Source organism: Anaeromyxobacter terrae, assembly GCF_022690685.1.
GTDB classification, from domain to species: domain Bacteria; phylum Myxococcota; class Myxococcia; order Myxococcales; family Anaeromyxobacteraceae; genus Anaeromyxobacter; species Anaeromyxobacter terrae.
Genome location: NZ_JALCYY010000043.1, coordinates 1 through 46,693 on the forward strand (window position 1 = coordinate 1; position 46,693 = coordinate 46,693).

Consider the following 46,693-nt stretch of genomic DNA (forward strand, 5'->3'; position numbering starts at 1 on the left):
CCTCGACCTCGACCTCGACCTCGACCTCGACCTCGACCTCGACCTCGACCTCGACCTCGACCTCGACCTCGACCTCGACCTCGACCTCGACCTCGACCTCGACCTCGACCTCGACCTCGACCTCGACCTCGACGCCGCGAGCCGTTCATTCGTCGAGCCCGCTCGCCCTGATCCTGTGTCGAAGGGCGAGCGGTCCATCGAGCCCGGAGCCGATCCCCCAAAGACAACGGCCGCCCGCGCCGGAGCGCGAGCGGCCGCCTGGCCTACCGATTCCTGTGCGTCGCTAGCCGATCGGCGCGCAGACGCAGTTCATGCCGGTCGTCGGGTCGCAGCGCTGCGTCTTGTTCGCGCTGTTCACGCAGACGCCATTGCAGCAGCCCGCGGTCGGAGTACACGCCGCGTCGAGCGGCGCGCACACCGAGGGGTTCACGCACGAGCAGCTCGTGCCGTCCACGCACGCCTGCGACGGGTTCGAGGTGACGCGGCACGAAGCGCCCGTCTCGCAGCAGAGCGGGTTCTGCGTCGTGCACGCCGTCCCCGTCGCCTGGCAGGCGAGCTCCTCGCAGACGCTCGACGTCGCGTTGCAGGTCAGGCCCGTGCAGCACGCCAGGGTCGGCGAGCACGGCTGCATGACGCCCCCGCACGACGGAGCGGGCGGGGCGCACAGGCCTGCGGTGCAGACCTCGTTCGGCGCGTTGCAGCAGTCCCCGTCGGCGTTGCACGACTGACCCGAGCCCGAGCACGTCGGCTCGCTGTAGGGCACCTTGCACGTGCCGCTCGTCTGGCCGGAGGGGACGTCGCAGGCGAGCCCGCTGCAGCAGTCCGCGTCGACCGTGCAGGACGTATCGACCGGGCGGCAGATGCTGCACGTGCCCTGATCGCAGGTGGCCCCGGAGCAGCACTGGCCGGTGCTCGTGCACCCGCCGCCGGTCGTCACGCACTGGCCGCCGTTGCCCGTGGAGTCCGTGCAGACGTTGCCGATCTCCGCGATGAACTGGCAGGTGGTTCCCTCGCAGCAGCTCGTGTCACCCGTGCCGGTGCACGCGGTCCCGCGCGGCTTGCACGAGGTGGCCGGCTCCGCGCAGCGCAGCACGCCCTGGGCGTCCGGCGTGCACGGGGCGCCGCCGCAGCACTGGTCGCGGAACTGGCAGACGGCGCCGGGGTCGATGCAGCAGAGCGGGTTCGACCCGTCGTAGCCATCCGGGCAGTTCGTCCCGGTGCCACCGCCCGGCGGAGAGCCGAAGCAGCGCGGGATCGCGTTCATGTCGAGCTTGCAGACGATCTTGCCGCTGCCGGTGAAGTCGCCCGGGACGCAGCAGTTCTGCGAGGCGTTGTCACCGAAGGCGCCGCAGATGTTGCCCGGCGGATTGCAGCTCGTGCCGTTCGTGCACGTGCGGTCGTTCTTCGAACTCGTGTCGAACTCGGGCGCGGCGGGGTTCTTGCCGGTGCCGCCCGGCCCGGTCCCCAGCCCGTCGCAATAGACGCCGTAGGGGCTCGTGACGGTCCCGGGTGCGGTCGGATCGGACCCGCCGCAGCACGAGCCCGTCGAGTCGCAGAAGTCACCCGTCATGCGGCAGCCGCCGGCGGGCTGGCACACCGTCGTGCCGCTCCCGAGGTCGACGCAGCGTCGCGTGCAGCAGTTCGTGGGGCCGTCACACGGGACGCCGTCCTGGGTGCAGCCGCCCGCCGGCGGGACGCACCGCCCCGCAGCGCCGCCCGAGGCGCTGCACATGCCCGAGCAGCAGTCGTCGCCGCGCGTGCAGATGTCGCCCGGAGCGTGGCAGGTGTACGCCGGGATGCACGTGCCGCCCTGGCAGTTGCGCGAGCAGCAGTCGAGGCTGCTCGTGCACGCCTCGGCCAGCGTGCGGCACGTGTAGCTCGTGCCGCCCGACCCGAGGGCGGTGCACGTCCCGTCGGTGCCCAGCGTCTTGGAGCAGCACTGCGAGGCGCTCGCGGCGGGGGATCCCGCCTGCACGCACGTCGTGCCGTCGCAGGTGCCGCCCACGCACTTCAGGGAGCAGCACTCGCCGTCGGCCGCGCAGGCCGCGTCGGGCGCCTTGCAGAACTTGGAGGAGGTGCACTGGCCCGAGGCGCACACGCCGGAGCAGCAGGCCGTGTCATCGGCGCAGGTCTCGCCGCCCTGGTGACAGGCGGCGACAGGAGGCTGGGCACATTTACCGTTCGTGCAGGTTCCGGAGCAGCACTCGGTCGCGCTCGCGCACGCCGCCGCCAGCGGGATGCACTCGGTCGAAGATTCGACGCACAGGCCGGACGCGCAGTGGTTCGAGCAACAATCTCCGGCGCCCGTGCACGTCTCTCCGAGCGGGTTGCACTGGGCGAGCGGGCCGCAGACACCGCCCGGACACGCGCCCGAGCAGCAGTCGCTCGGCGTTGCGCACGTGTTGCCGTCCGGCGCGCACGAGTCCGGCACGCAGACGCCGGCGCCGCCGCACGTCGAGCCGGAGCAGCAGTCGGATGGAGCCGTGCAGGCGGCGTCGAGTCCCTTGCACGAGGTACCGCCGCCGCTGCTGCCCGAGCTGCAGGCGAGCATGATTGAAGTGAGGGCAGCGACGAGCAGCCCGAGCCGAGCGTGTCCGCTTCGCATGAAAGCCTCCTGGACGACCAGGCGAGCAACCTGACACAGCTCGGCGGAGATTTCCATTTGGTAACAGGTACTTCCGTGTGCGGACGGGTGGGCAATGGGTCCCCAGGGTGCCATCTCGGCGGGGGGGTGGGTTTCTTGACCCCCTGCGCGCCGGGCTGCTACTGATGGACCGATTTCCGGACGGTGGAGCATTCCACCTCCGCGCGAAGGTGGGGGAGCATGGCTATCCGGGCGATCGCGGTCGAGGACGACGAGGCGGTCTCGAGGCTCATCGCGCAGGTCCTCACATCGCACGGCTTCGAGGTCTGCGGCACCGCGGCGACCGGAGAGGACGGGGTGGCGCTCGCCAGGCGGGAGAAGCCCGACGTGGCGCTCGTCGACCTGGGCCTCCCCAAGATGAGCGGCGAGGACGTGATCGCGACGATTCGCCACGAGCTCCCCAAGACCGCCTGCATCGCGCTCACGGCCGTCGACATCCCCGCTCGCGTGCTCAACGCGATGCGCGCGGGCGCGGCGGGCTACATCCTGAAGCCCTTCCACGCCGCCGAGCTCGCGCGCGCGGTCGAGGACGTGCTGACCGGCGACGCCGCGCCGATCAGCCCGCGCGCCGCGAAGGTGCTGCTCTCGGAGCTGCGCGGCGATCCGCCGGACCAGAAGGCGAAGGACGGCCCGGCGCTCTCGAAGCGGGAGCTCGAGGTCCTCCAGCTCCTCGTGCACGGCCACACCTACGCCGACGTGGCGCAGGCGCTGGGGATCGCCGAGGGCACGGTCCAGACCTACGTGAAGCGGATCTACGAGAAGATGGACGTTTCCACGAAGGCCGAGGCGGCCCTCCTCGCCGTCGCACGCGGCCTCGTGAAGCCCTGATCACGGGCTCCCGCCCGGAGGATCGACCCGCGCGCCGCGATGAAGAAGGCTCGCGCGGGGGTTAAGTACGACGTCTCCTTCGGGCGAGAAGGGGCGGCGAACGGTGCGCGGCGTGGCCCGGCGCGCCTTGACTTCGCCTGATCGACCCCTATAATGAGGCCCTTTTTTGGTCTCAGGAAGCATTGTAAATGCGCGTCAACATTGACGAAATCAAGGAGGCCGGACTCCGGCGGAGCTGGGACGTGACCCGCGAGCAGGTCGACGAGATGGTGGCGGGAGAACGCGCGGGATATCGCGCGCGTGGCCCTGCGCACGTGGAGGCGAAGCTCGACAAGATCGAGCGGCGCGTCCGCATCGACGGGCACGCGAAGGCCGAGCTCTCGGCGGCGTGCGGCCGCTGCCTCGGCCCCATCTCCATCGACGTCCCGGTCGACTTCGAGGTCACGCTCGTCCCGTCGAACGAGTACGGCGACGAGGCGCGCGACGCGAAGGACTCGAACACCGGCCCGACCGCCGGGAGCTTCGCGCTGGACCAGGCGGAGGAGGACACGTACTCGGGCAAGGTCATCGAGCTCGACCCGATCCTCCGCGAGCAGCTCCTCCTCGCGCTGCCGGGCTATCCGGTGTGCGGCGAGGGCTGCAAGGGACTCTGCCCCGTGTGCGGGGCCAATCTGAACGATCGCGAGTGCGGCTGCGATCGCCACGTTCCGGATCCGCGCTGGGCGGGTCTCAAGAACGTGAAGCTTTAAGCGGTCGCACGAGAAGCCAAAGGAGCACGCCGTGGGTGTCCCGAAGAAGCGTACGAGCAGCATGCGGCGCGACCGTCGTCGCGCGGCCAACTTCAAGATCCAGGTCGCGAACGTCACGAAGTGCCCGAAGTGCAAGGAGCCCGTGCTCTCGCACCGCGCCTGCCCGGCCTGCGGGACGTACAAGGGCGAGCAGATCACCGAGGCGACGTAAGCCCCGATGGTCGAGAAGATCGCGCCCGTCGCCGTGGATGCGATGGGGGGCGACCACGCCCCGGGCGCGATCGTACAAGGTGCCATTAACGCAGCGCGTAAGGGGCTGGCCGTCATCCTGGTCGGCCCCGAGGCGCGCGTGCGTGAGGAGCTCGCTCGCCACCGCGCTGGGCAGGCGCTGCCGATCGAGGTGCACCACGCAGGCGAGGTGGTCGAGATGCACGACCACCCCGGCCAGGCGATGCGCCGCAAGCGCGACAACTCCATCCGCGTCTGCTTCGAGCTCGTGAAGGCGGGCAAGGCGAGCGCGATGGTGTCGGCGGGTAACTCCGGCGCGGTGATGGCGGGCGCGATCCTCGTGCTCGGCCGGCCGGAAGGCGTGGAGCGGCCGGCGATCATCTCGGTCCTGCCCGCGCTGAAGGGCGCCTCGATCCTGCTCGACATGGGCGCGGTGGTGGACTGCAAGCCCATCCACCTCGTGCAGTTCGCGCTCATGGGCGAGGTCTACGCGCGGCGCGTGGTCGGCGTGGCCCGCCCGAAGGTCGCCGTCCTCGCGAACGGCGAGGAGGACTCGAAGGGCACCGACCTCACCCGCGCCGCCGCGGCGGCGCTCCGGCACGCGCCCATCCAGTTCGTCGGCTACTGCGAGGGGCGCGACCTCCTCACCGGCGAGGTGGACGTCATCGTCACCGACGGCTTCACCGGCAACGTCGCGCTGAAGACCATGGAGGGCACCGCCAAGGTCGTCGGCGAGTACCTGAAGCGCGCGCTCCGCTCGACGGCGGTATCGACCCTCGGCGGCCTCCTCTCGAAGACCGCGCTCGACGGGATGAAGAAGCGCCTCGACTGGCGCGAGGTGGGGGGCGCGCCGCTCGTGGGCGTGAACGGCGTCGGCTTCATCTCCCACGGCCGCTCCGACGCCCTGGCCATCGAGAACGCCATCCGCCGCGCCCGCGACGCGGCCCGCACCCACTTCACCGACGAGATCGCCCGCGCGGTCGCGCCCGCGGAGGCGCTCCTCGAAGGGGCCGCCGCGCGCGTCGAGAAGGCGTCCACCCCTCCGCGCCGCGCCTCGTCGCACGACGCCTGATCCGAAAGGTAGAGATGCGCTCGTACATCGCCGGCACCGGCTCCTACACGCCCGATAAGGTCCTCACGAACCGGGACCTCGAGAAGATGGTCCAGACGAGCGACGACTGGATCGTCGAGCGGACCGGCATCCGGGAGCGGCACATCGCGGCGCCCGAGGAGGCGACGAGCGACCTCGCGGTGAAGGCGGCGATCCGCGCGCTCGAGGCCGCCGCGCTCGATCCCAAGGACGTCGAGGCGATCATCCTCGGCACGGTGACGCCCGACTACCCGTTCCCGTCCACGGCGGCGGTGCTCCAGGGGCGGCTCGGCAACAAGAAGGCGTTCGCGTTCGACCTGTCCGCCGCCTGCGCGGGCTCGCTCTACGCGCTCTCGGTCGCCGACCGGTTCGTCGCGAGCGGCGCCGTGAAGAACGCGCTCGTCGTCGGCGCCGACACGCTCACGCGCATCACCGACTGGACGGACCGCAACACCTGCATCCTCTTCGGCGACGGCGCGGGCGCCATGGTGCTGAAGCCGAGCGACGATCCGAAGCGCGGCATCCTCACGACCCGCCTCCACACCGACGGCTCGCTCGTGCCGATCCTGCTCCAGCCGGGCGGCGGGTCGCGCGACCCCATCTCGGAGAAGGTCCTCCGCGAGAAGTCGCACTTCGTGAAGATGAACGGCCGCGAGGTGTTCAAGATCGCGGTGCGCGCGCTCGAGGACAGCTGCCGCGAGGTGCTCGCCGCCGAGCAGCTCACCACCGACGACGTGACCTACGTCATCGCGCACCAGGCCAACAAGCGGATCCTGGACGCGACCCTCTCGCGGCTCGAGATCCCCGCCTCGAAGTGCTGGATGAACCTCGAGAAGTACGGCAACACCTCGGCGGCCAGCGTCCCCATGACGTTCGACGAGGCGAACCGCGCCGGCTGGTTCAAGACCGGCGACGTGATCCTGATGATGGCGATCGGCGGCGGCATGGCGTGGGGCGCCAGCGTCGTCCGGTGGTAGGCGAGGAGACCGCACGAAGATGGGCAAGCTCGCGTTCGTCTTTCCCGGCCAGGGGTCGCAGGCCGTGGGCATGGGGAAGGATCTCCACGACCGGTTCCCGGAGGCGCGCGCCGTGTTCGAGGCGGTCGACGCCGCGCTCGGCGAGCGGCTCTCCGCGCTCTGCTTCGAGGGACCGGAGGATCGGCTCCGCCTCACCGCCAACACCCAGCCCTCGATCCTGACCGTCTCGGCGGCGGCGGCGGCGGTGCTCGCGGCGCGGGGGATCGCGCCCGACCTCGTGGCGGGGCACTCGCTCGGCGAGTACTCCGCGCTCGTGGCGGCGGGCGCGTGCGGCGCCGCCGAGGCCGCGACGGCGGTCCGCGCGCGCGGCACGTTCATGCAGGAGGCGGTGCCGGCGGGGCAGGGCGCGATGAGCGCGGTCCTCGGCCTCGACCCGGCGAAGGTGCGGGAGATCTGCGCCGCGGTGGCCGCCGAGACGGGCGAGGTCGTCTCGCCCGCGAACTACAACGAGCCCGCCCAGACCGTCATCGCCGGCGCCGCGGGCGCGGTGGAGAAGGCCGGCGTGCGCCTCAAGGAGGCGGGGGCGAAGCGCGTGCTGCCGCTCCCCGTGTCCGCCCCCTTCCACTCCGCGCTCATGGCGCCCGTGAAGGCGCGGCTCGAGCCGGTGCTGCGGGCGATCCCCTGGGCGGCGCCGCGCTGCCCGGTGGTGACGAACGTCGAGGCGAAGCCGAACGCGGAGGCGGCGCGCGTCGTGCCGCTGCTCGTCGAGCAGGTGACCGCGCCGGTGCGCTGGATCGAGTGCGTCGAGGAGCTGGCGCGGCAGGGCGTCACCCGCATCGTCGAGGTCGGCCCGGGGAAGGTCCTCTCCGGCCTGGCGAAGCGCATCGACAAGTCCCTCGAGGTGTGGAACGTCGAGGACGGCGCGTCGCTCGAGAAGACGCTCGCCGCGCTGCAGGCGTGAGAGGAGAGGGGATGTTCGACTTCACCGGGAAGACCGCGCTCGTCACGGGCGCCTCGCGCGGCATCGGCCGCGCCATCGCCGTCGCGCTCGCGAAGGGCGGCGCGAGCGTGGCGCTCAACTACGCCGGCAACGAGGCCGCCGCGGCCGAGGCGCTCGAGCTCGTCCAGCGGGCGGGCGCGCCGAGGGCGAAGCTCTACCGGTTCGACGTCGCCGATCCCGCCGCGTGCAACCAGGCGGTCGAGGACGTGGTCGCGGACCTCGGCGGGCTGCACGTGCTCGTGAACAACGCGGGCATCGCGGTGGACCAGCTCGTCATGCGCGTCAAGGACGAGGACTGGAACCGGCAGCTCCAGGTGAACCTCACCGGCGCGTTCAACCTCACCCGCGCCGTCACGCGGCCGATGATGAAGGCGCGCGGCGGGGCGATCGTCAACCTCACCTCGGTGGTCGGCGAGATGGGCAACGCCGGCCAGGCCGCCTACGCGGCGACGAAGGCCGGGCTCATCGGGCTCACGAAGTCCGTCGCGCGCGAGCTCGCCTCGCGCAACGTCCGCGTGAACGCGGTGGCGCCGGGCTACATCGAGACGGACATGACCGCGGCGCTGCCGGAGGCCGCGAAGACGAAGTTGCAGGAGCTCATCCCGCTCGCGCGGCTCGGGACCGCGGAGGACGTCGCGAACGCGGTCGCCTTCCTCGCGAGCGATCTGGCGTCGTACGTGACCGGTGAGGTCCTGCGGGTCAACGGCGGCATGTACATGTAGCCTCGCCACGAGGGCGCGGCTCTTCAACGGCATCACAACCAGGAGGACGGAACATGACCACGGCGAACGTCGAGCAGAAGGTGAAGAACATCATCGCGGACCAGCTGGGCGTCGGCGAGGACGAGATCAAGATCACCTCGAGCTTCATCGAGGACCTCGGCGCCGACTCGCTCGACATCGTCGAGCTCGTCATGGCGATGGAGGAGGAGTTCGAGGTCGAGATCCCGGACGAGGAGGCGGAGAACATCAAGACCGTCCAGGACGCGGTGAACTACATCACGACGCACAAGAAGTAGAGGCAGGCCGGGGACCCCGGGCCTCCGCGCCCGGGGCGCAGCTCAAGTTTCTCTATCGAGGTGAACAGCATGACCAGGCGCCGTGTCGTCGTCACCGGGCTCGGTCTCGTCTCCCCCGTCGGCATCGGGGTTGACGAGTCGTGGGCCGCGCTCGTCGCGGGGAAGAGCGGCATCGGACCGATCACCCTGTTCGACGCGTCCACCTTCCCCACCCGCATCGCGGGCGAGGTGAAGGGCTTCGATCCGACGAAGTTCATGGATCGCAAGGAGGCGCGGCGCAACGACCGCTTCATCCAGTTCGCGCTCGCCGCGGCCGACATGGCGATGAAGGACGCCGGCCTCGACATGGCGAAGGAGGACCCCGAGCGGTTCGGCGCCATCGTCGGCGCCGGCATCGGCGGCCTCGGCACCATCGAGGAGGAGCACAAGATCTTCCTCGAGAAGGGCGTCCGGAAGATCGGGCCCTTCTTCATCCCGAGCCTCATCATCAACCTCGCGCCCGGGCAGATCAGCCTGAAGTACGGGATGAAGGGTCCGAACTTCTCGCCCGTGTCCGCCTGCGCGACCGGCAACCACTCGATCGGCGACGCGACGCTCTACATCGAGCGCGGCCTCGCCGACGTGATGATCACCGGCGGCTGCGAGGCGACCATCACCCCGCTCGGCATCGGCGGGTTCTGCGCGGCCCGCGCGCTGTCCGAGCGCAACGACGCCCCGGAGAAGGCGAGCCGGCCCTTCGACAAGGACCGCGACGGCTTCGTCGCCGGCGAGGGCTCGGGCCTCCTCATCCTGGAGGAGTACGAGCACGCCCGGCGCCGCGGCGCGCGGATCTACGCCGAGGTGGTGGGCTACGGCGCGAGCGCCGACGCGAACCACATCACCTCGCCCGCCCCCGAGGGCGAGGGCGGCCAGCGCGCGATGCGCATGGCGCTCGGCGACGCCGGGATCTCCCCCGACCAGGTGGGCTACGTGAACACGCACGGCACCTCGACGCCGCAGGGCGACGTCGCGGAGTGCCAGGCGATCTCGAAGGTGTTCGGCGAGCACGCGAAGAAGGGCCTCATGGTGTCGTCGACGAAGTCGATGACGGGGCACCTGCTCGGCGCGGCCGGCGGGCTCGAGGCCGTGGTGTCCGTGCTCGCGATCGCGCGGGGCGTCCTGCCGCCGACGATCAACGTCGAGCAGCAGGATCCGCAGTGCGCGCTCGACGTCATCCCGAACCACGCGCGCGAGGCCCGGATCGACTACGCGATGTCGAACTCCTTCGGGTTCGGCGGCACCAACGCGGTGCTGCTCTTCAAGCGCGTGTAGTGATCGAACGGGGGGACTGGCGTCCCTCTCCGTCGCTCCGCGACGGGGCCCCTCCCTGCGGATTGCCGTCGGGCGAGCGAGCGCCCGGCGGCAGCCCCGCCCCGACGAGAGGGGGCGACGGCGGGCGGTCGGTCGTGGAAGAATGCCGCCCCTTCCGGAGGACTCCATGGCGGAACGTGTGATCGCGGGTTCGGACCACGCAGGGCTTTCGCTCCGCGCCGAGGCCGTGAAGGTGGCCCGCGAGGCGGGGTACGAGGTCGAGGACCTCGGCCCGTTCTCCGGCGAAAGCGTCGACTACCCGGACTACGCGCGGCGGGTCGCCGAGGCGGTGTCGTCGGGCGGCGCGCGGCTCGGGATCCTCGTGTGCGGCACCGGCATCGGGATGTCGATCGCGGCGAACAAGGTCAAGGGGGCGCGCGCGGCGCACTGCGCCTCGGAGTACGAGGCGCGCATGGCGCGGCTCCACAACGACGCGAACGTCCTCTGCGTCGGGGAGCGGGTCGTCGGCCTCGGGCTCGGCGCCGCGATCGTGAAGGCTTTCCTCGAGACGCGCTTCGAGGGCGGCCGCCACGAGCGGCGCGTCCAGAAGCTGAAGGACATGGAAAAGTAGGCAGCGGGGCGGTATGTACGCCGCTCGCCCGAGGAGATCTTTCAGATGATGCCGACGAAGCCCCTGGCCGAGGCCGATCCGCAGATCGCGCAGCTCATCCGCGAAGAGACCCGCCGCCAGGCGGAGGGGCTCGAGCTCATCGCGAGCGAGAACTTCGTCTCGCCCGCGGTGATGGAGGCGATGGGGTCGACCCTCACGAACAAGTACGCCGAGGGGTACCCCGGCAAGCGCTACTACGGCGGCTGCGAGGTCGTCGACAAGGTCGAGCAGCTCGCCATCGACCGCGCGAAGCAGCTCTTCGGCGCCGATCACGCGAACGTCCAGCCGCACTCGGGCTCGCAGGCCAACATGGCGGCGTACTTCGCGCTCGCCGTGCCCGGGGACACCGTCCTCGCGATGAGCCTCAACTTCGGCGGGCACCTCACCCACGGCTCGCCGGTGAACTTCTCCGGCAAGCTCTTCAAGATCGTCCCCTACGGCCTCAGGCAGGGGGACGAGACGATCGACATGGACGAGGTCGCGCGCCTCGCCCGCGAGCACCGGCCCAAGGTCCTCATGGTCGGCGCGAGCGCCTACCCGCGCACGCTCCACTTCGACCGGTTCGCCGAGATCGCCCGCGAGGTCGGCGCGGCGATGGTGGTGGACATGGCCCACATCGCGGGGCTCGTCGCGGCGGGGCTCCACCCGAGCCCGGTCCCGCACGCCGAGATCGTCACCTCCACGACGCACAAGACGCTGCGCGGCCCGCGCGGCGGGCTCATCCTGACCCGCGAGGCGCACGCGAAGACCCTCAACTCGCAGATCTTCCCGGGCATCCAGGGCGGGCCGCTCGAGCACGTCATCGCCGCGAAGGCGGTCGCGTTCCACGAGGCGCTGCAGCCGAGCTTCAAGGAGTACCAGCGGCGCATCCTCGACAACGCGCAGGCGCTCGCGGAGGGGCTCAAGAAGGCGGGCCTGCGGCTCGTCTCCGGCGGCACCGACAACCACCTCATGCTCGTCGACCTCCGCCCGAAGAAGCTCACCGGCAAGATCGGCGAGGAGGCGCTCGGCAAGGCCGGGATCACCGTGAACAAGAACATGATCCCGTGGGATCCCGAGAAGCCGATGACGACCTCGGGCATCCGCGTCGGCACCCCCGCGCTCACGACCCGCGGGATGGGCCCGGGCGAGATGACGACCGTGGCCGCGCTCATCGGCCGCGTGCTCGACGCGCCCGCCGACGAGAAGGTGCTCGCCGCGGTGCGCGGCGACGTGCGCGCGCTCTGCGCGCAGTTCCCGATGTACCAGGACCGTTCGTAGGGTTCCCCGCGCGGGCGGCCGGTCGCGGCGAGCCGCGCGGTGCCCGCGGAGACGCCGATGCGCTGCCCATGGTGCGGACACCTCGAGGATCGGGTCGTCGACTCGCGCGAGGCGCAGGAGGGGCAGGCGACCCGGCGCCGGCGGGAATGCCTGGGGTGCGCCCGGCGGTTCACGACCTACGAGCGGATCGAGGAGATCCTGCCGCACGTCGTGAAGAAGGACGGCCGGCGCGAGCCCTTCGACCGCAAGAAGATCGTCGAGGGCGTCTCGCGGGCGTGCCAGAAGCGCCCGGTCTCCGCGGAGCAGATCGAGGCGCTCGTCGCGGGCGTCGAGCGCCAGGTCCAGGAGCTCGGCGAGCGCGAGATCCGCACCGTCGCGATCGGCGAGGCGGTGATGCAGCGCCTGCGGAAGCTCGACGAGGTGGCTTACGTCCGGTTCGCGTCGGTGTACCGCGCGTTCCGCGACGTCGGGGAGTTCATGACGGAGCTCGAGGGGCTCGCCCGCAGGGAGCCGGGCTCCAAGCCGGGAGGAGAGGGGACGCGATGAGCCGGGTCGCCGCCGGCGGCCGCCGGACGCCGGCGCGCCGCGCCCCCCGCCCCGCCGCGCGCGCCGCCCGCTTCGATCGCGAGGAGGCCGAGCGCTTCATGGGCGTCGCGCTGCGCGAGGCGGAGAAGGGGCTCGGTCGAACGAGCCCGAACCCGGCCGTCGGCGCCGTGCTCGTGAAGAACGGCCGGGTCGTCGCCCGCGGCCATCACTCCCGGGCGGGCGGTCCGCACGCCGAGGTGGTCGTGCTCCGCGCCGCCGGCGCGCGCGCGCGCGGCGCCGACCTCTACACGACCCTCGAGCCGTGCGACCACTTCGGCCGTACGCCGCCCTGCTCGGTCGCGGTGATCGAGGCGGGCGTCCGCCGCGTCGTCGTCGGCTCGGCGGACCCCAACCCCCTCGTGAACGGGAAGGGGATCGCGCGCCTCCGGGCGGCCGGCGTCGAGGTCGTGGACGGCGTGCTCCGGGACGCCTGCGACGAGCTCAACGCGCACTGGTTCACCTACATCACCGAGCGGCGCCCGCACGTGACGCTCAAGGCGGCGGTCACGCTCGACGGCAAGATCGCGACGCGGACGGGCGACGCGCGCTGGGTGACGGGCGAGGCTGCGCGGCACTGGGTGCACCGGCTGCGCGACCGGGTCGACGCGGTGCTGGTGGGGAGCGGGACCGCCCGCGCGGACGACCCCCGCCTCACGACGCGCCTCGCGGGCGGGCGCGGCCGCGATCCGCTCCGCGTGGTGCTCGACACCGATCTCTCCCTCCCCAGGGACCTGAACCTCTTCCGGCAGCGCTCCGCTGCAAAGACCCTCGTCGCGCACGCGTCGTCGCGCACCCGCGAGCTCGGCCGCAACGTCGAGCTCCTCCGCTGCAAGCGGGGCGCGGGCGGGATCGACCTCAAGGACCTGCTCGCCCGGCTCGCCGCGCGCGGGGTGACGCACCTGCTCGTCGAGGGCGGGGCGCGGGTCCACGCGCGCTTCCTCGAGGATGGCCTCGTCGATCGCGTCGCGATCTTCGTCGCCCCGAAGATCGCCGGCGGCGACGGCATCCCGCTCGTCGCAGGGCGCGGGCCGGCGCGGATGGCGGACGCGCTGTCGCTCGCCGAGGTCCGGGTCGAGCGGGTGGGAGACGACGTGCTCGTGACCGGGATCCCCTCGCGCCGTGGCCCGCGTGGCCTGTTGGCGAAAAACCCCCGGCGGGGCTAGGATTCGCCGCGAATGTTCACCGGTCTCGTCGCGGACTTAGGCGTTGTGGAGGCCATCCTGCCCCGGCAGGGCGGCGCTCGCCTGACCGTCCGTCCGCGGTCGCTTCCCGTCGACGCGCTCGTGCTCGGCGAGAGCATCGCCTGCTCGGGCGCGTGCCTCACCGTGGTCGAGCGCGGCGCCGGCCGCGTGTCGTTCGACGCCGTCCCCGAGACGCTCGCGCGGACGACGCTCGGCGGGTGGCGCCCCGGCACGACCCTGAACCTCGAGCGCGCGCTCGCGGTGGGCGAGCGGCTCGGCGGGCACCTCGTGCAGGGGCACGTCGACGCCGTGGGCGAGGTCCTGCAGCGCCGGCCGGAGGGGCAGGGGGCGCGGCTCACGATCTCGCTGCCCCCGGCCATCGCGCCGCTCGTGGCGGAGAAGGGCTCCATCGCGGTGGACGGGGTGTCGCTCACGGTCGCGGCGGTGTCGCGCGACCGGTTCGAGGTTGCCCTCATCCCCGAGACGCTCGCGCGCACGACGCTCGGCGAGGCGGGGCCGGGGACGAAGGTGAACCTGGAGGCGGACGTCATCGCGCGGCACGTCGCGCGGCTGCGCGAGTTCGAGGGGCCCAGCGCGGCCGACCTCGCGCGCTGGGGCTACGGCACGGGGAGCGGACAGTGAAGGACCACGCGGCGCACGCCGTGGAGCGAGTGGAGCGGGCGATCGCCCACATCCGCGCGGGCAAGCTGGTGATCCTCACCGACGACGAGGACCGCGAGAACGAGGGCGATCTCTGCATGGCCGCGGAGAAGGCCACGCCCGCCGCCGTGAACTTCATGGCGAAGTACGGGCGCGGGCTCATCTGCCTGTCGCTCACGGAGGAGAAGGTCCGCGCCCTGCGCCTCCCGCTCATGGTGGACGAGAGCGCGAACTCCTCCTCGTTCGGTACGGCGTTCACGGTGTCGATCGAGGCGAAGGAGGGCGTCTCCACCGGGATCAGCGCGAAGGACCGGGCCCACACGATCCTCACCGCGGTGCGCGACGACGCGCGCCCCGAGGACCTCGCCCGGCCCGGTCACGTCTTCCCGCTGCGCGCGCGCAAGGGCGGCGTCCTCGTCCGCGCCGGCCAGACCGAGGGCTCCGTGGATCTCGCCCGGCTCGCGGGGATGAAGCCCGCGGGCGTCATCTGCGAGGTGATGAACGACGACGGCACGATGGCGCGGATGCCCGAGCTCGAGAAGCTCTCCGCCGAGCACGATCTGCCCATCGTCTCGGTCGCGGACCTCATCTCCTACCGGATGCTGAAGGACACGCTCGTCCGGCGGGCCGCGGACGCGCCGCTCCCGACCGAGTACGGCGAGTTCCGGGCGGTCGCGTACGAGAACGACGTCGACCGGCACCAGCACGTCGCGCTCGTGAAGGGGAAGTGGCGCCCGGGCGAGGCGGTGCTCGTGCGCGTGCACTCGAAGTGCCTCACCGGCGACGTGTTCGGGAGCGAGCGCTGCGACTGCGGCCCGCAGCTCCAGGCGGCCCTGCGCCAGATCGAGCGCGCCGGGAAGGGCGTCCTGCTCTACCTCGACCAGGAGGGGCGCGGGATCGGGCTCGCGAACAAGCTCAAGGCCTACAACCTCCAGGACGAGGGGTACGACACCGCCGAGGCGAACGTGCGGCTCGGCTTCAAGCCGGACCTGCGCGACTACGGCATCGGCGCGCAGATCCTCCGCGACCTCGGCGTGCGGAAGATGCGGCTGCTCACGAACAACCCGAAGAAGATCATCGGGCTCGAGGGCTACGGCCTCGAGGTCCTGGAGCGCGTGCCCATCGAGATGCCCGCCACTCGCCGCAACCGCGCGTACCTCATCACCAAGCGGGACAAGATGGGCCACCTCCTCACGCTCGCGCCGCCGGCGCCGGCGCGGAAGACGGCGTCCCGCGCGAAAGGAAGGAAGCGATGAACTTCTACGAGGGCTCGCTCGTCGCGACCGGCCTGAAGGTCGGGATCGTGGTCGCGCGGTTCAACTCGCTCGTCACCGAGCAGCTGCTGCTCGGCGCGGCCGACGCGCTCCGGCGCCACGGCGTGAAGGACGGCGACATCGACGTGTTCCGCTGTCCTGGGACGTTCGAGCTGTCGGCGCTGCTCCGGCGCATCGCGCGGAGCGGACGCTACGACGCGGTCGTCGCGCTCGGCGCGGTGATCCGGGGCGGCACGCCGCACTTCGAGTACGTGGCCGGCGAGGCGACGAAGGGCGTCGCGCAGGTCGCGCTCGAGGCGGAGTGCGCGGTCTCGATGGGGATCCTCACCTGCGACACCATGGAGCAGGCGCTCGAGCGCGCCGGCGTGAAGGCCGGAAACAAGGGCGCCGAGGCGGCCGTCGCGGCCATCGAGCAGGCGAACGTGCTGCGGGAGACGGGGAAGGTCCCGTCGCCGCGCCGGACGGAGTGAACGTGTCGCTGAAGCGGACGAGGGCGCGCGAACGCGCGTTGCAGGCGCTGTACCAGATCGACGTCGCCGCCGAGGGCATCGATGACGCGCTCGCGCGGTTCTGGAAGAGCTTCGAGCCGGTGGAGCGCGAGGTGATGGAGCTCGCCGAGGGGTTCGTGCGCGGGGTGGCCGCGCACCGCCGGACCCTCGACGACGCCATCGAGCGGGTCTCGACCCACTGGCGACTCGATCGCATGGCGAAGGTGGACCGGAACGTGCTGCGGCTCGCGGTGTACGAGCTCCTCGAGACGGACGTGCCGATCAAGGTGGCCATCAACGAGGCCATCGAGCTCGGCAAGAAGTACGGCTCCGAGAGCTCGGGCGCGTTCGTGAACGGCGTCCTCGACAAGATTGCCGCCGGGCTCCCGCCCGAGCGGCGCCGGGCAGACCGGTAGGAGAAGGGATCGGCGTGGCGCTGAAGATCGAGGTGGCGGACCTGGGGCTCCCGGCGATCGACGCGCTCGACGTGGACGCCGTCGGCGTCTTCGTCGGGCCGGAGCGGCCGCTGCAGGGGCTCGCGGGCTTCATCGACTGGCGCATGTGCGGCGCCATCTCGCGCACGATCCGGAACGAGCTGTTCCACGCCGGCCGCGGCGAGGCGCTCCTCCTGCCCACCGGGGGCCGGATGGCGCCGGGGCGGCTGTTCTGCTTCGGGCTGCCGGAGGTCCCGCTCGCGCCCGAGGCGTTCCTGCAAGCCGCGCGCGGCGGGCTCGAGGCGCTCGCCCGGGCCGGCAGCGAGGCGTTCGCCGTCGCCATGCCCCCGCTCGCCGGCGGCGACGCCGCGCTCGCGGCCCGGCTCTGGCTCGAGGCGAGCCTCTCGCGGCCCGTGCGGCGGCAGGTGCTCCTCGGCGACGCGCGCCAGCTCCAGCGGGAGCTCTCCACGGCGCGCAACACGCTCGCGGTCGAGGTCGAGGTCATCGCCCCGCCCTCGCGGGTCGAGATGCCGCGGCGCGCGCGCGCGCTGCCGCACGTGGGCGGCGTCCTGCGCTGACGTCGCGCCGCCCAGGCAGGCGTGAGGTGCCCTTCCCGAGCTCGACCGCCAGCCGGGAAGCGTGACTCCGACGCCGCACGCCCCGACGCGGATGTTGAAGGGCGCGCGAATACCCAGTGTCATCCTGTGATGGATGCGCGCATGGGCGGGCCAGGCGGGGCCGCTCCGACATGGCACGGACAGATGCGCGAGCGCGTGGGCCGGATCGCTGCGGGGGTGCTCCCGCCGCTGCTCCTCGCGGCGGCGGCGTGGTCGCTCCACGCGGAGTTGCGCGGGTTCCACCTCCGGGACGTCGAGCGCGGGCTCTCGGCGCTGCCGCGCGCGGCCGTCGCGGCCGCCGCCGCGGTCACGCTCGCCGACTACCTGCTGCTGGGTGCGTACGATCTCCTCGCGCTGCGCTACGCCGGCCGCCGGCTCCCGTACGGGCGCGTGGCGTTCACCTCGTTCATCGCCTACGCGTTCGGGAACAACGTGGGCTTCGCGCTCCTGTCCTCGAGCTCGGTGCGGTTCCGGCTCTACTCCCAGTGGGGCCTCGCCCCGGCGGAGATCGCGAAGGTGGTGGGCTTCACCGCGGCCCAGCTCTGGGCGGGGCTCTTCCCGCTCCTCGGGATCGCGCTCCTCTCCGGGGCCCCGGTGCCGCTCCCGCCGGCCGTCGCGCGCGTTCTTGGCGTCGCGGCGCTGGCGATCACCGGTGTGTACCTCGTGCTCGCGGCGCGCCGGCGTGAGCTCGGGATCCGCGGGACCGTGGTGCGGCTGCCCTCGCTGCCGCTCGCCGCCGCCCAGGTGGCGGTGTCCGCGGCGGACTGGGTGCTGGCCGCGGTCGTCCTGCACCTGCTCCTGCCCTCGACGTCGCCGCTCTCGCTCGCCGGGCTCGTCGGGCTGTTCGTCGCGGCGCAGGTGGCGGGGCTCGCCTCCCAGCTCCCCGGCGGCGTGGGCGTGTTCGACGCGATCGTGCTCGCGGCGCTCACGCCCGCGGTGCCCGCGCCGCAGGTGCTGTCGAGCCTCGTCGCGTACCGGCTCATCTACTATCTCGGGCCCTTCGTCCTCGCCTTCGCGCTCCTCGCGGTGAACGAGATCGTCGTCCGGCGCGAGCGCCTGGGCCGCGTGCTGCGGGGCGCGCACGCCTCGTTCGCGCCCGTCGTCCCCTGGCTCGCGGCCGCGGGGAGCATGATCGCGGGCGCGGTGCTGCTCGTGTCGGGCGCGACGCCCGCCGAGGCCGAGCGGCTCCACCTCCTGCGGCGCACCGTGCCGCTCGCGCTCCTCGAGGGGTCGCACCTCATCGGCAGCCTCGTCGGCACGGCGCTCCTCCTGCTCGGCCGCGCGCTCGCTCGCCGCCTCGACGGAGCGTGGGTGCTCGCCGTCGCGCTCCTCGCGACGGGCGCGGTCGCCTCGCTCGCGAAGGGGCTCGACTGGGAGGAGGCGTCGCTGCTCACGGCGCTCCTCCTCGCGCTCTTGCCGTTCCGGAGGCAGTTCTACCGGCGCAGCGCGCTCCTCGACGTGCCGCTGTCCGCGGGCTGGATCTCCGCGGTGCTCGTCGTCATCGCCGCCTCGATCTGGATCGGCTTCTTCTCGTACCGCCACGTGGACTACTCGCGCGACCTCTGGTTCGACTTCGCCTTCCACGCCGACGCCCCGCGCTTCCTCCGCGCCTCGGTGGTCGGCGTCTGCGCCGTCGTCCTCTATGGCGTCGTGCGGCTCATGCACCCCACGCCGCCCGAGCCCGCGCCGCCGGGTGAGGCGGAGCTCGCGCGGCTCCGTCCGATCGTGGACGGGGCGGAGGACTCGACCGCGCACCTCGCGCTGCTCGGCGACAAGCCGATCCTCTTCGGCGAGGACGGGGCGTCGTTCCTCATGTACGCGGTGGAGGGGCGGACCTGGTGCTCGATGGGCGACCCCATCGGCTCGAAGCGCGCGGCGACGGAGCTCGCGTGGCGCTTCCGGGAGCTCTCGGATCGGCACGGCGGCCGGGCCTGCTTCTACCAGGTCGGCCCGGGCGCGCTGCCGCGCTACCTCGACCTCGGCCTCGCGATCTACCGGCTCGGCGAGGAGGCGATCGTGCCGCTTCCCACGTTCTCGCTGGATGGTCCGGAGCGGAGACCGCTGCGCCAGGCGTTCAGCCGCGCCGAGCGCGACGGGCTCTCGTTCGAGCTCGTCCCGGCGGAGCGCGTCCCCCCCTTGCTCCCCGAGCTCCGGCGCATCTCCGCCGCGTGGCTCGCCGACCGGAGCACGCGGGAGAAGGGCTTCTCGCTCGGCTACTTCGACGAGCGCTATCTGCGGGAGGGTCCGGTCGCGCTCGCGCTCCTCGACGGCCGCCCCGTCGCCTTCGCGAACGTCTGGGCGGGGACGGCCAGGGCGGAGCTGTCGGTGGACCTCATGCGCCACGTCGCCGATGCGCCGCGCTCGACCATGGACTTCCTCTTCGTGTCGCTCATGCGCTGGGGACGCGCCCAGGGCTACGAGGCGTTCAACCTGGGGATGGCGCCGTTCTCTGGGCTCGAGGATCGGATGCTCGCGCCGCTCTGGATGCGGCTCGGGGCCCGCCTCTACCGCCACGGCGAGTATTTCTACAACTTCCAGGGACTGCGTCAGTACAAGGAGAAGTTCGCCCCGGAGTGGCGACCGCGCTTCCTGGCCGCGCCGGGAGGCTTCCGGCTGCCGCTCGTGCTCACGAACGTGGCGGCGCTCGTCTCGCGCGGGCTGAAAGGCGTGGTGTCCCGATGATCCCGCTCGTCCTCGCCGTGCTGCTCGGAGCGGGCGCGCCAGCGTCACGGCCGGCGGCCAGCCCGCCGTCCTCACGCACCCTCGAGCTGCGGGGCATCGGGACCGTCCACGTCAGCGCGCCGGAGGGCAGGCCTCGGCGCGCCGTGATCCTCCTCTCCGGCGAGGGCGGGGACGATCATGAGCTTCAGGCGCTCGCGGACGCGCTCGCCGCCGGCGGCTCGCTGGTGCTCGCGGTCGACACCCCGGGCTACCTCGCGCGCCACCGCGCGCGCCACTGCGCCTACCCTGCGGGGGACCTGGAGTCGCTCGCGCAGCACGTCGAGAAGGAGCTCGGGCTCGAGGAGTACGTGCGGCCGTTCCTCGTCGGGCACTCGCAGGGCGCCGCGGCGGTGTGGGCCGCCCTGGCGCAGGCGCCCGAGGGCACGTTCGCGGGGGCGGTCGCGCTCGCGCCGTGTGCCGAGAAGCCGCTCGGCGTGCCGCTCTGTGCGGGCGCGGGGCCAGCGCCGCGCAGCACGCCCCAGGGCGACCTGCCCGCTGACGGCGCCCGTCCGAGCGCGCCGCTCGCGATCGTCGCCGGGGCGGACGACCGCGCCTGCCCGGCGGCGAGCGCGCAAGCGTTCGGGCGCGGCCGGGCGCTCGCGGTGACGGTCCTCCCGAAGGCCGCTCATTCGCTCGTGCCGGTCTCGACCTGGGCCGCCGCCACGGAGGCCGAGCTCGAGCGCATCGAGGCGCATGGGCAGGCCGCCGGGGTGGCGGCGCAGTCCGCGCCTGGAGCCGGAACGCCCGCCACGCCGCCGGGTGCGACGGCGCCGGCCGGAGCCGGGGCCAGCCCGGCCGCACCCCCGCCGCAAGCGACCGCGGCGGCCCCCGCGGGCCCCGACGTGAAGAACCTCCCCCTCGTCGAGGTCCCTGCGGCGAAGCCCGGCCCGCGGCTCGCGGTGCTCCTCACGGGCGACGGCGGCTGGGTCGGGCTCGACAAGGGGATGGGCCGTGCGCTCTCGGACGCCGGCGTCGGGGTGGTCGGGCTCGACTCGCTCCGCTACTTCTGGCGGCGGCGCTCCCCCGAGGAGACCGCGGCGGACGTCGCGCGGATCTTCGCGCACTACCGCGCCGCGTGGGGCCGGAGCGAGCTCGTCCTCATCGGCTACTCACGCGGCGCCGACATCGTGCCCTTCATCGCCACGCGCCTCCCACCAGACCAGCGCGCCGCGCTGAAGCTCGTCGCGATGCTCGGTCCGCAGACCTTCGCAGAGTTCGAGGTCCACATGGTGGACCTGTTCTCGTCGGTCCGGAGGAGCGCGGCGACGTCGACCGAGGCAGCCGTGCGCGCCTCGGGAGGCGCCACGCGGTTCCTGTGCTTGCAGGGCGCGGACGAGAGCGACAGCCTGTGCCCGCACCTCGTGGACCTGCCCTGGGTCGCCCGGGTCGTGCTCCAGGGCGGGCACCACTTCGATCGCGACTACGCGAACCTCGCGCGCATCGTGAACGACGCCGCGAGCGGGGCCTCTCCGGGCTCGGGCGGCTCGCCGTCCCCATGATCTGGAGGGGCCGCGCCGGCGCGGTCAGGGGAGGGGAGGATGGCATCCGGAACGGGCGGGCGGAGGGCCGCGGTCTGCGCGCTCGTCGCCGCGGGGTTCGTCGCGACGCCGTCCTCCGCCGCGGCGGAGGGAGGGACCCCGCGCGAGGTCTTCCACGTCGATCCGGTGGTGGACGGCGCGATCATCGCGGGCGCCGCGCTCGGGAACCTCGTGCCCTGGCTCCTCGAGGACCAGCTCATCGACATGCGCTGCCCCTGCGACCGGGGCGAGGTGAACCGGCTCGACCGATGGGCGATCGGCCTCCACAACGACGCCGCGGCGCACGTGAGCGATGCGACCGTGTACCTCGCGATGCTCGGCCCGCCGCTCGCAGACTGGGCCGTGCTCGGGAGGAACCGCGCGCTCTTCGAGGACGTGACGGTGTTCGCGGAGACGCTCGCCGTGAACGGCGCGCTGAACGCGCTCGCGAAGTACACCACCCAGCGGCCCATCCCCCGCGCCTACGAGGGTGAGCCGGCGTACCTGAAGCAGCCGGGCTCCTACCGCGCCTTCTGGTCCGGCCACACGAGCACGACCGTCGCGGCGCTCACCGACGCCGCCTGGACGATGCGCCTGCGCTACGGGGAGCGCCGCTGGCCCTGGCTCGTCGCCGGGATCGCCGGCGCGAGCGTGGCGGTGGAGCGCGTATGGGGAGGCCATCACTTCCCGAGCGACGTGGTGGTCGGCTTCGCCGCGGGCGCCGCGGTCGGCACTGCCGTGCCCCTCCTGCACGCCCGCCGCGGCACGGGAAGCCTCACCCTCGCCCCCCTCGGTCGCGGCCTCGCGCTGACGGGAGCCTTTTGAGCGAGGAGCCGGGGAGGGGCCCCGCGCAACGCGCGGGGAGGGCGAAGCCCTCCCGGCGGGGAACGGTCGCGAACCCGCGAAGCGGGCGCGACCGTTCACGGGCCCCGCCGAGCAGGGGTGGGGCCCCCGGGGGGGGGGGGGCCCCCCGCGGGGGGGGGGGGGGGCGCCGCCCCCCGTTCGATCCTGGCCGTGAGCCTCCGCGCGAAGCGCGGTCAGGCTCACGGCGTGATCCGCTCCATCATCCGCGCGAACGGGATGGTCTCGCGGACGTGGTGAAGGCCGCAGATCCACGCGACGCAGCGCTCGACGCCCATGCCGAAGCCGGCGTGCGGCACCGTCCCGTAGCGGCGGAGGTCGAGGTACCACTCGAACGCCTCCTTCGGGAGCTGGTGCTGCGCGATGGCCGCCTCGAGCGTCTCGAGCGAGCTCTCGCGCTCGCCGCCGCCGATGATCTCGCCGTAGCCCTCCGGCGCGAGCACGTCGCAGCCGAGCGCGACCTTCGGATCCGTCGGGTCCTTCTTGAAGTAGAAGGCCTTCATCTCCGCCGGGTAGCGGTGGACCATCACCGGGCGGTCGAACTGCTTCGCTACGACGGTCTCCTCGTCGCCGCCGATGTCGTCGCCCCACTTCATCGGGTGGCCGGCCTTCTGCAGCACCTCGACCGCCTCGGTGTACGTGATGCGCGGGAACGGCGGCTTCACGTTCTCGAGCTTCGAGACGTCGCGCTCGAGGACCGTCTCGAGCTCCTTGCGGTGCTTCGCGAGGGCCGTCTGCACCACGTGCGAGACGAACTCCTCCATGAGTTGCATGTCGCCGTCGAGGTCCATGTAGGCGACCTCCGGCTCGACCATCCAGAACTCGGTCAGGTGGCGGCGCGTCTTCGACTTCTCGGCGCGGAAGGTCGGGCCGAAGCAGTAGACCTTCCCGAGCGCCATCGCCGCGGCCTCCATGTACAGCTGGCCGGACTGCGTCAGGAACGCCTTGCCGAGATCGAAGTAGGGGACCTCGAAGAGCGTGGAGGTCCCCTCGCAGGCGGACGGCGTGAAGATCGGCGCGTCGACGAGGGTGAAGCCGCGCGCGTCGAAGAAGTCGCGGATCGCCTTCTCGACGGTGTGGCGCACTCGGAGGATGACCTGCTGGCGCTGCGAGCGGAGCCAGAGGTGCCGCTGCTCCATGAGGAACGCGACGCCGTGCTCCTTGTGTCCGATCGGGTACTCCTGCGCGGGGCGGGCGACGATCTTCAGCTCGCGGACGTCGAGCTCGAAGCCGATCGGCGAGCGGTCGTCCTTCTTGACGAGCCCGGTGACGGAGAGGCTCGTCTCCTGGGGCAGGTGGTCTGCCTCGTGGAAGACCTCGGGCGTCACGTTCCCCTTGAACACGACGCACTGGATGATGCCGGTGCCGTCGCGCACCTGCAGGAAGTGGAGCTTCCCGGAGGAGCGGCGGTTGTACAGCCAGCCGTGGAGGGTGACCTCCTTCCCCTCGTGCTGGGCGATGTCGGCGATGTGGACGGGCGGGAACATGCGGGTGGGCTCCGTGGGCTTCGGGGCGCTGGGAGGCGGGCACTATAACCGAACGCCCGGCGGCCCGCGGCGCCTCGAGGCGCCGCGGGAGCGGGGGCGCCGCGCCTCAGGAAGGGCAGACGAACCCCCCGACGTCCGGTAATATCGCCGGCCCCTATGGCGATGAACGAGCGTTACGAGCCGCAGTCGATCGAGCAGCGCTGGCAGTCACGTTGGGAGGGGGCGGGCGCCTTCCGCGCCGGCCGCCGACCCGAGGTCGAGAAGCGCTACGTGCTCGAGATGTTCCCGTATCCGTCGGGCGCGATGCACATGGGGCACGCGCGCGTCTACACCATCGGCGACGCGCTCGCGCGCTACCTGCGCATGCGCGGGTACGACGTGCTCCACCCCATCGGCTTCGACGCGCTGGGCCTCCCCGCCGAGAACGCGGCCATCAAGGACGGCCGCCACCCGGCCGAGCGGACGCGCGAGAACATCGTCGCGTTCCGCGCCGAGATGAAGACGCTCGGCTACGCGTTCGACTGGGAGCGCGAGGTCGTCACCGCCGACCCGTCCTACTACCGCTGGAACCAGTGGTTCTTCCTGAAGATGCTCGAGCGCGGGATCGTCTACCGGCGCGAGGGGAAGGCCAACTGGTGCACCGGCTGCGCGACCGTCATCGCGAACGAGCAGGTGGTCGAGGACAACCGCTGCGAGCGCTGCGGATCGCCGGTGGTCGAGAAGGTGATCCCGGAGTGGGCGTTCCGCATCACCGCCTTCGCCCAGGATCTGCTCGACGGGCTCGACGGGCTCACCGAGTGGCCCGAGCGCATCGTCACGATGCAGCGGAACTGGATCGGCAAGAGCGTCGGCGCGGAGGTGGACTTCGCGGTGCCGGGGCAGGAGCCGATCAAGGTCTTCACCACGCGCGTAGACACGATCCACGGCTGCACCTACGTGGTCCTCGCGCCCGAGCACCCGCTCGTCGAGCGGCTCACGCGCCCGGAGCGGCAGGCGGAGGTGCGCGCCTTCGTCGAGCGCATGCGCAAGACCGACGCCGCGGAGCGCACCGGCGAGGCGGCGCCGAAGGAGGGCGTCTTCACCGGCGCGCGCGCGGTGAACCCGTACACCGGCGAGGAGGTCCCGGTCTGGATCGCGAACTTCGTGCTCGCCGAGTACGGCACGGGCGCGGTCATGAGCGTGCCGGCGCACGACCAGCGCGACTTCGAGTTCGCGCGCAAGTACGGGCTGCCGATCCGCGTCGTGATCCAGCCCGCCAAGGGCGAGCGGCTCCCCCGCGGCGACGCCCTCACCGAGGCGTACACCGCCGACGGGGTGCTCGAGGCGTCCGGCGACGCGACCGGGCTCGACAGCGCGGCGGCGCGCGAGAAGCTCGCCGCCGAGGCGAAGGCGCGCGGCTTCGGCCAGCCGACGGTCCGCTGGCATCTGCGCGACTGGGGCTTCTCGCGCCAGCGCTACTGGGGGACGCCGATCCCCGTCGTCTACTGCCCCGACCACGGCGTCGTGCCCGTCCCCGAGGACCAGCTCCCCGTGACGCTGCCGGCGGAGGCGCTCATCACCGGTACGGGCGAGCCGCCGCTCGCGAAGGTGCCGTCGTTCGTGAACACCACCTGCCCGCGCTGCGGCGGGCCCGCGCGGCGCGAGGTGGACACGATGGACACCTTCGTCGACTCGTCCTGGTACTACGCGCGCTACCTCTCGCCGAAGGACGACACGCGGCCCTTCGACCCCGCCGAGGCGAAGCGGTGGCTCCCCGTCGACGTGTACGTCGGCGGCCCGGAGCACGCGGTGATGCACCTCCTGTACTTCCGCTTCTGGCACCGGGTGATGCACCGGCTCGGCCTCGTCCAGGAGGACGAGCCGGTGAAGCGGCTCGTCACGCAGGGCATCGTGAACGGCCCGGACGGCCGCAAGATGTCGAAACGCTGGGGCAACGTCGTCGCCCCCGGCCCGATCGTGGCCCGCTTCGGCGCGGACACCGTGCGGCTCTTCATGCTGTTCGCCGCGCCCCCGGAGAAGGACATCGACTGGTCGGACGAGCAGGTGGACGGCCTGTTCCGGTTCCTGTCGCGGGTCTGGCGGATCTTCCACGCGCGGCAGGAGTGCTTCCGCGCGCCGGAGGCCGCGCTCGCGCAGGCGCAGGGCGACTTCCTCGAGCTCCGCCGCAAGACGCACCGCACGATCAAGCGCGTCACCGACGGGATCCAGGGGGACCTCAAGTTCAACACGAGCATCGCCGCGCTGATGGAGCTCGTGAACGCGCTCTACGCGCTCGAGCCGGCGAGCGAGCCGGACCGCGCCGCGGTCCGGGAGGCGCTCATCGCGGTCGCGACCCTGCTCGCGCCCTTCGCGCCGCACGCGGCGGAGGAGCTGTGGCACGAGGTGCTCGGACCGGCGGCGCGCGACGCGCTGCTCGCGGAGCATCCGTGGCCGGCGTTCGACCCCGCGCTCGTGGCGGCGGACGTGGTCACGATCGCCGTCCAGGTGAACGGCAAGCTGCGCGGCGAGGTCCAGGCGCCGGTCGCGGCGGGCGAGGCCGAGGTCCGGGCGCTCGCCGAGGGCGAGGAGCGCGTGAGAGCGCACCTCGACGGCAAGAGCGTCCGCAAGGTCGTCTTCGTGCCGAAGCGGCTGATTAATTTCGTGGTGGGGGGGTAGCCGGTGAAGCTGGCTCCCCCCCCCCACCCCCCCGGCGCGCTCCGGGGCGGCCTCAGCCGGCCGCCCCTGCGCTGGCGTTTGCGGCAGGCGTTCCGCTCGCGGGGTAGCCGGTGAGGCTGGCTCCCCCCCCACACCCCCCCGGCGGCGGCCTCGGCCGGGCGCGCGTGCCTGGTGCGGTGCGATCGGCCGCGCTCGGCCGCAGCGCGTTCGCCGGGCTCGCGGCTGCGCTCGCGCTGTCCGCCTGCGGCTACGGGCTCGAGAACCGCTACGTCGCGAAGAGCGGCGCGGAGCGCGTCCACGTGCGGCCGTTCGAGAACCTCTCCACCGAGGCGTCCCTCGGGGCCGAGCTGACGGCGGCGTTGCGGGACGAGCTCGCGCGCCGCGGGGCAGCGGCAGGGCCGGGCGCGCCGGCGGAGATCATCGGGGAGGTGCGCGCGAGCGCACCCGGACCGTCCTCGCCGACGCCGTACGGAGCTTCGTACCCGCCCACGTGGCGCATCGGCGTGGTGGTGAAGGCTCGCCTCGTCGTGGACGGGGCGACGGTGTCGGAGCGGACGGTGCGACGCGAGGCCGACTACCTCGCCGGCGTGGGCGGCGACGCGCTCGAGACGGAAGGGCGCCGCGCGCTCGCGCTCCGCCGGGTGGCGGACGACGCGGCGCGCGAGCTCCTCCGCGCGTTCGAGCGGTAGCTACTTCGCGGCGGCGGTCTTCGCCGCCGCCTTCGCGAGCCGCGAGATCTTCCGCGACGCCGCGTTCTTGTGGACGACGCCCTTCGACGCCGCCTTCTCGAGCGCGCGCGCCGCGGACTTGAAGGCGTCGCGGGCAACGTTCGCGTCACCCTGCGTGATCGCCTCGCGGGCCTTCTTCACGGCGCTCTTCACGCCGGTGCGGACCTGAACGTTGCGGGCGCGGCGCTTCTGCGCCTGACGGTTTCGCTTCTCGGCCGATGCGGTGTTCGCCAAGCTGACCTCTGTGCTCTATAGGGGTACGAGGGCGCGCTATCTACCGTCCATCGCGAGCGACGTCAAGGGGTTATGACGGCTCGGCCGCGCGGTCCCGCCCTGGATGGCGCGCATCGACGCGGCTTTCGTCGGCGTGGGGCTGCTCCGCGCGCCCTACGGCCACGCGGTTCCGCCGCTCATTCGTTCGGCGCGCCTTAGGGCCGCGCGCCTCGGCGCGGCGGCGGTCGCGGGCGTCCTTCTGCCACGGCCGCCTGCGGACTACCCGAACGGCTATCCCGCGTCGGGTGCGGGTCCGGGAGACACAGGGGGAGGGGGAGTTATCCACCGGCGGCGAAGAGGCGGCAATCCGCGCGGGTCACTTGACGCCGCAATGTGGACGTAGGCGGGTGTGTCAGCGGTCAAGCTGCGGAAATCACACGGGTTCGTGCCTGCTGCAAGATGCGGCTACGACCGCCAAGGGCGCGGAAAACCGCTTCCGCAGGGGGCTGCCCACAGACTTATCCACGTTCTTTCCCCAAACCCCGTGGCGGCTCGGTGACGCCCGGATCGGCAGGCGATTTCGCCTTGCCCTCCAGCACCTTCGCCTCGTTCCAGAGGGCGTCCATCTCCTCCAGCGAGGCGCCGGCGTGGGGCACGCCGCGGCGCGCGAGCTCTCGCTCGATGTGGGAAAAGCGCGCAACGAAGCGTGCGATCGTCCCCCGCAGGGCCTCCTCGGCGGGTATCCCGAGCTTGCGGGACAGGTTCGCTGCAGCGAATAGCACGTCGCCCAGCTCGTGCTCGATCGCGTCGCGGTCGCCCGAGGCGATCGCCTGGTCGAGCTCGCCGATCTCCTCGGCGAGCTTCTCCCTCGCGCCGCCGGCGTCCGGCCAGTCGAAGCCGATGCGGCTCGCCTTCTCGGTGAGCCGGTCCGCGCGGGCGAGGGCGGGCATCTCCCGCGGCACGCCCTCGAGCACGCTCTCGCCGCGGCCCTTCGCGCGCTTCTCCTCGCGCTTCAGCGCGGCCCACTGCCGCAGGACGTCGTCCGCGTCCTTCACCGCGACGTCGCCGAACACGTGCGGGTGGCGCGACACGAGCTTGTTCGAGATCGCATTCGCGACGTCGGCGAAGTCGAACTGGCCCTGCTCGCGCGTGAGCTGCGCCTGGAAGACGATCTGGAGGAGGAGGTCGCCGAGCTCCTCACAGTGCTCCCGGGCGTCGCCCGCGTCGATCGCCTCGAGCACCTCGTAGGTCTCCTCGAGGACGTACGGCCGGAGGCTCCGCAGCGTCTGCTCACGATCCCACGGGCAGCCGTCGGGCCCGCGGAGCCGCTCCATGATCCCGAGAAGACGTTCGATCGCATCGGTCGCGCGCGACATGGTCGCGTCTTCTTAGCCCAGGAGCGGGCGTGCTAGCATCCCGTTCTCGCGTGGCCCACCGCGGATCGCACACCCTCCTCTTCGCGCTCCTCTTGCTCGCCGTGCCGCTCCAGGCCGCCGCGCAGCTCGCGCCGCCCCGGCTCGTCGTGGAGGGTGAGGAGGCCGCCGAGGACGTGGCTCCGCGGGAGCCGCCCCCGCCGGCCGCTGCGCCGGTCACGCCGGCCCCTGCCGTCGCGCGGCCCGCCGCCGCGCTCCCCGCCGCCCGCGCTCCCGGCTCGGCCCGGCCCCCCACGTCCGGGCCGGCCGCCGCTGCGCCGGAACCCCTTCCGGCGGCGTCGGGGCAGGTCCCCTCCGCCACGCCGGACCCGGGCCCCGCGCCGCCCGCCGCAGCGGAGGTGCGGCTGCCGCCTGCCGAGCGTGCGCGCCGCATCATCCCGGTCTCGACCACCTACGCCCAGCTCATGCGGCGCTGGGGGGAGCGCCGCGATGCGCTCCGCGACGGAGATCCGGCGCGCGCGGACGCGGCCGCCGAGGCGCTCCTCGCCGCGCGGCGCGAGCTCGGGATCGAGAACCTCGTCCCGCTCGCGCTCGCCGAGGCCCGCGCCGTCTCGCGCGCGCTCGACTCGGCGCTCACCGCCGAGGCCGTCGCCCACGGGCAGCTCGCGGTCGCGCTCGCGCCGGACCTCCCGGACGCGCACCTCGCGCTCGCGCGCGCCCGGTTCGCCGAGGCTCCCGGCCGGCCCGCGCCCGCGCTCGCCGCGCTGCGCGACACGGCGCTCGCCGCCGCCCGCGATCCGCAGACGCGCCGCGCCTTCCTGGCCGACGTCCTCGCCGCGGCGCTCGCGGCGGCGGTCACCTGCGCCGTCGCGGTGCTCGTCCTCTTGCTAGCGCGCCGGCTGCCGCTCCTCGTCCACGACTTCCACCACCTCCCGCTCGTGCGCGGCACCGCGCGCGTCCAGGCCGCCTTCCTCGCGATCGTCCTCCTCGCGGCCCCGATCGCGTTCGGGCTCGGACCGCTCGTCACGCTCGCGGTGCTGGCGCTCGCAGCCTGGCCGTACCTCGCGCGTGCGGAGCGCGCGGTCGCGACCGCGGCGCTCGCGGCGCTCCTCGCGGTGCCCTGGGCCTCCAGCGCGGCGGCGCGGACGACCGCGTGGACCGGCACGCTCGCGGAGCGGGTCCAGGCGGTCGAGCACGGGGCGGCCTCCGACGAGGACGCCGCCGCGCTCGAGGCCGCAGCAGGCGCGCCCGCCCCCGCCGCGGTCCACGCCGCGCTCGGGAGGCTCGCGAAGCGGCGCGGCGCTCTCGCGGCGGCGCTCCGGCACTACCGCGCGGCGGCCGAGGCGGACGAGCGCGCTCCGGAGCTCTCGGTGAACCTCGGGAACGCCCTGTTCCTCGCTGAAGATCTCGAGGGCGCGCGGGCCGCCTACCTCGCCGCGTCGGACCGCGCCGCCGGCGACCCCCTCGTGCTCGGCGCCGCGAACTACGGGCTCTCGAAGCTGTACCTGCGCACCGCCGACATGGAGCGGAGCGCCGCCGCCCGCGAGAAGGCGGAGGCGCAGGCCGGCGCCTTCCTGCGGGCGCACGGCTCGGACGACGACTTCTCCGCGAACCGCTGGCTCGTCGATCTGCCGGTCCCCGAGGCCCGCCTCGAGGCGCTCGCGAACGGCGACGGGGCGGCGGGTCGCGTGCGCGCGTGGGCGGAGGCGCGGCTCGCCGGGGCGCTCCCGCGCGCGGCGCTCCCCTGGGCCGGGGCCGGGTTCCTCGCGGCGCTCTGGCTCCTCTCGGCGCTCGTCCCGCGGCTCGGTCCCTCGCGCGCGTGCGAGGGCTGCGGCGGGCCCGCGTGCCGCCGCTGCGGGCCGGCCTCGGAGGTCCGCTGTGGCCAGTGCGTGAACGCCTTCGAGCGGCGCGGGCTCGTGGACGCCCGCGACCGGCTCCGCAAGGAGACGCAGGTCAGGCGCCACGCGCGCGTCTCCGCGCTCTCGACCCGCATCCTCGCGCTCGTCGGCGGCGGCGCGGGCCAGCTCTGGAGGGGCGCGCCGGTGCGCGGGGCGCTCCTCCTCCTCGCGCTCCTGTTCCTCGGGTTCGTGGTCTGGTTCTGGCGCGGCGTCCTGCCCCCGCCCCAGGCGACCCCGTGGGTGCTCGCGGGCAAGCTCGCCGTCGCGGCGCCGCTCGCGCTCCTCGTGTGGGGGCTCGCGGTGCGCGACGCGTTCCGCCGCACGCGCTGAGGGAGACGGGGATGGCGCTCACCGGGACCCTCAAGGACTTCGGGATCGCGGAGATCCTCCAGCTCATCGGCCAGCAGGCGAAGACGGGCGTGCTCCACCTGCGCGGGCGCGGCGACGAGATCCGCATCGCCCTCGCCGACGGCTGCGTCGTCCGCGCGGAGTCGACGGGCCGCAAGTCTCGCGAGCGGCTCGGGACGCTGCTCGTCCGCGCCGGGCTCCTCGACCCGGACGCCCTCCAGCACGCGCTCGACGTCCAGAAGCGCAGCCTCCGCCGCCTCGGCGACGTCCTCGTCGAGGAGGGGCTCGTCTCGATGGCGGCGCTGAAGGAGATGACCGCGCTGCAGACCACGGAGACCGTCTACCGGCTCTTCCACTGGAAGAGCGGGACGTACGCGTTCGAGCCGGGCGACGTGGACTGGGATCGCGAGTCGGTCACTCCGCTCCGCGCCGAGTCCGTCCTGATGGAGGGGTTCCGGCAGGTCGACGAGTGGCCGATGATCCGCAAGCGGATCACCTCCACGGCGATGACCTTCGAGCGGCTCCGGTCGCTCGGCCCCGAGCGGGCCTCCGGCCCGGTGCCCGCGCCCGGACGCGGTGACGACGTCGACGCGGCGTTCGACGCGCTCGGCGAGGAGCCCGCCGAGCGGAAAGGCGAGTTCGCGAGCCTGGGTCCGAACGAGCGGCGCGTCCACGCGCTCGCCGAGCCGGGGAGGCCCGTCGAGACCATCGTCGACCTCTCCCGCCTCGGCGAGTTCGAGACCTGCAAGGCGCTCCTCGCGCTCGTGAACCTCGGCTACCTGCAGCCGATCGCGCCGGCGCGCCGGACCTCCGCGGTGGGGGTCTACGGGCGGGAAGGGTGGGGCGTCCGCCTGCGCCGCGCCGGGGTCCGCGTCGTGACGACCGTCGCGCTCGCCGCGGCGCTCGCCGCGATCGCGACCTGGGTCGACGAGCGCGGCCTCGCCGCGCAGGCGAGCGCGGAGGTGGGGGACGACGCCGGCCGCCGGTTCCTCGCGCGCGCCCAGGCGGCGCGGCTGCGGAGCGCGCTCGAGGTCTACCGCGTCGAGCGGGGCGAGTACCCTCCCTCCCTGTCCTCCCTCGTCGAGGCCGACCTCGCGACCGCGCGCGATCTCCGCCACCCGTGGCCCGTCGAGTGGTACTACCGGCGAACGGCCGAGGGCCGGTTCGTGCTCCTGCCCCCCGTGGAGTAGCCACTCCTCCGCGTGCCGGCCGGGGCAGCGCCGGTTATCGTGCGGTGGAGGACCGCGAGGCGACCGACGCGTGGTCCCGGAGGAGACGCTTGGGTCAGACCGCGGCGGAACCGCTGAAGACGGCACGGCTCGATTTCCCGGACAACGACAAGGTTCGCGCGCTCTGTGGCGCGCACAACGAGCACTTGAAGCTCATCGAGCGCCGCCTCGGCGTGCAGCTCGGCCTGCGCGGCGGGCAGATCGTGGTGGCGGCGGCCGAGGAGGCGCGGGTGCGGGTCGCGGAGGGGCTCGTGCGGGAGCTGTACGGGCTCGTCGAGGACGGCTACCCGCTGTACCTCGAGGACGTCGATCAGTCGACGAAGCTCGCCGGCCAGGGCGTGCCGCTCAAGGAGATCTTCGGCGACACCGTCTTCGTCTCCTCGCGCCACCGGATCATCACGCCGAAGGGGCTCGCGCAGAAGCGCTACATCCAGGCGATCCGCGATCACGACATCGTCTTCGGCATCGGCCCCGCCGGCACCGGCAAGACCTACCTGGCCATGGCCATGGCGGTGGCGTTCCTCGTCGACCGCAAGGTGAAGCGCATCGTGCTCACGCGGCCGGCGGTGGAGGCGGGCGAGAAGCTCGGCTTTCTGCCCGGCGACATCGCGGAGAAGGTGAACCCGTACCTGCGGCCGCTCCACGACGCGCTGTTCGACATGGTCGACTACGAGAAGGCGACGGCGTTCATGGAACGCGGCACGGTCGAGGTCGCGCCGCTCGCCTTCATGCGCGGCCGCACCCTGAACGACGCGTTCATCATCCTCGACGAGGCGCAGAACACGACCGAGGAGCAGATGAAGATGTTCCTCACGCGCCTCGGCTACGGCTCGAAGGCGGTCGTCACGGGCGACGTGACGCAGGTGGACCTGCCGTCCGGCCGCGGCTCCGGGCTCATCGAGGTCCAGAAGGTGCTGCGCGGCGTGGAGGGCGTCGCGTTCTGCCCGTTCAGCGAGGTGGACGTGGTCCGCCACCCGCTCGTGCAGGAGGTCGTGCGCGCCTACGACGTGTTCGAGGCGGAGCGGCGCGCCCGCGTCGAGGCCGCGAAGGCCGAGCGGGAGAGGGATCGCCCGGCCGCGCCCGCGGCCCTGGCGCCGGCGGGCGGGAACGCCGACCGGCCGGGCGCCAGCGAGTAGGACCCCGGCCGGGGGAAGCCTACCGGAGCCTTCCGAGGTTCCATCGGGGACGCCGGACCCCGTTGCCAGGGGGCTCCCCCGGTGCGAGTCTGCGCGCCTGTGCCCGAACCGACCGAGGCTCCTTCAACCCAGCCGCCCGTGCAGGCCGCCGTCGGCCCGCCCCCTGAGCGGCGCGTCGACTGGCTCGGGCGCGTCATGCGCCTCGGGCTCGTCCTCGTCATCGCATCGGCGGCAGGCTTCCTGCTCGCGCCCTTCGCCGCGCACCGGCTCCCGGGGGCGGACGCGCTGGGGCTCCCCGCGCCCGTCACCATCAAGGCGGACCGCGACTACGACATCGTGGACGCGGAGGCGACCGCTCGCCGGCGCACCGAGGCCGCCTTCGCCGAGCGACCGGTCTACGACCACGACGCAGGCGCCGCCGACGAGGCGGTCGCCCGCATCCACGCCGCCTTCGAGCTCATGAGGGGCGAGGAGGCGGCGCTCCGCGACACGCCCGCGGCCCGGGACGGCCGCGAGCTGGAGCGGCGCTACGCCGCGCAGCGGGACGCGTTCGTCTCGCGCCTCCAGGTGCTGGTGCGCGACGAGGACGTCGCCGCGCTCGCCCAGGCCCGCTTCTCCGAGGCGGTGGAGCACGATCTCGCGGCGCTCGCGCAGAAGGGGCTCGACGGGCTCGTCGTCGAGGACGCGAAGCTCCTCCCCGCCGGCCGCGATCCCGCCTTCGCGCTGCGCACGTTCCGCGACGGCGCGCCGAACGGCGAGCGCACGCTCTCGGACTTCTCGCTGGTCCGGACCGCGGAGAAGGCGCGCGAGGAGGTCGCGCGGACCGCGGCTGCGCGGCTCCAGCACGAGCCGTCCGCGCTGCGCGCGGCGATCGGGCGGCTCTCGGTGGCGATGGTCCGTCCGACCCTCGTCCACAACCAGGCGGAGACCGAGCGGCGCAAGGCGGACGCCGCCGCGCGCGTGAAGCCCGTCGTCATCCCGGTGAAGCGGGGCGAGAAGATCATCGGCGACGGCGAGCGGATCGAGCCGCGACACCTCGTCGTGCTCGAGGGGATCCGCGCGCAGCGCCAGGACGAGGACATCACCCACGTCCGCCTCGGCGGCGGCGCGCTCGTCGGCCTCCTGGTCGTGCTGCTCTGGGGCTACGCGCGCCGGAACTTCCCGCACTTCCGCCCCGCCCGGCGCGACGCGATCCTCATGGCGGGGCTGCTCCTCGGGACGCTCGCCCTCGGGTTCCTCGGCTTCACCATCGCGGACGCGCTGCACGAGCGGTTCCCGCTCCTGCCGCGGCCCTCGCTGCATTACCTCGTGCCGTTCGCCGCGGGCGCCATGATCGTGCGGCAGGTGCTCGCCGCGGAGACCGCGCTCCTCTTCTCGCTCGCGGCGGGGCTCTCGGCGGGGCTCCTCGCCGGCCAGTCCATGTCGTTCGCGGTCTACGCGACGCTCACCTCGCTCGCGGCCGCGGGGCTCGTGCCGGGGAGCCGCGACCGGGCGGGCCTGTTCCGCGCCGGGCTCGCGGTGGGCGTCGTGGGCGTGGCGGTGACCGTCGCGATCGGCCTCCACGGGGGGAAGGGCGCGGCGGAGATCCTCGTCGCCGCCGCCGCCGCCCTGGCCGGCGGGGCGCTGCTCCTTCCGGTGGCGGTGGTGGGGATCCTGCCCGCCGTCGAGGGGCTCTTCGGCTACGTCACCGACGTGAAGCTCCTCGAGCTCGCGAACCTGAACCACCCGGCGCTGAAGGAGCTCATCGTCCAGGCGCCGGGGACCTACCACCACGCGATCCTGATGGGCTCGATGGTGGAGGCGGCGGCGCAGGCGATCGGCGCGAACCCGCTGCTCGCGAAGGTGTGCGCCTACTATCACGACCTCGGGAAGATCCGGAATCCGGTCTACTTCGCCGAGAACCAGCGGGGCGAGAACCGCCACGACGCGCTCGCGCCCAGCATGAGCGCGCTCATCATCAAGCGCCACGTGACCGACGGGCTGGAGCTCGCGCGCCAGTGGCGCCTCCCCAAGGTGGTCGCGGACGCGATCCCGCAGCACCAGGGGACGCGGCTCGTCGGCTACTTCTGGGCGCGCGCGCTGAAGCTGGCCGCGGAGGGGAGGGGCGCCCCGCCGGACGAGGCGCTCTTCCGCTACGCGGGCCCGAAGCCGCAGAGCCGCGAGGCGGCGCTCGTCATGATCGCCGACTCGTGCGAGGCCTCGTCGCGCGCGCTGCCCGAGCCGACCGAGGCCGCCCTGCGCGCGCTCGTGTCGAAGCGGGTGAACGAGATCTTCAGCGAGGGCCAGCTCGACGAGTGCGAGCTCACGCTCCGCGACCTCAACGCCATCGCGGGCGCCATGGTGAGCGCCCTCGAGGCCATCTACCACACGCGGCCGGCGTACCCGGCGCGCGCCGGCGAGGAGCCGCCCGCGCCGCCCGCGATCCAGGTCGTCTCCCGGCCGTGACCGTCCGGCTCGCCACCGAGCACCCGCGCGGGAGCGCCGCCGCGCGCCGCCTCCGCGCCCGCGCCGCCGCCTACCTCGCCGCGCTCGGCCGGGATGAGGCGGAGCTCTCGGTCCTGATCGTCACCGATCGGCGCATCCGGACCCTCAACCGCGAGTGGCGCGGGAAGGACGCGGCGACGGACGTGCTCTCGTTCCCGCTGAGCGAGCCGCCGGGGAATGGGCCGCTCCTGGGCGACGTGGTAATCTCGCTCGACACCGCCGCCCGGAGGGCGCGCCAGGAGCGGCGGGAGGTCGGGGCGGAGCTCGATCGCTACCTCGCACACGGGCTCCTTCACCTGCTCGGCTACGACCACGAGCGGCCCGCCGACGCGAGGCGGATGGCGCGCAAGGAGGCGGAGCTCGCGCGCGCCGAGGGGCTCGTCGGCGCGGCGCTCCGGGAGGGCGGCCGGCCCGCGCAGGGCGGCCGGGAGACCGAGACGAAATGGACCCGTTCGCCGACATCGATCTCGACTCCGAGTCGGTCTGGCTCGACGGCGCGTGGTACACGCGCGAGGACCTCGCGCGCCGGCTCAAAGAGATGATCGAGGCGGGCGACTTCCGCGTCTCCCGTCCGAGCCAGGCGCTCGAGCGGCTGGAGGCGGCGCTCGCGCAGGCGCGCATCGTCACCGTGCGCATGCCGGCCGACCTCGCGGACGCGGTCGGCGCCACCGCCACGCGGCTCGGCCGCCCGGTCGGTCACCTCGTGCGCGAGGCGGTCGCCTACTACCTCGCCGCCGCGGCCGCGTACGGCGCCGGTCAGGCCGAGCCCGCCTCCGGGGACCCGCCCGCGGCCGCCGAGCGGCGGCGCTAGGTACACGAGTTGCGCCGCGGGCCGCGGCGCGCCAAGACAATCCCCGATCGCACGGATCCCGATGAAGCGCGCTCTCCCGTACCTCGCCGCGGTGGCCTCCGGCGCCGCCCTGGCGCTCGCCTTGCCGCTCGTCGTCCCGTTCCTCTCCATCCGGCAGGTGGATCCCGCGGGCTGGCTCGAGCCGGTGGCGTGGTTCGCGCTCGTGCCGGCCCTGCTCGCGCTCCGCGGGGCGCCCTCGGCGCGCTCGGCGGCCCTGCGCGGTCTCGTCGCCGGGCTCGGCTACTTCTACGTCGCCATCTACTGGGTCTCGAACGCGATGACCGAGTTCGGGGGGCTCTCCCTCGGGCTGTCGCTCGTCGCGCTCACGCTGCTCGTGCTCTACATGGCGGCCCACTGGGCGGCGGCCTTCGCCATCGCCTGGACGATCCGCGCGCGGCTCGGGTGGCCGCTCCACCGGCACCTCCCGCTCGTCTGGGCCGCGCTCGAGCTCTCGCGGAACTACCTCTTCTCGGGCTTCCCCTGGGCGGACCTCGGCTACACGCAGGTGCGGACGCTCCCGGTGGCGCAGCTCGCCGCGCTGGCGGGCGTCTACGCCATCGCCGCCCTCGTCGTGCTCGTGAACGCGGTGCTCGCCGAGGCCATCGCGGCCCGCCGCGAGGGGCGGCCGTCGCCGCGCAGGGCGCTCGCCGCGACGGCGGCCGTGCTCGCGCTGGTCGTGGCGCACGGCGAGCTGAGGCTCCGCCACGTCCGAGCCCGGATGGCCGAGGCGCCGAAGCTCACCGTCGGGGTCGTGCAGCCGAACGTGAACCAGTCGGTGAAGAACCGGGCGCGCGACAACCGGGACTACATCCTCGACCGGCTCGTGCCGCTCACCGTCGAGGCGGACCGGCGCGGCGCTGATCTGGTCGCGTGGCCGGAGTCGTCCTACCCGATGTACCTCTCGCCCGGGGTGCGCTCGCTCGCGCTGCCCGGGTACGAGCTGCCGACCCTCTCTCGCGCGCACCTGCTCATGGGCGCCGCGACCATCGAGCGGCTGCGCGGCCCGGGCGGCGAGCGCGTCTCGCGCGTCGGCAACGTGAACCTGCTCCTCTCGCCCAGGCTCGAGGTCCTCGGCGGCTACCAGAAGCACCACCTCGTGCCCTTCGGCGAGTACGTGCCGCTCCAGGAGTGGCTGCCGTTCCTGAAGCAGATCGTGCCGAGCTTCGCGCCCTCGGCGCCGGGCGCCGAGCTCGCCGTCCTCGAGTTCCCCGCGCCCGCCGGGCAGGGGGCGCCGGATTCGCCGCCGGAGGGGCGCAGCGCCGGCGGGGCGCTGGGCCTCGTCGCGCCCGCGCGCGCGGCGGAGCCGGCCGAGCCGCGCGACTCCGTGCGCCTCGCGCCGATGATCTGCTTCGACGCGATCTTCCCCGAGATCAACGTCGCCTTCGCCCGCCAGCCGCTCGAGCCCGAGCTGCTCGTGAACTCCACGAACGACGCTTGGTACGGCTACTCCTCCGGGCCGTATCAGTTCCTCGCGATCGTCCGGATGCGGGCGATCGAGGCGGGCAAGGCCGTCGTGCGGCCCGCCTACGCGGGCGTCTCGGCGGTGCTCCTCCCGACCGGTGAGGTCGCCCCGGGCGCGCTGGAGATCGGCCCCGTCGACCTCGATCGCGCGCCCCAGCCCGACGAGCCGGCGCGGCTGCTGCTCGCCGAGGTCCCGCGCTTGCGCGGGCGCACCCCCTACACTACAGTCGGCGACCTCTTCGCCTACGCGAGCGCGCTGTTCACCGCGGTGACGCTCGCGGCCGCGCTCCGCGCCGGCCGACGCCGCGCGGCGCGGACGTAGCGAGACGCCCGAGGACCTCCCCATGGCCGGACCGACGAACGAACGCATCGCGGAGCTCACGCGCCGCCTGGAGGCGCTCCGGGGGTCGCTTTGACGTCGACCGCAAGCAGCGGCGCGTCGAGGAGATCGCGAAGCTCTCCGAGGACGGCGCGTTCTGGGCCGACAACGCGAAGGCGCAGGCGCTCCTCAAGGAGAAGGCCCAGCTCGAGGCCGTGACGGGCGGCTACGGCCGCGTGCGCCGCGGGCTCGACGACGCGGAGGCGCTCGCGGAGCTCGCCGAGGAGGCGCGCGACGAGGCCACCCGCGCCGAGGCGGCGCAGCAGTGCGAGGTCGTCGCGAAGGACCTCGAGGCCCTCGAGTTCCAGCGGATGCTCTCCGGCGAGCACGACCGCGCCGGCGCGATCGTCGAGGTGAAGAGCGGCGCGGGCGGCGTCGAGGCCATGGACTGGGCCGCGATGCTGTACCGGATGTACATGCGCTACTGCGAGCGGCGGGGCTGGGCGGTCGAGCCCGCCGACCTCGTGGCGGGCGAGGAGGCCGGCATCTCGCAGGCGTCCTTCATCGCGCGCGGCGACTTCGCCTACGGCTTCATGAAGGCGGAGAAGGGCGTGCACCGGCTCGTCCGGATCAGCCCCTTCGACCAGGCCGCGCGCCGCCAGACGAGCTTCGCGGCGGTGGACGTGACGCCCGAGATCGAGGACGACATCGTCGTCGACATCAAGGAGGCCGACGTCCGCATCGACACCTACCGCTCCTCGGGCGCCGGCGGGCAGAAGGTCAACAAGACCGACTCGGCGGTCCGAATCACGCACATCCCGACCGGCCTCGTCGTCGCGGTCCAGAACGAGCGCTCGCAGCAGAAGAACCGCAGCGTCGCCTGGAAGATCCTGCGCGCGAAGCTCTACGACCTCGAGGAGAAGAAGCGCGCCGAGGCCCGCGACGCCGTCGAGGCCCAGAAGAAGGACATCGACTTCGGCTCGCAGATCCGCAGCTACGTCCTGCAGCCCTACCGGATGGTGAAGGATCTCCGGACGGGCGTGGAGACGGGCAAGGTCGACGACGTGCTCGACGGCGACCTCGACGGCTTCATCCAGCCCTACCTGCTCGGCGTGCGCCGGACGGATCGGCCGGTGGAGGATTAGCGTCGGCGGTCGCGACCCGTCGCTACTGCGGTGAGTACACGATCGGCTGGCGCGCCAGCACGAACCGGTCGATCGCGTCGACCGCCCAGCCCGGCAGGTTGAAGAGCTTCACGCCGCAGCCGGTGGGCTGGCGGCCGATGGTCGCGCTCTTCTCGCGCACGAACGCGACCTCGCCCTCGAGGTCGATCCGCCGTCCGTCGGCGAGGCCGAGCCGCACCTGGAGGCGCGTGCCGGCCGGGGGCGGCATGGCGGTGGCGATGAAGACGCCGCCCGAGTCCACCCGCCGCGTCGGGCCGACGTAGAAGTTGTGCTCGGAGACGAGGCTCACCGTGACCTCGACCCGGGTCGGGACGGGGCGCGAACGCGGCTCGTCCACGAGCTCCTCGTCGATGAGCGCCATGAGGTCGACGGGGCTGCGCGGGCGCGGCGCGGCGAGCGGACCGCCGCCGTCGGCGAGCGAGTGCGCGGGCGCCGCCACGGGGCGCTGCGGGGCCGGGGGAGCCGCCACGGCGCCGGGCGGGACGACGCCGACGGTCCGCTCCACCACGACGAGCGGCCGCGAGAGCACCTCCGCGCGCGCCAGCGCGCGCTCGGCTCCGGCGACCGCCGCGAGCGGCTCGACCACCTCGCGTGAGGGCGCGACCATCACGACGCGCACCCCGACCTTGGCGGCGTTCGCCGCGGTCGTGAGCGCGGGCCCCCAGCTCCCGTCGGGCGCGGCGGGCAGGAGCAGCACGAGCACGTGCGGCGCGACCGCGCGCACGATCGCCTCCAGCTCGGCGGGGCCGGGCATGCAGTGGATCGCGTAGCCCGCCCGCTCGAGGTGCAGGTGGAGTGCGATCGAGACGTCTGCGTCCGAGCCGACCACGAGGACGCGCGACGCCGCTGGCGCGGCGAGGGTCACGCGGTGCGGCCCCCCGTCTCCATCAGGATCCGCCGCTCCAGATCGGCGCGGTTCGTCGCGTTCGCGAGCGCGCTGTCGAGCGAGATGTGCTTCGACTCGTGCAACCGGTACAGGTACTGGTCGAAGCTGTTCATGCCGAGATCGGAGCCCGCGGTCTCCATGTAGGTCTTCAGCTCGGAGATCTTCGAGCGGTCGCGGATGAGCTCGCGGACGGTGCTCGTCGCGAGCAGCGCCTCCACCGCCGGGATGAGGCCAGCGGCGTCGGCGCGCATGAGGAGCCGCAGCGCCACCACCGCCTGGAGGTTGTCGGCGAGCCGGGCGCGCACCGTGTCCTGCTCCTCGGCGGGGAACAGCCCGACGAGCCGGTTCACCGCGCGCGGGACGTCGGGGGTGTGGAGGGAGGTGATGACGAGGTGGCCGGTCTCGGCGGCCTTGAGGCAGATGTCCGCCGCCTCCCGGTCGCGCAGCTCGCCCACCATGATGATGTCGGGGTCCTGCCGGAGCGCCGCGCGCAGCGCGTCGGTGTAGCTCGCGGTGTCCGAGCCGACCTCGCGCTGGATGACGAGCCCCTTCCCGCCGGGGAAGATGAACTCGATCGGATCCTCTACCGTCACGACGTGGAGCCGCTCCTGCTGGATGATGTAGTTGATGAGCGCGGCGATCGTCGTCGACTTGCCGTTGCCAGTCGCCCCCGTGACGCACACGAGCCCGCGCCGCGCCTCCGCGATGGTGCGGACCACGGGCGGCAGGTTCAGGGTCTCGAAGTCGGGGATCTGGAAGGGGATGGTGCGCATCACCGCGCCCCAGCTCCCGCGCTGCTTGAAGATCGAGGCGCGGAAGCGGGAGACGCCCGGCAAGGAGTAGCTGCGGTCCACCTCGCGGAAGTCGAGCGGCGTGAACCCGGAGCCCGGCGCCCCCAGGACGAAGTTCGCGATCGCCTCGGTGTCGGAGTGGGTGAGGGGCGGGTACTTCGCGGCTAGCAGCTCGCCGAACACGCGGTACGTCGGCGGGTAGCCGACCTCGAAGTGGACGTCGCTCGCCTGCCGCTTCACCGCGAGCTGCAGGAACGAATGGAACATCTCCTCGCTGAGCGGACCCTGGCCATCCATGGCCGGCGAGTCTACCCGCGCGGCGGGCGAGCGGCCAATCGCGCGCACGCGGGAACGTCTCGGGGGAACGATGTCGTCCGGGCGCCTACGCCGGCGCCGCGCGGCGCCGCGCGCACCCCGCCGCGAGAGCGCCGGGCGTCCGCGGGACGCGCGTGAGGGCAGGCCCGCGCCCGGCGCGCGCCGCCTCGCGTGCGTGGCCCCGGCGCAGGCCACGGCCTACCGTGTAGGAGGTGCGCATCGCGATCGTGTCGACCCCGTTCGTCCCCGTTCCTCCCCCGGCGTACGGCGGGACGGAGCTCGTCGTCCACGCGCTCTCCCGCGCCCTCGCCCGCGCGGGGCACGACATCACCGTCTTCGCGACCGGCGACTCGACGGCCCGCGGCGTCCGCGCGCTGTACGAGCGGGCGGTCTGGCCGCCCGATCCCTACGCCGAGCTCCTCCACTGTCGCTTCGCCGCGCAGGAGATCGCGGCGGGCGGCTACGACGTCGTGCACGCGAACGTCCCCGCGATGCTCGCCTTCGCCGACGAGCTGCGCCCGCCGATGGTCTACACCCTGCACCACGCGCTCGTGCCCACCCTGGCGCGCTTCTACGAGCGCGTCGACGGCGTGCGCCTGGTCGCCATCTCCTCACGGCAGGCGGAGCTCGCGCGGCCCACGCCGCACGACGTCGTCCACCACGGGCTCGATCCGGAGCTGTATCCGGTCGCCGGCACGGGCGGCGGCGGGGCGTTCTTCCTCGGGCGGCTCTCCTGGTGCAAGGCGCCCGAGCTCGCGATCTCGGCGGCCGCACGCGCCGGCGTCCCGATCACCGTGGCCGGCGCCATTCACGACGACGCCGCGCCGGAGGGGTGGCGCGAGGGCGTGCTCGCCCCCGCGCTCCGCGAGCCTCACGTGAGCTGGGTACACGAGGCCGATCTCGCGACGAAGCGCCGCCTCTTCGCGACCTCGCGCGCGCTGCTCGTGCCGCTGCGCTGGGAGGAGCCGTTCGGGCTCGTGATGATCGAGGCCGCGCTCGCCGGTTGCCCGGTCATCGCGTCGCCCCTCGGCGCAGCGCCGGAGATCGTCGAGGACGGCAAGACCGGGTTCCTGGTCCGCGGGGAGCGCGAGATGGCCGCGGCGCTGCGGCGGGCCGGCGCGCTCGACCGCCGGGCCATCCAGGCCCGCGCGCGGCGACGGTTCGGGGCGGACCGGATGGCGGCCGGCTATCTCTCCGTGTATCGCGCCGCGATCGCCGAGCGCATGCGCACGCGGCTCGGCGCGGCGCCCGGGGCGGAGGACGGATGGACGACGCTCGCGCAGTGAGCCTCGCGCGACCGGAGGACCTGCTCGGCTACTCGGATCCCTCGACCCAGCCCGAGGCCACCGGGGTCGACAAGCTCGTCCTGAAGCGCGGAAACCTCTTCCTCGTCGCGAACCGGCTCGGTGACGTCGCCCCGGCGGGCGCGCGGGATCTCGGGCTCTTCCTCACCGACACGCGCCACCTGTCCTCGTGGAAGCTCTCGGTGAAGGGGGGGCCGCCGCTCTGCCTGTCGTCGCAGGTGTCGCCCGAGTACGTCGCCCAGATCGACTTCACCGTCACGAGCCTGCACGAGGGGGATCTGCTCGGGCGCGAGCCGGTGAACTACGTCCACCTGCGGCGCGATCAGATCATCGACGACGTCTTCGTCGAGCGGATCGTCCTCACGAACTTCCTCGACCGCCCGATCTCCTTCTGGCTCGAGATGGCGTGGGCGGCGGACTTCGCGGACGTCTTCGAGATCCGCGGCGCGCAGCGGGCGGCGCGGGGCACCTACGAGGTGCCGCGCGTCGAGAAGGACCGCGCCATCCTGCGCTACGACGGGCGCGACGGGCGCGGGTACGCGACGGAGATCCGCCTCGAGGGGCTGCGCGCGGACGGGCCGGCGCGGCTCTCGCGCATGGGCGGCCGCGGCGCGCGCGTGGACCTCCACCTCGATCCCGCCGGCAAGGTCGAGCTGTCGTTCGTCGTCGCCGCCGGGATCGAGCGCGGCCCGGCGGCCGGCCGGAGGGGGCGCGACGAGGACCGCGAGGTGCCCCGCGGCCCATCCGCGTCGTTCGACGCGCGCGCTCACGCGACGCGCGAGGCCTACGACGCCTGGGGGCGCGGCGCGACGCACTTCCGCTCGTCGAACGACCTGTTCGACCTCGCGCTCCACCACGCCGTCGCCGATCTGAAGGCGCTGCGCGTCTATCACTTCGGCGAGCCGGTCATCTCGGCGGGGATCCCCTGGTATACCTGCCCGTTCGGCCGGGACGCGCTCATCACCGGCTACGAGGCGATGCTCGCCGCGCCGGAGGTGGCCCGCGACGCGCTCCGCTTCCTCGCTCGGCTCCAGGGCACGGTCGACGATCCGGAGCGCGACGAGGAGCCGGGGAAGATCCCCCACGAGATCCGGTTCGGCGAGATGGCGTCGGCGGGCGAGGTGCCGCACTCACCGTACTACGGCTCGGCCGACGCGACCCCGCTCTTCCTGGTCGTGCTCGACGAGTACGACCGCTGGACGGGAGACCGCGCCACGGTGGAGTCACTCCTGCCCGCCGCCGAGCGCGCGCTCGGGTGGCTCGACCGCGCCGCCGCTCCTGCCCGCGGCGGGCTCGTGACGTACGCGCGCCGCACGCCGAAGGGGCTGCGCAACCAGGGCTGGAAGGACAGCCACGACGGCGTGCCCTTCGCGGACGGCCGCCCTGCGGAGCCGCCGATCGCGCTCGTGGAGGTGCAGGGCTACGCCGTGGACGCGCGCCGCCGGATGGGCGAGCTCTACCGGCGCCTCGGCCGCGACGCGGACGCAGAGCGGCTCCTCGCCGCGGCCAGGGCGCACGCGGAGGCGATCGAGGAGCGCTTCTGGATGGAGCAGGCGGGCACCTACGCGATCGCCCTCGATCGCGAAGGGCGCCAGGTGGACGCGGTGACCTCGAACCCCGGCCACCTCCTCTTCTCCGGCGCGGCGGCGCCGGACCGGGCGCGGCGCGTCGCCGCCTCGCTGCTCGACGAGCGCATGTGGAGCGGGTGGGGGATCCGCACGCTCGGCGCGGGGCAGGCCGCCTACAACCCGCTGAGCTACCACAACGGCACCGTCTGGCCGCACGACAACGCGCTCTGCGCGATGGGAATGAGCGCCTACGGCGAGGTGGAGCGCGCCGGGGAGGTGCTGACCGGGCTCTGGCAGGCGGCGCAACACTTCCGGCTGCTCCGGTTCCCGGAGCTCTTCTGCGGCCTCGGACGCGACGGCGGCCGCTTCCCGGTGCACTACCCCGTCGCCTGCTCGCCGCAGGCGTGGTCGTCGGCCGCGTGGTTCCTCCTCGTGCGCGCGGTGCTGGGGCTCCACCCGGACGCGCACGCCCACACGCTCCACGTCCGGTTCCCGTGGCTCCCGCCCTGGCTCGACGAGCTCACGCTCGAGGGCGTGCGGGTGGGCGCCGCCCGCGCGACGCTGCGCTTCCTGCGCGGGCCGAAGTCGGCCTACGCAGAGGTGGTCGACGTGGAGGGTGGGCCGCTGCGCGTGCGCATCGAGGTGTGATGGTGCCCGTCGCTTGCGTGGAGCCTTCGCGGCTCCATGCAAGCGGGTGGCGCCACGAGGCTTCCCGTCCTGCGCTGCAAGAAAAAGCGAGAGGCCGCAGGTGGCCCCGCGGCCTCTCGAGCTCTTTGGCGCGGTGGCGCCGACTAGGGTTCTTCGCCAGACGCCTCACTCGAGACGAACGGCGGGGGGAGGAGTCGAGCGTCCGACCACGCGTCGACTTGGACGTGAGACGGGAGGTGGGCCCTGCAGTGTGAGCTGTTTGGCTGGAGCTTCTTCATGGCAGGGTCCTTGGCCGGCCTCCGGCGGGACTCGCAGACAGACTTCTTCAATTGGCGTGCCGAACCCCTCCTGCGGCAAAACCATGTAAAGTCGAGCGGTTGCGGTAACCCCCTGCGGGGCATGCCTGTAAATCTGATGGTTCCACACGACGCCAGGGTGTAGCGGACCCCGGTAACATGACCGGTCGATGCTCGACCGGGCCTGCGCCCGCGCTTAGGAAAGACGCGAGGGAGCGCGCCCGTCGCACCGCGCCGCGAGGAACCATGTTCGCCACCGTCGAAGAAGCCGCCGAGAAGCTCGCGCGCGCCGGGTACCTGCCCTCGCGCGAGATCGCGACCGCCGTGTTCCTGGCCGACCGGCTCGAGAAGCCCATCCTCGTGGAGGGCCCGGCGGGCGTGGGCAAGACCGAGCTCGCCCGCGCCTTCGCGCAGGCGTCCAGCCGCTCCCTCGTCCGGCTCCAGTGCTACGAGGGGCTCGACGAGTCGAAGGCGCTCTACGAGTGGGAGTACGCGAAGCAGCTCCTCTTCACGCAGCTCCTCCGCGATCGGATCGGCGAGGCGGTGTCCGGCGCCGAGTCGCTCGCCGAGGCCGCGGATCGGATCGCGGGGGAGGGGAACGTCTTCTTCAGCGAGCGGTTCCTCCTGCCGCGCCCCGTTCTGCGCGCCATCACGAGCGAGGAGCCGGCGCTCCTGCTCGTGGACGAGATCGACAAGGCCGACCCCGAGCTCGAGGCGTTCCTGCTCGAGGTGCTCTCGGAGTGGACCGTGACCGTGCCGGAGATAGGCACCATCCGCGCGCGTCAGGTGCCACGCGTGGTGCTCACCTCCAACGCGGCGCGCGATCTCTCCGACGCCCTCAAGCGCCGCTGCCTGCACCTGCACATCGACTTCCCCTCGCGCGAGCGGGAGCTCGCCATCGTCCGCGCGAAGGTGCCCGAGGCGGCGGAGGCGCTCGCGCGCGCCGTGGTCGCGGCGGTGGGGAAGCTCCGCACGCTCGATCTCAAGAAGGCGCCGTCGATCGCCGAGACGCTCGACTGGATCCGCGCGCTCGCCGTGCTGAACGCGACGGAGCTCGACGCGGCGCTCCTCGACGACACTCTGAACGTCGTCCTCAAGTACGAGGCGGATCTCTCCCGCGCGCGCGAGCGGCGCGGGGAGTGGCTGATCTAACGGGGGCTGCGCCCCCGCCCCGCCGACGGCTGACCGCCGTCGGCCGGGGCCCCCACCCCTGCTCGCCGGGTCCCGTGCGCCCCCGCGTGGCGGCGTCGCCGCGAACGCGGCGGCGCCCCGGCGGGGGGGGGGGGGCGGGGGGGGTGGGGGGGCGCGTCCGCCTGCGCCGCGCCGGGGTCCGCGTCGTGACGACCGTCGCGCTCGCCGCGGCGCTCGCCGCGATCGCGACCTGGGTCGACGAGCGCGGCCTCGCCGCGCAGGCGAGCGCGGAGGTGG

General features: G+C 73.4%; 40 protein-coding genes. 34 read left to right on the forward strand and 6 right to left on the reverse strand.

Going from position 1 to position 46,693, the window contains the following annotated elements; translation table 11 throughout:
* Positions 1-283: 283 nt before the first annotated feature.
* Positions 284-2,605, reverse strand: coding sequence for a hypothetical protein (locus MNY62_RS17790; protein ID WP_242345577.1), 2,322 nt, complete (start codon positions 2,603-2,605; stop codon positions 284-286).
* Between the two features lie 219 nt (positions 2,606-2,824).
* Between MNY62_RS17790 and MNY62_RS17795 the strand changes: the two genes are divergently transcribed.
* From MNY62_RS17795 to MNY62_RS17895, 21 genes are all read left to right on the forward strand, one after another.
* The gene (locus MNY62_RS17795; protein WP_242345539.1) at positions 2,825-3,472 is read left to right on the forward strand and encodes a response regulator; all 648 of its coding nucleotides are present in this window, start codon (positions 2,825-2,827) and stop codon (positions 3,470-3,472) included.
* 188 nt (positions 3,473-3,660) lie between these two features.
* On the forward strand, positions 3,661-4,221 hold the full coding sequence (locus MNY62_RS17800) for a YceD family protein (RefSeq protein ID WP_242345540.1): 561 nt from the start codon (positions 3,661-3,663) through the stop codon (positions 4,219-4,221).
* 31 nt (positions 4,222-4,252) lie between these two features.
* On the forward strand, positions 4,253-4,432 hold the full coding sequence (gene rpmF / locus MNY62_RS17805) for a 50S ribosomal protein L32 (RefSeq protein WP_242345541.1): 180 nt from the start codon (positions 4,253-4,255) through the stop codon (positions 4,430-4,432).
* Positions 4,433-4,438: 6 nt separating this feature from the next.
* Entirely contained in the window at positions 4,439-5,521 is a 1,083-nt protein-coding gene (gene plsX, locus MNY62_RS17810) for a phosphate acyltransferase PlsX (RefSeq protein WP_242345542.1), read from the forward strand.
* 14 nt (positions 5,522-5,535) lie between these two features.
* Positions 5,536-6,516: a beta-ketoacyl-ACP synthase III gene (locus tag MNY62_RS17815; RefSeq protein ID WP_242345543.1), complete on the forward strand. Its 981-nt coding sequence runs from the start codon at positions 5,536-5,538 to the stop codon at positions 6,514-6,516.
* Positions 6,517-6,535: 19 nt separating this feature from the next.
* Positions 6,536-7,477: an ACP S-malonyltransferase gene (fabD, locus tag MNY62_RS17820; RefSeq protein ID WP_242345544.1), complete on the forward strand. Its 942-nt coding sequence runs from the start codon at positions 6,536-6,538 to the stop codon at positions 7,475-7,477.
* Positions 7,478-7,488: 11 nt separating this feature from the next.
* On the forward strand, positions 7,489-8,238 hold the full coding sequence (gene fabG, locus MNY62_RS17825) for a 3-oxoacyl-[acyl-carrier-protein] reductase (RefSeq protein WP_242345545.1): 750 nt from the start codon (positions 7,489-7,491) through the stop codon (positions 8,236-8,238).
* A gap of 53 nt (positions 8,239-8,291) precedes the next feature.
* On the forward strand, positions 8,292-8,534 hold the full coding sequence (gene acpP, locus MNY62_RS17830) for an acyl carrier protein (protein ID WP_012097538.1): 243 nt from the start codon (positions 8,292-8,294) through the stop codon (positions 8,532-8,534).
* A 69-nt stretch (positions 8,535-8,603) separates the two neighbouring features.
* Positions 8,604-9,845 (forward strand): beta-ketoacyl-ACP synthase II, encoded by a 1,242-nt coding sequence (fabF, locus tag MNY62_RS17835; protein ID WP_242345546.1) that lies wholly within the window; start codon positions 8,604-8,606, stop codon positions 9,843-9,845.
* A gap of 166 nt (positions 9,846-10,011) precedes the next feature.
* Positions 10,012-10,455, forward strand: a complete 444-nt coding sequence (gene rpiB, locus MNY62_RS17840; RefSeq protein ID WP_242345547.1) for a ribose 5-phosphate isomerase B — start codon at positions 10,012-10,014, stop codon at positions 10,453-10,455.
* A 45-nt stretch (positions 10,456-10,500) separates the two neighbouring features.
* Positions 10,501-11,754, forward strand: coding sequence for a serine hydroxymethyltransferase (locus MNY62_RS17845; RefSeq protein ID WP_242345548.1), 1,254 nt, complete (start codon positions 10,501-10,503; stop codon positions 11,752-11,754).
* A gap of 57 nt (positions 11,755-11,811) precedes the next feature.
* Entirely contained in the window at positions 11,812-12,300 is a 489-nt protein-coding gene (nrdR, locus tag MNY62_RS17850; RefSeq protein WP_242345549.1) for a transcriptional regulator NrdR, read from the forward strand.
* On the forward strand, positions 12,297-13,502 hold the full coding sequence (gene ribD / locus MNY62_RS17855; RefSeq protein WP_242345550.1) for a bifunctional diaminohydroxyphosphoribosylaminopyrimidine deaminase/5-amino-6-(5-phosphoribosylamino)uracil reductase RibD: 1,206 nt from the start codon (positions 12,297-12,299) through the stop codon (positions 13,500-13,502). Before nrdR ends, ribD begins: the two co-directional genes overlap by 4 nt.
* Before the next feature lie 12 nt (positions 13,503-13,514).
* Positions 13,515-14,162, forward strand: coding sequence for a riboflavin synthase (locus MNY62_RS17860; RefSeq protein ID WP_242345551.1), 648 nt, complete (start codon positions 13,515-13,517; stop codon positions 14,160-14,162).
* The gene (locus tag MNY62_RS17865) at positions 14,159-15,436 is read left to right on the forward strand and encodes a bifunctional 3,4-dihydroxy-2-butanone-4-phosphate synthase/GTP cyclohydrolase II (RefSeq protein ID WP_242345552.1); all 1,278 of its coding nucleotides are present in this window, start codon (positions 14,159-14,161) and stop codon (positions 15,434-15,436) included. The genes MNY62_RS17860 and MNY62_RS17865 overlap by 4 nt, the downstream gene beginning before the upstream one ends.
* Positions 15,433-15,924 (forward strand): 6,7-dimethyl-8-ribityllumazine synthase, encoded by a 492-nt coding sequence (gene ribH / locus MNY62_RS17870; RefSeq protein ID WP_242345553.1) that lies wholly within the window; start codon positions 15,433-15,435, stop codon positions 15,922-15,924. Before MNY62_RS17865 ends, ribH begins: the two co-directional genes overlap by 4 nt.
* A gap of 2 nt (positions 15,925-15,926) precedes the next feature.
* Complete coding sequence (nusB, locus tag MNY62_RS17875; protein WP_242345554.1) at positions 15,927-16,358, forward strand: transcription antitermination factor NusB; 432 nt, start codon at positions 15,927-15,929, stop codon at positions 16,356-16,358.
* Positions 16,359-16,372: 14 nt separating this feature from the next.
* Positions 16,373-16,954: a macro domain-containing protein gene (locus MNY62_RS17880; RefSeq protein ID WP_242345555.1), complete on the forward strand. Its 582-nt coding sequence runs from the start codon at positions 16,373-16,375 to the stop codon at positions 16,952-16,954.
* Positions 16,955-17,137: 183 nt separating this feature from the next.
* Positions 17,138-19,675, forward strand: coding sequence for a bifunctional lysylphosphatidylglycerol flippase/synthetase MprF (gene mprF / locus MNY62_RS17885; RefSeq protein WP_242345556.1), 2,538 nt, complete (start codon positions 17,138-17,140; stop codon positions 19,673-19,675).
* The gene (locus MNY62_RS17890) at positions 19,672-21,213 is read left to right on the forward strand and encodes an AcvB/VirJ family lysyl-phosphatidylglycerol hydrolase (protein WP_242345557.1); all 1,542 of its coding nucleotides are present in this window, start codon (positions 19,672-19,674) and stop codon (positions 21,211-21,213) included. The genes mprF and MNY62_RS17890 overlap by 4 nt, the downstream gene beginning before the upstream one ends.
* Positions 21,214-21,252: 39 nt before the next feature.
* The gene (locus MNY62_RS17895; protein WP_242345558.1) at positions 21,253-22,056 is read left to right on the forward strand and encodes a phosphatase PAP2 family protein; all 804 of its coding nucleotides are present in this window, start codon (positions 21,253-21,255) and stop codon (positions 22,054-22,056) included.
* Between the two features lie 218 nt (positions 22,057-22,274).
* On the opposite strand, the gene asnS is transcribed toward MNY62_RS17895, so the two are convergent.
* Positions 22,275-23,579, reverse strand: a complete 1,305-nt coding sequence (asnS, locus tag MNY62_RS17900; protein WP_242345559.1) for an asparagine--tRNA ligase — start codon at positions 23,577-23,579, stop codon at positions 22,275-22,277.
* 156 nt (positions 23,580-23,735) lie between these two features.
* On the opposite strand from asnS, the gene leuS reads away from it, so the two are divergent.
* Positions 23,736-26,234 (forward strand): leucine--tRNA ligase, encoded by a 2,499-nt coding sequence (leuS, locus tag MNY62_RS17905; RefSeq protein ID WP_242345560.1) that lies wholly within the window; start codon positions 23,736-23,738, stop codon positions 26,232-26,234.
* A 176-nt stretch (positions 26,235-26,410) separates the two neighbouring features.
* A complete protein-coding gene (gene lptE, locus MNY62_RS17910; RefSeq protein WP_242345561.1) occupies positions 26,411-26,923 on the forward strand; it encodes an LPS assembly lipoprotein LptE in 513 nt (170 codons plus the stop codon).
* Here lptE and rpsT read toward each other — a convergent pair whose 3' ends face one another.
* On the reverse strand, positions 26,924-27,196 hold the full coding sequence (gene rpsT / locus MNY62_RS17915; protein ID WP_242345562.1) for a 30S ribosomal protein S20: 273 nt from the start codon (positions 27,194-27,196) through the stop codon (positions 26,924-26,926).
* A gap of 497 nt (positions 27,197-27,693) precedes the next feature.
* Positions 27,694-28,551: a nucleoside triphosphate pyrophosphohydrolase gene (gene mazG, locus MNY62_RS17920; protein ID WP_242345563.1), complete on the reverse strand. Its 858-nt coding sequence runs from the start codon at positions 28,549-28,551 to the stop codon at positions 27,694-27,696.
* Positions 28,552-28,601: 50 nt separating this feature from the next.
* Between mazG and MNY62_RS17925 the strand changes: the two genes are divergently transcribed.
* The 8 genes from MNY62_RS17925 (at position 28,602) to prfB (ending at position 39,418) form a co-directional block, all read left to right on the forward strand.
* Positions 28,602-30,776, forward strand: coding sequence for a hypothetical protein (locus MNY62_RS17925; protein WP_242345564.1), 2,175 nt, complete (start codon positions 28,602-28,604; stop codon positions 30,774-30,776).
* Positions 30,777-30,787: 11 nt separating this feature from the next.
* Positions 30,788-31,984 carry a DUF4388 domain-containing protein gene (locus MNY62_RS17930; RefSeq protein WP_242345565.1) on the forward strand — a complete coding sequence of 399 codons (1,197 nt, stop codon included), beginning with the start codon at positions 30,788-30,790 and terminating at the stop codon, positions 31,982-31,984.
* 89 nt (positions 31,985-32,073) lie between these two features.
* Positions 32,074-33,159, forward strand: a complete 1,086-nt coding sequence (locus tag MNY62_RS17935) for a PhoH family protein (RefSeq protein ID WP_242345566.1) — start codon at positions 32,074-32,076, stop codon at positions 33,157-33,159.
* A gap of 99 nt (positions 33,160-33,258) precedes the next feature.
* Positions 33,259-35,604: an HD family phosphohydrolase gene (locus MNY62_RS17940; protein ID WP_242345567.1), complete on the forward strand. Its 2,346-nt coding sequence runs from the start codon at positions 33,259-33,261 to the stop codon at positions 35,602-35,604.
* A complete protein-coding gene (gene ybeY / locus MNY62_RS17945; RefSeq protein ID WP_242345568.1) occupies positions 35,601-36,185 on the forward strand; it encodes an rRNA maturation RNase YbeY in 585 nt (194 codons plus the stop codon). Before MNY62_RS17940 ends, ybeY begins: the two co-directional genes overlap by 4 nt.
* Complete coding sequence (locus MNY62_RS17950) at positions 36,182-36,454, forward strand: ribbon-helix-helix protein, CopG family (protein ID WP_242345569.1); 273 nt, start codon at positions 36,182-36,184, stop codon at positions 36,452-36,454. The genes ybeY and MNY62_RS17950 overlap by 4 nt, the downstream gene beginning before the upstream one ends.
* A gap of 61 nt (positions 36,455-36,515) precedes the next feature.
* The gene (lnt, locus tag MNY62_RS17955) at positions 36,516-38,276 is read left to right on the forward strand and encodes an apolipoprotein N-acyltransferase (protein WP_242345570.1); all 1,761 of its coding nucleotides are present in this window, start codon (positions 36,516-36,518) and stop codon (positions 38,274-38,276) included.
* 22 nt (positions 38,277-38,298) lie between these two features.
* A protein-coding gene (gene prfB, locus MNY62_RS17960) for a peptide chain release factor 2 (RefSeq protein ID WP_242345571.1) occupies positions 38,299-39,418 on the forward strand; the annotation gives its coding sequence in 2 pieces (ribosomal slippage) (positions 38,299-38,367 and positions 38,369-39,418; 1,119 coding nt in all).
* A 22-nt stretch (positions 39,419-39,440) separates the two neighbouring features.
* On the opposite strand, the gene MNY62_RS17965 is transcribed toward prfB, so the two are convergent.
* Positions 39,441-40,322 (reverse strand): PilZ domain-containing protein, encoded by an 882-nt coding sequence (locus tag MNY62_RS17965; protein WP_242345572.1) that lies wholly within the window; start codon positions 40,320-40,322, stop codon positions 39,441-39,443.
* Entirely contained in the window at positions 40,319-41,431 is a 1,113-nt protein-coding gene (locus MNY62_RS17970) for a type IV pilus twitching motility protein PilT (protein ID WP_242345573.1), read from the reverse strand. The genes MNY62_RS17965 and MNY62_RS17970 overlap by 4 nt, the downstream gene beginning before the upstream one ends.
* A gap of 230 nt (positions 41,432-41,661) precedes the next feature.
* Between MNY62_RS17970 and MNY62_RS17975 the strand changes: the two genes are divergently transcribed.
* From MNY62_RS17975 to MNY62_RS17985, 3 genes are all read left to right on the forward strand, one after another.
* Positions 41,662-42,735, forward strand: coding sequence for a glycosyltransferase (locus MNY62_RS17975; RefSeq protein ID WP_242345574.1), 1,074 nt, complete (start codon positions 41,662-41,664; stop codon positions 42,733-42,735).
* Positions 42,714-44,969, forward strand: coding sequence for an amylo-alpha-1,6-glucosidase (locus tag MNY62_RS17980; protein WP_242345575.1), 2,256 nt, complete (start codon positions 42,714-42,716; stop codon positions 44,967-44,969). The genes MNY62_RS17975 and MNY62_RS17980 overlap by 22 nt, the downstream gene beginning before the upstream one ends.
* 542 nt (positions 44,970-45,511) lie before the next feature.
* Positions 45,512-46,417 (forward strand): AAA family ATPase, encoded by a 906-nt coding sequence (locus tag MNY62_RS17985; protein WP_242345576.1) that lies wholly within the window; start codon positions 45,512-45,514, stop codon positions 46,415-46,417.
* Positions 46,418-46,693: the final 276 nt, after the last annotated feature.

What these genes read in the sequence shown, in the direction of transcription:
- MNY62_RS17790 (WP_242345577.1), bottom strand. Translation starts at nt 2,605, where the DNA reads ATGCGAAGCGGACACGCTCGGCTCGGGCTGCTCGTCGCTGCCCTCACT.
- mazG (WP_242345563.1), bottom strand. Translation starts at nt 28,551, where the DNA reads ATGTCGCGCGCGACCGATGCGATCGAACGTCTTCTCGGGATCATGGAG.
- nrdR (WP_242345549.1), top strand. Translation starts at nt 11,812, where the DNA reads ATGCGCTGCCCATGGTGCGGACACCTCGAGGATCGGGTCGTCGACTCG.
- MNY62_RS17860 (WP_242345551.1), top strand. Translation starts at nt 13,515, where the DNA reads ATGTTCACCGGTCTCGTCGCGGACTTAGGCGTTGTGGAGGCCATCCTG.
- acpP (WP_012097538.1), top strand. Translation starts at nt 8,292, where the DNA reads ATGACCACGGCGAACGTCGAGCAGAAGGTGAAGAACATCATCGCGGAC.
- leuS (WP_242345560.1), top strand. Translation starts at nt 23,736, where the DNA reads ATGGCGATGAACGAGCGTTACGAGCCGCAGTCGATCGAGCAGCGCTGG.
- lnt (WP_242345570.1), top strand. Translation starts at nt 36,516, where the DNA reads ATGAAGCGCGCTCTCCCGTACCTCGCCGCGGTGGCCTCCGGCGCCGCC.
- MNY62_RS17930 (WP_242345565.1), top strand. Translation starts at nt 30,788, where the DNA reads ATGGCGCTCACCGGGACCCTCAAGGACTTCGGGATCGCGGAGATCCTC.
- fabG (WP_242345545.1), top strand. Translation starts at nt 7,489, where the DNA reads ATGTTCGACTTCACCGGGAAGACCGCGCTCGTCACGGGCGCCTCGCGC.
- MNY62_RS17795 (WP_242345539.1), top strand. Translation starts at nt 2,825, where the DNA reads ATGGCTATCCGGGCGATCGCGGTCGAGGACGACGAGGCGGTCTCGAGG.
- MNY62_RS17890 (WP_242345557.1), top strand. Translation starts at nt 19,672, where the DNA reads ATGATCCCGCTCGTCCTCGCCGTGCTGCTCGGAGCGGGCGCGCCAGCG.
- mprF (WP_242345556.1), top strand. Translation starts at nt 17,138, where the DNA reads ATGCGCGAGCGCGTGGGCCGGATCGCTGCGGGGGTGCTCCCGCCGCTG.
- plsX (WP_242345542.1), top strand. Translation starts at nt 4,439, where the DNA reads ATGGTCGAGAAGATCGCGCCCGTCGCCGTGGATGCGATGGGGGGCGAC.
- asnS (WP_242345559.1), bottom strand. Translation starts at nt 23,579, where the DNA reads ATGTTCCCGCCCGTCCACATCGCCGACATCGCCCAGCACGAGGGGAAG.
- MNY62_RS17845 (WP_242345548.1), top strand. Translation starts at nt 10,501, where the DNA reads ATGATGCCGACGAAGCCCCTGGCCGAGGCCGATCCGCAGATCGCGCAG.
- fabF (WP_242345546.1), top strand. Translation starts at nt 8,604, where the DNA reads ATGACCAGGCGCCGTGTCGTCGTCACCGGGCTCGGTCTCGTCTCCCCC.
- MNY62_RS17800 (WP_242345540.1), top strand. Translation starts at nt 3,661, where the DNA reads ATGCGCGTCAACATTGACGAAATCAAGGAGGCCGGACTCCGGCGGAGC.
- MNY62_RS17980 (WP_242345575.1), top strand. Translation starts at nt 42,714, where the DNA reads ATGGACGACGCTCGCGCAGTGAGCCTCGCGCGACCGGAGGACCTGCTC.
- MNY62_RS17815 (WP_242345543.1), top strand. Translation starts at nt 5,536, where the DNA reads ATGCGCTCGTACATCGCCGGCACCGGCTCCTACACGCCCGATAAGGTC.
- ribH (WP_242345553.1), top strand. Translation starts at nt 15,433, where the DNA reads ATGAACTTCTACGAGGGCTCGCTCGTCGCGACCGGCCTGAAGGTCGGG.
- fabD (WP_242345544.1), top strand. Translation starts at nt 6,536, where the DNA reads ATGGGCAAGCTCGCGTTCGTCTTTCCCGGCCAGGGGTCGCAGGCCGTG.
- ribD (WP_242345550.1), top strand. Translation starts at nt 12,297, where the DNA reads ATGAGCCGGGTCGCCGCCGGCGGCCGCCGGACGCCGGCGCGCCGCGCC.
- MNY62_RS17985 (WP_242345576.1), top strand. Translation starts at nt 45,512, where the DNA reads ATGTTCGCCACCGTCGAAGAAGCCGCCGAGAAGCTCGCGCGCGCCGGG.
- MNY62_RS17970 (WP_242345573.1), bottom strand. Translation starts at nt 41,431, where the DNA reads ATGGATGGCCAGGGTCCGCTCAGCGAGGAGATGTTCCATTCGTTCCTG.
- rpiB (WP_242345547.1), top strand. Translation starts at nt 10,012, where the DNA reads ATGGCGGAACGTGTGATCGCGGGTTCGGACCACGCAGGGCTTTCGCTC.
- MNY62_RS17895 (WP_242345558.1), top strand. Translation starts at nt 21,253, where the DNA reads ATGGCATCCGGAACGGGCGGGCGGAGGGCCGCGGTCTGCGCGCTCGTC.
- MNY62_RS17950 (WP_242345569.1), top strand. Translation starts at nt 36,182, where the DNA reads ATGATCGAGGCGGGCGACTTCCGCGTCTCCCGTCCGAGCCAGGCGCTC.